This window comes from Morganella sp. GD04133, from assembly GCF_029835375.1.
Classification (GTDB): domain Bacteria; phylum Pseudomonadota; class Gammaproteobacteria; order Enterobacterales; family Enterobacteriaceae; genus Morganella; species Morganella morganii_B.
Genome location: NZ_JAODZS010000016.1, coordinates 57,672 through 104,213 on the forward strand (window position 1 = coordinate 57,672; position 46,542 = coordinate 104,213).

At 50.5% G+C, this 46,542-nt stretch carries 52 protein-coding genes and 1 pseudogene; 35 read left to right on the forward strand and 18 right to left on the reverse strand.

Annotation, left to right across the window (positions count from 1 at the left end):
• Positions 1 to 223: 223 nt before the first annotated feature.
• On the forward strand, positions 224 to 1,528 hold the full coding sequence (locus N7387_RS09655) for an NAD(P)/FAD-dependent oxidoreductase (protein ID WP_072870469.1): 1,305 nt from the start codon (positions 224 to 226) through the stop codon (positions 1,526 to 1,528).
• A gap of 323 nt (positions 1,529 to 1,851) precedes the next feature.
• Here N7387_RS09655 and N7387_RS09660 read toward each other — a convergent pair whose 3' ends face one another.
• Positions 1,852 to 2,076: a hypothetical protein gene (locus tag N7387_RS09660; RefSeq protein ID WP_262859804.1), complete on the reverse strand. Its 225-nt coding sequence runs from the start codon at positions 2,074 to 2,076 to the stop codon at positions 1,852 to 1,854.
• Between N7387_RS09660 and umoD the strand changes: the two genes are divergently transcribed.
• On the forward strand, positions 2,000 to 2,416 hold the full coding sequence (gene umoD, locus N7387_RS09665) for a UmoD family flagellar biogenesis regulator (RefSeq protein WP_279798523.1): 417 nt from the start codon (positions 2,000 to 2,002) through the stop codon (positions 2,414 to 2,416). The two genes, N7387_RS09660 and umoD, sit on opposite strands and share 77 nt — an antisense overlap.
• Before the next feature lie 83 nt (positions 2,417 to 2,499).
• Here the strand turns inward: umoD and N7387_RS09670 are convergent, their stop codons facing one another.
• Complete coding sequence (locus N7387_RS09670) at positions 2,500 to 3,669, reverse strand: histidinol-phosphate transaminase (RefSeq protein ID WP_279798525.1); 1,170 nt, start codon at positions 3,667 to 3,669, stop codon at positions 2,500 to 2,502.
• A gap of 147 nt (positions 3,670 to 3,816) precedes the next feature.
• Positions 3,817 to 7,257, reverse strand: coding sequence for a transcription-repair coupling factor (mfd, locus tag N7387_RS09675; RefSeq protein WP_279798527.1), 3,441 nt, complete (start codon positions 7,255 to 7,257; stop codon positions 3,817 to 3,819).
• Positions 7,258 to 7,496: 239 nt separating this feature from the next.
• On the opposite strand from mfd, the gene lolC reads away from it, so the two are divergent.
• The 9 genes from lolC to N7387_RS09720 all read left to right on the forward strand — a co-directional run bounded on the left by lolC (position 7,497) and on the right by N7387_RS09720 (position 17,880).
• The gene (gene lolC / locus N7387_RS09680; protein WP_279798529.1) at positions 7,497 to 8,699 is read left to right on the forward strand and encodes a lipoprotein-releasing ABC transporter permease subunit LolC; all 1,203 of its coding nucleotides are present in this window, start codon (positions 7,497 to 7,499) and stop codon (positions 8,697 to 8,699) included.
• Complete coding sequence (lolD, locus tag N7387_RS09685; RefSeq protein WP_279798532.1) at positions 8,692 to 9,387, forward strand: lipoprotein-releasing ABC transporter ATP-binding protein LolD; 696 nt, start codon at positions 8,692 to 8,694, stop codon at positions 9,385 to 9,387. The genes lolC and lolD overlap by 8 nt, the downstream gene beginning before the upstream one ends.
• Positions 9,384 to 10,631 (forward strand): lipoprotein-releasing ABC transporter permease subunit LolE, encoded by a 1,248-nt coding sequence (lolE, locus tag N7387_RS09690; RefSeq protein WP_279798534.1) that lies wholly within the window; start codon positions 9,384 to 9,386, stop codon positions 10,629 to 10,631. Before lolD ends, lolE begins: the two co-directional genes overlap by 4 nt.
• Before the next feature lie 85 nt (positions 10,632 to 10,716).
• On the forward strand, positions 10,717 to 11,565 hold the full coding sequence (gene cobB, locus N7387_RS09695; protein WP_279798617.1) for a Sir2 family NAD+-dependent deacetylase: 849 nt from the start codon (positions 10,717 to 10,719) through the stop codon (positions 11,563 to 11,565).
• Between the two features lie 51 nt (positions 11,566 to 11,616).
• A complete protein-coding gene (gene pepT / locus N7387_RS09700; RefSeq protein ID WP_262862104.1) occupies positions 11,617 to 12,849 on the forward strand; it encodes a peptidase T in 1,233 nt (410 codons plus the stop codon).
• A 264-nt stretch (positions 12,850 to 13,113) separates the two neighbouring features.
• Positions 13,114 to 13,689, forward strand: a complete 576-nt coding sequence (locus tag N7387_RS09705) for a fimbrial protein (RefSeq protein ID WP_279798537.1) — start codon at positions 13,114 to 13,116, stop codon at positions 13,687 to 13,689.
• Between the two features lie 49 nt (positions 13,690 to 13,738).
• Entirely contained in the window at positions 13,739 to 14,407 is a 669-nt protein-coding gene (locus N7387_RS09710) for a molecular chaperone (RefSeq protein ID WP_279798542.1), read from the forward strand.
• Between the two features lie 7 nt (positions 14,408 to 14,414).
• On the forward strand, positions 14,415 to 16,817 hold the full coding sequence (locus tag N7387_RS09715; protein WP_279798544.1) for a fimbrial biogenesis outer membrane usher protein: 2,403 nt from the start codon (positions 14,415 to 14,417) through the stop codon (positions 16,815 to 16,817).
• 10 nt (positions 16,818 to 16,827) lie between these two features.
• Positions 16,828 to 17,880 (forward strand): fimbrial protein, encoded by a 1,053-nt coding sequence (locus N7387_RS09720; RefSeq protein ID WP_279798546.1) that lies wholly within the window; start codon positions 16,828 to 16,830, stop codon positions 17,878 to 17,880.
• Between the two features lie 60 nt (positions 17,881 to 17,940).
• Here N7387_RS09720 and N7387_RS09725 read toward each other — a convergent pair whose 3' ends face one another.
• The 8 genes from N7387_RS09725 to rluE all read right to left on the reverse strand — a co-directional run bounded on the left by N7387_RS09725 (position 17,941) and on the right by rluE (position 25,890).
• The gene (locus N7387_RS09725) at positions 17,941 to 19,062 is read right to left on the reverse strand and encodes a cupin domain-containing protein (protein ID WP_279798547.1); all 1,122 of its coding nucleotides are present in this window, start codon (positions 19,060 to 19,062) and stop codon (positions 17,941 to 17,943) included.
• A 112-nt stretch (positions 19,063 to 19,174) separates the two neighbouring features.
• Complete coding sequence (gene phoQ / locus N7387_RS09730) at positions 19,175 to 20,644, reverse strand: two-component system sensor histidine kinase PhoQ (protein ID WP_279798549.1); 1,470 nt, start codon at positions 20,642 to 20,644, stop codon at positions 19,175 to 19,177.
• 32 nt (positions 20,645 to 20,676) lie between these two features.
• Positions 20,677 to 21,351, reverse strand: a complete 675-nt coding sequence (gene phoP, locus N7387_RS09735) for a two-component system response regulator PhoP (RefSeq protein ID WP_262861627.1) — start codon at positions 21,349 to 21,351, stop codon at positions 20,677 to 20,679.
• A 173-nt stretch (positions 21,352 to 21,524) separates the two neighbouring features.
• A complete protein-coding gene (gene purB / locus N7387_RS09740; RefSeq protein ID WP_279798552.1) occupies positions 21,525 to 22,892 on the reverse strand; it encodes an adenylosuccinate lyase in 1,368 nt (455 codons plus the stop codon).
• A gap of 21 nt (positions 22,893 to 22,913) precedes the next feature.
• Positions 22,914 to 23,543 (reverse strand): high frequency lysogenization protein HflD, encoded by a 630-nt coding sequence (gene hflD / locus N7387_RS09745; RefSeq protein WP_262861625.1) that lies wholly within the window; start codon positions 23,541 to 23,543, stop codon positions 22,914 to 22,916.
• Positions 23,544 to 23,545: 2 nt separating this feature from the next.
• Positions 23,546 to 24,649 carry a tRNA 2-thiouridine(34) synthase MnmA gene (gene mnmA / locus N7387_RS09750; RefSeq protein WP_279798554.1) on the reverse strand — a complete coding sequence of 368 codons (1,104 nt, stop codon included), beginning with the start codon at positions 24,647 to 24,649 and terminating at the stop codon, positions 23,546 to 23,548.
• Positions 24,650 to 24,791: 142 nt separating this feature from the next.
• Entirely contained in the window at positions 24,792 to 25,259 is a 468-nt protein-coding gene (locus N7387_RS09755; RefSeq protein ID WP_279798557.1) for an NUDIX domain-containing protein, read from the reverse strand.
• Positions 25,249 to 25,890: a 23S rRNA pseudouridine(2457) synthase RluE gene (rluE, locus tag N7387_RS09760; RefSeq protein WP_262882424.1), complete on the reverse strand. Its 642-nt coding sequence runs from the start codon at positions 25,888 to 25,890 to the stop codon at positions 25,249 to 25,251. Before rluE ends, N7387_RS09755 begins: the two co-directional genes overlap by 11 nt.
• Positions 25,891 to 26,034: 144 nt before the next feature.
• Here rluE and icd point away from each other — a divergent pair, with 144 nt between their 5' ends.
• Positions 26,035 to 27,288: an NADP-dependent isocitrate dehydrogenase gene (gene icd, locus N7387_RS09765; protein WP_025154485.1), complete on the forward strand. Its 1,254-nt coding sequence runs from the start codon at positions 26,035 to 26,037 to the stop codon at positions 27,286 to 27,288.
• A 122-nt stretch (positions 27,289 to 27,410) separates the two neighbouring features.
• Here icd and N7387_RS09770 read toward each other — a convergent pair.
• The 6 genes and pseudogenes from N7387_RS09770 to N7387_RS09795 form a co-directional block, all read right to left on the reverse strand.
• Positions 27,411 to 28,538, reverse strand: a pseudogene (locus N7387_RS09770) (site-specific integrase).
• Complete coding sequence (locus N7387_RS09775; RefSeq protein WP_262864832.1) at positions 28,519 to 28,764, reverse strand: excisionase; 246 nt, start codon at positions 28,762 to 28,764, stop codon at positions 28,519 to 28,521. Before N7387_RS09775 ends, N7387_RS09770 begins: the two are co-directional and overlap by 20 nt.
• Positions 28,765 to 28,791: 27 nt before the next feature.
• Positions 28,792 to 29,361 carry a 3'-5' exoribonuclease gene (locus tag N7387_RS09780; RefSeq protein WP_279798560.1) on the reverse strand — a complete coding sequence of 190 codons (570 nt, stop codon included), beginning with the start codon at positions 29,359 to 29,361 and terminating at the stop codon, positions 28,792 to 28,794.
• Between the two features lie 295 nt (positions 29,362 to 29,656).
• Positions 29,657 to 30,175, reverse strand: coding sequence for a YfbR-like 5'-deoxynucleotidase (locus tag N7387_RS09785; RefSeq protein WP_279798562.1), 519 nt, complete (start codon positions 30,173 to 30,175; stop codon positions 29,657 to 29,659).
• A 519-nt stretch (positions 30,176 to 30,694) separates the two neighbouring features.
• Positions 30,695 to 30,907 carry a hypothetical protein gene (locus N7387_RS09790; protein ID WP_279798564.1) on the reverse strand — a complete coding sequence of 71 codons (213 nt, stop codon included), beginning with the start codon at positions 30,905 to 30,907 and terminating at the stop codon, positions 30,695 to 30,697.
• 112 nt (positions 30,908 to 31,019) lie between these two features.
• Positions 31,020 to 31,706: a S24 family peptidase gene (locus tag N7387_RS09795; RefSeq protein WP_279798566.1), complete on the reverse strand. Its 687-nt coding sequence runs from the start codon at positions 31,704 to 31,706 to the stop codon at positions 31,020 to 31,022.
• A 103-nt stretch (positions 31,707 to 31,809) separates the two neighbouring features.
• Here N7387_RS09795 and N7387_RS09800 point away from each other — a divergent pair, with 103 nt between their 5' ends.
• From N7387_RS09800 to N7387_RS09880, 17 genes are all read left to right on the forward strand, one after another.
• Positions 31,810 to 32,055: a YdaS family helix-turn-helix protein gene (locus tag N7387_RS09800; RefSeq protein WP_046025138.1), complete on the forward strand. Its 246-nt coding sequence runs from the start codon at positions 31,810 to 31,812 to the stop codon at positions 32,053 to 32,055.
• A gap of 38 nt (positions 32,056 to 32,093) precedes the next feature.
• Positions 32,094 to 32,558 carry a YmfL family putative regulatory protein gene (locus N7387_RS09805; RefSeq protein ID WP_214192207.1) on the forward strand — a complete coding sequence of 155 codons (465 nt, stop codon included), beginning with the start codon at positions 32,094 to 32,096 and terminating at the stop codon, positions 32,556 to 32,558.
• A gap of 64 nt (positions 32,559 to 32,622) precedes the next feature.
• Positions 32,623 to 32,814, forward strand: a complete 192-nt coding sequence (locus N7387_RS09810; RefSeq protein WP_112550922.1) for a hypothetical protein — start codon at positions 32,623 to 32,625, stop codon at positions 32,812 to 32,814.
• Positions 32,811 to 32,999, forward strand: coding sequence for a DUF4222 domain-containing protein (locus N7387_RS09815; RefSeq protein ID WP_112550923.1), 189 nt, complete (start codon positions 32,811 to 32,813; stop codon positions 32,997 to 32,999). The genes N7387_RS09810 and N7387_RS09815 overlap by 4 nt, the downstream gene beginning before the upstream one ends.
• Positions 32,996 to 33,883 (forward strand): helix-turn-helix domain-containing protein, encoded by an 888-nt coding sequence (locus tag N7387_RS09820; RefSeq protein ID WP_279798576.1) that lies wholly within the window; start codon positions 32,996 to 32,998, stop codon positions 33,881 to 33,883. The genes N7387_RS09815 and N7387_RS09820 overlap by 4 nt, the downstream gene beginning before the upstream one ends.
• The gene (locus tag N7387_RS09825) at positions 33,880 to 34,122 is read left to right on the forward strand and encodes a hypothetical protein (protein WP_279798581.1); all 243 of its coding nucleotides are present in this window, start codon (positions 33,880 to 33,882) and stop codon (positions 34,120 to 34,122) included. Before N7387_RS09820 ends, N7387_RS09825 begins: the two co-directional genes overlap by 4 nt.
• Positions 34,122 to 34,658 carry a phage N-6-adenine-methyltransferase gene (locus N7387_RS09830; protein ID WP_279798585.1) on the forward strand — a complete coding sequence of 179 codons (537 nt, stop codon included), beginning with the start codon at positions 34,122 to 34,124 and terminating at the stop codon, positions 34,656 to 34,658. Before N7387_RS09825 ends, N7387_RS09830 begins: the two co-directional genes overlap by 1 nt.
• On the forward strand, positions 34,655 to 35,065 hold the full coding sequence (locus N7387_RS09835) for a hypothetical protein (protein WP_279798587.1): 411 nt from the start codon (positions 34,655 to 34,657) through the stop codon (positions 35,063 to 35,065). The genes N7387_RS09830 and N7387_RS09835 overlap by 4 nt, the downstream gene beginning before the upstream one ends.
• Positions 35,062 to 35,457, forward strand: coding sequence for a RusA family crossover junction endodeoxyribonuclease (locus N7387_RS09840; RefSeq protein ID WP_279798618.1), 396 nt, complete (start codon positions 35,062 to 35,064; stop codon positions 35,455 to 35,457). Before N7387_RS09835 ends, N7387_RS09840 begins: the two co-directional genes overlap by 4 nt.
• 17 nt (positions 35,458 to 35,474) lie before the next feature.
• Positions 35,475 to 36,188, forward strand: coding sequence for a DNA-binding protein (locus N7387_RS09845; protein WP_279798588.1), 714 nt, complete (start codon positions 35,475 to 35,477; stop codon positions 36,186 to 36,188).
• Positions 36,188 to 37,204: a DUF968 domain-containing protein gene (locus N7387_RS09850; RefSeq protein WP_279798590.1), complete on the forward strand. Its 1,017-nt coding sequence runs from the start codon at positions 36,188 to 36,190 to the stop codon at positions 37,202 to 37,204. The genes N7387_RS09845 and N7387_RS09850 overlap by 1 nt, the downstream gene beginning before the upstream one ends.
• Before the next feature lie 30 nt (positions 37,205 to 37,234).
• Positions 37,235 to 37,912 carry a bacteriophage antitermination protein Q gene (locus tag N7387_RS09855; RefSeq protein ID WP_279798592.1) on the forward strand — a complete coding sequence of 226 codons (678 nt, stop codon included), beginning with the start codon at positions 37,235 to 37,237 and terminating at the stop codon, positions 37,910 to 37,912.
• Positions 37,913 to 38,029: 117 nt separating this feature from the next.
• Positions 38,030 to 38,614: a hypothetical protein gene (locus N7387_RS09860; protein ID WP_279798594.1), complete on the forward strand. Its 585-nt coding sequence runs from the start codon at positions 38,030 to 38,032 to the stop codon at positions 38,612 to 38,614.
• Positions 38,615 to 38,976: 362 nt separating this feature from the next.
• Positions 38,977 to 39,990 (forward strand): hypothetical protein, encoded by a 1,014-nt coding sequence (locus N7387_RS09865; protein ID WP_279798596.1) that lies wholly within the window; start codon positions 38,977 to 38,979, stop codon positions 39,988 to 39,990.
• A gap of 236 nt (positions 39,991 to 40,226) precedes the next feature.
• Positions 40,227 to 40,580 (forward strand): phage holin family protein, encoded by a 354-nt coding sequence (locus N7387_RS09870; RefSeq protein WP_279798598.1) that lies wholly within the window; start codon positions 40,227 to 40,229, stop codon positions 40,578 to 40,580.
• Complete coding sequence (locus N7387_RS09875; protein WP_279798601.1) at positions 40,577 to 41,062, forward strand: TIGR02594 family protein; 486 nt, start codon at positions 40,577 to 40,579, stop codon at positions 41,060 to 41,062. Before N7387_RS09870 ends, N7387_RS09875 begins: the two co-directional genes overlap by 4 nt.
• Complete coding sequence (locus tag N7387_RS09880; RefSeq protein WP_279798603.1) at positions 41,059 to 41,568, forward strand: hypothetical protein; 510 nt, start codon at positions 41,059 to 41,061, stop codon at positions 41,566 to 41,568. The genes N7387_RS09875 and N7387_RS09880 overlap by 4 nt, the downstream gene beginning before the upstream one ends.
• Before the next feature lie 13 nt (positions 41,569 to 41,581).
• On the opposite strand, the gene N7387_RS09885 is transcribed toward N7387_RS09880, so the two are convergent.
• On the reverse strand, positions 41,582 to 41,896 hold the full coding sequence (locus N7387_RS09885) for a hypothetical protein (protein WP_279798604.1): 315 nt from the start codon (positions 41,894 to 41,896) through the stop codon (positions 41,582 to 41,584).
• A 276-nt stretch (positions 41,897 to 42,172) separates the two neighbouring features.
• Here N7387_RS09885 and N7387_RS09890 point away from each other — a divergent pair, with 276 nt between their 5' ends.
• From N7387_RS09890 to N7387_RS09915, 6 genes are all read left to right on the forward strand, one after another.
• Entirely contained in the window at positions 42,173 to 42,526 is a 354-nt protein-coding gene (locus N7387_RS09890) for an HNH endonuclease signature motif containing protein (RefSeq protein ID WP_279798607.1), read from the forward strand.
• A gap of 146 nt (positions 42,527 to 42,672) precedes the next feature.
• On the forward strand, positions 42,673 to 43,143 hold the full coding sequence (locus N7387_RS09895) for a phage terminase small subunit P27 family (RefSeq protein WP_279798609.1): 471 nt from the start codon (positions 42,673 to 42,675) through the stop codon (positions 43,141 to 43,143).
• 3 nt (positions 43,144 to 43,146) lie between these two features.
• Positions 43,147 to 44,877 (forward strand): terminase TerL endonuclease subunit, encoded by a 1,731-nt coding sequence (locus tag N7387_RS09900; protein WP_279798611.1) that lies wholly within the window; start codon positions 43,147 to 43,149, stop codon positions 44,875 to 44,877.
• A gap of 9 nt (positions 44,878 to 44,886) precedes the next feature.
• Complete coding sequence (locus N7387_RS09905; RefSeq protein ID WP_024473752.1) at positions 44,887 to 45,066, forward strand: hypothetical protein; 180 nt, start codon at positions 44,887 to 44,889, stop codon at positions 45,064 to 45,066.
• Positions 45,066 to 46,286 (forward strand): phage portal protein, encoded by a 1,221-nt coding sequence (locus N7387_RS09910; protein WP_279798615.1) that lies wholly within the window; start codon positions 45,066 to 45,068, stop codon positions 46,284 to 46,286. Before N7387_RS09905 ends, N7387_RS09910 begins: the two co-directional genes overlap by 1 nt.
• The coding region (locus tag N7387_RS09915; protein ID WP_279798619.1) for an HK97 family phage prohead protease at positions 46,276 to 46,542 on the forward strand (267 nt) is incomplete at its 3' end. The genes N7387_RS09910 and N7387_RS09915, both read left to right, overlap by 11 nt.

Below are 46,542 nucleotides of genomic sequence, written 5' to 3' on the forward strand. Positions count from 1 at the left end.
GCATCAGAGGTAAACCAAAAGTAAAATTATTTTGCTAAATTTAAAATAATGTTTGCATTTTCCCGCCGGATTACCCAAAATTTGATTATGATCAAATATGGTATGACCAAATTACCTGTTGTGGTATACCATGGTGTGACACGATTCAGTTTTATCTGATGTTATCTCACTGTTTTTTATGAAGAGCCCTGAGATAACGTTAGATTATTTTTCAGAGGATGTTATGACTACACCGAATACGAAGATTGTGATTATCGGCGGTGGCGCAGGCGGGCTGGAACTGGCAACGCAACTCGGCCACAAATTAGGTAAGAAGAAAAAAGCGGAAATCACACTGGTCGATCGCAACAGCAGCCACCTGTGGAAACCGTTGTTACACGAAGTGGCGACCGGTTCTCTGGATGACGGCGTGGATGCCCTGAGCTACCTGGCGCATGCCCGCAATCACTATTTCAATTTCCAGCTGGGTTCGATGACCGGTCTGGATCGTGACAGCAAAAACATTACCCTGGCGGAAATCCGTGACAACAACGGTGATCTGCTGGTGCCGGAGCGTAACCTGGATTATGACATCCTGGTGATGGCTCTGGGCAGCACCTCCAACGATTTCGGTACCCCGGGGATCAAAGAAAACTGTATCTTCCTCGACAGTCCGTCACAGGCGAACCGCTTCCATAATGAGATGCTGAACCTGTTCCTGAAATACTCCGCCAGCCACGGCGAAGGCGACAAAGTCAATATCGCGATTGTCGGCGGCGGGGCGACCGGGGTGGAGCTGTCAGCGGAACTGTATAATGCCGTTGAACAGCTTCACAGCTACGGTTTTAAAGGTCTGAATACCGATGCGCTGAATGTGACGCTGGTGGAGGCGGGTGAGCGTATTCTGCCTGCACTGCCGCCGAAAATTGCCGGTGCCGCACATCAGGAGCTCACCAAACTGGGTGTGCGTGTGATGACGCAGACCATGGTCACCAGTGCCGATGAATCCGGTCTGAACACCAAAGACGGCGAGCATATCACCGCAAGCCTGATGGTCTGGGCGGCGGGCATCAAGGCCCCGGATTTCCTGAAAGAGATTGGCGGGCTGGAAACCAACCGTATTAATCAGCTGATGGTCAAACCAACACTCCAGACCACCCGTGATGACGCAATTTTCGCTATCGGTGACTGCTCTTCCTGCCCGAAAAAAGAGGGCGGATTTGTTCCGCCGCGTGCGCAGTCAGCACACCAGATGGCAACCCGCTGTTATCACAACATCCTTGCGGTACTCAACGATAAGCCGCTGAAGGATTATGTGTTCAAAGATCACGGTTCACTGGTTTCTCTCTCCCGGTTCAGTACAGTCGGCAGCCTGATGGGTAACCTGATGCGCGGCAATATGATGATTGAAGGACGTATTGCCCGTGTGATGTATATTTCGCTGTATCGTATGCATCAGATTGCGCTGCACGGTTATATTAAAACCGGGCTGATGATGCTGGTTGGTGGTATAAACCGGATTATCCGTCCGCGGCTGAAATTACATTAATTGATCTCCTCCGATAATGACGCCTCAGGGCGTCATTTTTTATAATAATAAACCCTGCTGAAAGCAGGGAAACAGATATTGCACGAATTTGATGTAAAACCGGAAAATGTATTATTCAGCAGCGATTTGGTATCATCACTAACAGATAATTCCGGTGGTAATGCACAAAATAAGGCAGATACTGCTCTTTATTCATTATTTTTGATCGTTGTCAGTACACATACAGTCAGGTTGAATTAATAAATTACAGGGACAGAATTTTTGTTTCATCATTATTATTTAACTTTTATTTAGCGGTGCTGTGGGAATATAGTCCGGTAAGATTAAATGTTAAAAATAAACCGGTCACGGATAGGAATAATCCTAATTATCACCGCTGGATATTTATATAATTTGACAATGAATAAAATTGAACGGAAACCATTATCACGAATAACAGTCACAGGACTTATTCTTCTTTTTGTTATTTTTGTGATAATTATTTCTTTTGCTGTGACAAAGAATAAGCATCCTGCTGTTGCTGAGGTTCTTTCATCTGAACCTATCATGGCAACGGTTCCGGTGCGTCATGAATACTGTGACCTGACAGCGATGCCCGGCCCGTATAAAAGAGACCTTCTGGATATCGTCCACCCGACAGAACAGGTCTGTACCCCGTATCTGCTGTATGAAACCCTGCTGCACGCACCAAAGGTGTACGGCGGCCCGACATACCGCGCCTGCACCATGGCTTACACCTATGAGCACCGGATTGTGGGCTATGATGTGGTGTATAAAATCAAAGATACCGTCGGCAGAGTGAGAATCAATTATAATCCCGGTGATGTCATGCCGGTGGATAACACCGGGCGGCTGATCATTTTACCCGAACTGAATAGCGTGAAATAAAGTGCGTTGCGGATAAAAAAAAGAAAATACCGGTTTACGCGGCAAACCGGTATTTACCACTTTTTATTTAAAGTAACCGGAAATTAAACCCAGCCTTTCTGACGAAACTGTTTTAATACCGTCACAAATTGCTGCATTTCTTCCGGTGTACCTAATGTCAGGCGACTCCAGCCGGTTACCGGCGGAAATTCACGGCCGACCATAATATGATTCTCTTTCATCCGTTGCTGATAGGTTTTTACATCCCCACTGACTTTATGGAAGATAAAATTAGCCTGTGAGGGGGCATAAGGCAGATTTAATTCTTTCAGTGCCGCTGCCACAATTTCCCGTGATACATCCGTTGAATGACGGCTGTAATCAATAAACGGTTTATCATTCAGGGATGCGAGAGCGGAAACGGTACCCGCTATATTAGTATTATCGATAGAATTGAAGTTATTTATCTGCTCTGTCACTGCCGGCAGCGAAATACCGTAACCGACACGAAGCCCGGCCAGGGCAAATATTTTCGAGAAAGTCCGCGTCACGATAATATTGGATTTTCCGGCAGCCACCCATTCAACCGCACTTTTAAATTGCGGATCAGACACAAATTCCGCATACGCCTCATCAATAATAAAATTCTGCTGCGGTGGTGCCTGGTTTACCCACTGTGCGAGTTGTGATGCCGGGGTGATCATGGCAGTCGGGTTATTCGGGTTACAGATATAGATAACGGAATGACCGGCAAAGTTATCCGCAATCGCCTGCATGGCCGCGAGATCGAAAGAGAGATCGGCTTTCAGCGGTACTTTGACAATATTCACGCCCAGCGGCTCAGCATACAGTTCGGCATAATTGAATGTCGGATCCGGCACAATCAGCTGCACCGGCTGCTGTTTTTTCTGCGCATCCGCCACCAGCATCTGCACAGCCGCCTGAATGGTTTCCGAGGAACCATTCCCGAGGCTGATGTGCGCCGGTGTCAGTGAGAAGTGTGCGACAATCTGCTCAATCAGCGCTTCGCGGGCAGCATCCGGATAGCGGAATGCGCCGGGAAGGGCATCAATAATCGCCTGGCGGGCTTTCGGCGACATCCCCAGTGAGTTTTCATTGAAGTTCAGCAGCAGCGGATTTTCTGCACTGAGCGGTGCGGCGTTAACAGCGGGAGAAACGGTATCCGTGGCGGCATGACCGGTGCTGATCAGAGAAGCAGCCGTTAAGCCACCGAATGCGATCCCTGTTGATTTCAGAAACGAACGACGATCCATAGTATTTACCCTGTTGTTGTCATTATATTTTGGTAAATACTAACCGAACTAATAATCACCTTGCAAATTAATATTCACAATAAATGGATTTTTATTCATTTTAAGGTGCCGGGCGAAACCGGCACCTGACAGAGAGGATGTTGTACGTTATACCGGATGAGCGGCAAACGCGGTCAGTAAATCGGCGACAAACTCAATACGTTTGCTGCGGTCGGTCAGGTCACAGATAAACTTCAGTTTTGACGGGCCGTCCAGCCGGTACTGTTTCGGGTTATTTTGCAGCAGCCCGATAAGATACGCCGGATCGACATGGTTTTTCTCACTGAACTCGATAAAACCGCCTTTCTCCTGGGCCTCAATCCGGCGGATCCCCAGCGCCTGTGCCTGCAGGCGCAGACCCGCCGCTGCCAGCAGGTAACGACCGGCATCCGGCAGCAGACCGAAGCGGTCAATCAGCTCAATTTTCAGCCCGGTCAGTTCGGTATCGCTGCGCGCGCTGGCAATCCGTTTGTAGAAGGAGAGGCGCATGCTGACATCCGGCAGGTAATCTTCCGGCAGCAGGGCAGGCATACGCAGCTCCACTTCGGTCTGGCTTTGGGTAAGGTCTTCCAGTGACGGCTCTTTGCCGCTTTTCAGGGAATCGACCGCACTTTCCAGCATCTCCATATAGAGGGTGAAACCCACGCTGGCCATCTGACCGCTCTGATCTTCGCCCAGCAGTTCACCCGCACCACGGATTTCCAGGTCATGTGTGGCGAGAGCAAATCCGGCACCCAAATCTTCCAGAGAGGCAATTGCTTCCAGGCGTTTATGGGCATCGGTGGTCATGGCTTTCGGGTGCGGGGTGAGCAGATAGGCATAAGCCTGATGATGCGAACGCCCGACACGACCACGCAGCTGATGCAATTGTGCCAGCCCGAAATGATCGGCCCGTTCGATGATAATGGTATTGGCGCTGGGAATATCGATACCGGTTTCAATAATCGTGGTACATACCAGCACATTAAAACGCTGATGGTGGAAGTCAGTCATGACCCGTTCAAGCTCGCGTTCACGCATCTGTCCGTGACCGACGGCCACACGGGCTTCCGGCACCAGTTCCGCAATACGGTCGCGGGCTTTTTCAATGTTTTCCACATCATTGTAGAGATAATAGACCTGACCGCCGCGCAGTACCTCACGCAGAATCGCTTCCCGCACCACCAGCTCATCATACTGGCGGACAAAGGTTTTCACCGCCAGCCGTCTTGCCGGCGGGGTGGCGATAATAGAAAGGTCCCGCATGCCGCTCATCGCCATATTCAGGGTACGCGGGATCGGGGTGGCGGTGAGGGTCAGGATATCCACATTGGCGCGCATCGCCTTGATGCGTTCTTTATGGCGGACACCAAAGCGGTGTTCTTCATCCACCACCAGCAGGCCGAGATCATGCCAGTGCACATCACTCTGCAACAGCTTGTGTGTGCCGATAATGATATCCACTTTACCTTCCCGGGTATCATCCAGCACCTGCTGCTGCTCTTTGGCGCTGCGGAAACGGGACAGGACTTCAATCCGCACCGGCCAGTTGGCGAAACGGTCACGAAAGTTATCATAGTGCTGCTGCGCCAGCAGGGTGGTCGGCACCAGCACAGCAACCTGTTTGTGGTTATGGACGGCGAGGAAGGCCGCCCGCATTGCGACCTCGGTTTTACCGAAACCGACATCACCGCACACCAGTCTGTCCATTGCCACCGGCTGACACATATCACTCAGCACCGCATTGATAGCCTGCTCCTGATCTGCGGTGGTTTCAAACGGGAAGGACTGGCAAAACTCGCGGTACTGTTCGCGATCATGCTTAAAGGCAAAGCCGGGTTTGACGGCCCGCTGTGCATAAATATCCAGTAACTGTGCCGCCACATCGCGGACTTTTTCTGCCGCTTTCTGACGTGCTTTACTCCAGGCTTCGCCACCGAGTTTATGCAGCGGGGCGCTTTCATCCGCACCTCCGGCATAGCGGCTGATCAGATGCAGTGAGGAGACCGGTACATACAGTTTATCTTCTCCGGCGTAGGTGAGGATCAGGTATTCCGCCTTGATCCCTCCGGCTTCCAGCGTGGTTAATCCCTGATAGCGGCCGACACCGTGCTCCAGATGTACCACCGGCTGACCGGGGCGCAGCTCCGCGAGGTTGCGGATCAGGGTATCGGTATTAATGGTTCGGCGGGTGTCCTGACGGCGGCGCACCACGCGCTCGCCCAGCATATCGCTTTCGCAGATCAGAACACGCTGACGGTCATTATCAACAAAACCGTGTTCGGCAGCACCGATCATGACATAAATGCCCGGTACAGTTGCCTCCTGCAGGCTGCGGATTTCCGCCGGTTTGATTTTGATCCGCGCCAGCAGTTCCTGCACGCTTTCACGCCGTCCCTCACTTTCCACCGAGAAAATCACGGCAGCGTCGGTGCTTTCCAGGAAGCGGCGCAGCGGGTCAAGCGGGGATTTCAGTTGCGGATTGACTTTCAGATCCGGCAGCGCGGTATACCCGAGGTTGGTATTGGCGGCTTTGCGCGGCAGTTTGTCATTATTCAGCTGCACACGCGGCAGCGTTTTCATCTGCTGATTGAGTTCTTCCGGCGTCAGCCACAGTTGTGACGGCGGCAGTAACGGCCGCATCGGATCCACACCCCGGCTTTCAAAACGCTGTTGTACATCACGGCGGAAACGGTCGGCGGATTCCTGTAAATCCTGGGTTACCAGCAGCGTATTATCCGGCAGATAGTCAAACAGCGGTACCAGCGGTGCGGTGAAAAACAGCGGCTGCCAGTACTCGATACCGGCGGGCAGGGTACCTTTGCTGACCTGCTGATAAATATGCTCAGGGTCGCGGCGTACCTCAAAGATTTCCCGCCACTGACTGCGGAACAGCTCAATAGCGTCTTTATCTGTCGGGAATTCGTGAGCGGGCAGCAGATTGATTGCGTTCACCTCATCCAGCGTACGCTGGGTATCGACATCAAAGGTGCGCAGGCTGTCGATTTCATCATCAAAGAAATCAATCCGGAACGGCAGTTCGCTGCCCATCGGGAACAGATCCAGCAATGCTCCGCGAATGGCAAACTCGCCGTGCTCCAGCACCTGTTCGACACTGCGGTAACCGCCCTGAACCAGCTCTTCGCGCAGCTTGTCCCGTGACAGTTTTTCCCCTTTTGCCATCACCAGGGCATGACTGGTGAGAAATTCAGGCGGACACACTTTCTGCATCAATGTATTGACCGGCAGGATCAGTGCGCCTTTTTCCAGGGTTGGCAGACGGTACAAGGTGGATAACCGGTTGGAGATAATCTCCTGATGCGGCGAGAAGCTGTCATACGGCAGGGTTTCCCAGTCGGCAAGGGTTTCTGCCGGGAGTGCGGTAAACTGGCGGATTTCATCCCGCAGCCGCAGGGCATTCTGCATATCGCGGGTTACCAGGATGACGGGGCCGTCGTGTTGTTCAATTATCGACGCGGTTTCCACCGCACAGGCTGCGCCGGTCATTTCACCGAGCTGGCGGGTGTCTGCGGCACGGGCCGGGAGTTCATAGCGTGTTTTCAGCGACATTCGGTTTTCCATCGGGCTGCGTGTTTCTGTCAGGTAACAAGGTTCTGCCATACCGGAGTGGCTTGTCCGGGCAATAAAAGGCCGCCGCGCTGCCGGTTCAGAGGTGGTCTGATACCGGCAACACGCTGACCGTCAATGAAAAAAAACTGCCGCAAACGGGCGGGAGTGGTTCCATTCATCAACCGGAGCCTTTATTATCCCTGAACACTTCGCTTTGGCAACAGGGGCGTTCAGATTTCATGTTTCAGTCTGTCTCATTTTTAATCGGTCTGCGTTACATGCGGGGACGCGGCACAGATCGCTTTGCCCGTTTTGTCTCGCTGCTTTCCGCCATCGGCATCACGCTGGGGGTGACAGCACTTATCACCGTGACATCCGTGATGAACGGTTTTGAACGCTCATTGCAGCAGAGTATCCTCGATTTTATGCCGCAGGCGGTGATTACCACCGGAAACGGCATGCTGGATCCGCAGACGCATCCGGTCTCACAATTAGCCGGGCTGCGTGATGTGGTAAAAACCGCCCCGATTGTCACCGGCGACGTCGTCCTGCAGAGCACCGGCAATGTGGGGATCGCCTCCGTGACCGGAATTGACCCGCAGGGGGATGAACCGCTGCTGGACTATCTGGTGAATACCCGGCCGTCCGAGCTGGCGGCAGGACAATACCATGTGGTGGTCGGCGAGGGCGTGGCTAAACGCATGGGGCTTAAGCGCGGGGACAGTGTCCGTATCCTGGTGCCGAATGTGTCACAGCTGACGCCGATGGGACGTATCCCGAGCCAGCGCCTGTTTACCGTGGCGGGCTTTTTCTCCTCCGGCAGTGAATCCGATAACACCCAGGTGCTGATGAATCAGGCGGATGCGGCGCGTCTGATGCGCTATCCGGCGGGTAATATTACCGGCTGGCGTCTCTATCTGTCACAGCCGTTACAGGTGGACAGCCTCAGTCAGCAGACATTGCCGGAAGGGCTGGTCTGGACTGACTGGCGCGTGCAGAAAGGCGAGTTTTTCCAGGCGGTGCGCATGGAGAAAAATATGATGGGGCTGCTGCTCAGCCTGATTATCGCCGTGGCCGCGTTTAATATCATTACCTCACTGGCGCTGTTGGTGATGGAAAAACAGACCGAAGTGGCCATCCTGAAAACCCTGGGAATGACACGCGGCAAAATTATGCTGATCTTTATGATTCAGGGCGCGGGAGCGGGGATCCTCGGCTCGGTGATCGGCGTTTTGCTGGGCACGCTGCTCTCTTCACAACTGAATATTCTGATGCCGCTGCTGGGGCTGATCCCGAAAGGAATCGCGCTGCCTACGGTGATTGAGCCGCTGCGCGTGATAACCATCGGCGCGGCAGCCATGCTTATCTCTTTATTATCCACACTCTGGCCTGCGTGGCGGGCGGCAGCGGTACAACCCGCGGAGGCTTTACGTTATGAGTGAGTTATTACTGGCATGTCGTCAGTTATGCAAATCCTATCATGAGGGCACGGTGGAAACTGATGTCCTGAAACAGGTCAATTTTGAACTCCGGCGCGGGGATATGCTGGCGATTGTCGGCAGTTCCGGTTCAGGAAAAAGTACGCTGCTGCATCTGCTCGGCGGGCTGGATTCCCCGACCTCCGGTGAGGTGATTTTCAACGGCACGGCACTTTCCGCCATGAGTCAAAACGCCCTGTCGGCGCTGCGCAATGAAGAAATGGGCTTTATTTATCAGTTCCACCATCTTCTGCCGGATTTCACGGCGGCGGAAAACGTGGCAATGCCGCTGCTGATTGGCGGTATGGCGCGGGATAAAGCACTGGCGAAGGCGGGAGAAATGCTGGAGCGGGTTGGTGTGGCGGCGCGCGCCCATCACCGCCCGTCTGAGCTCTCCGGCGGGGAACGTCAGCGGGTGGCGATTGCCCGTGCGCTGGTGAATAAGCCATCACTGGTGCTGGCGGATGAACCGACCGGTAACCTGGATCAGCGCAATGCGCAGAGCATTTTTGATTTGTTATCCGAACTGAATAAAACCCTCGGCACCGCCTTCCTGGTAGTTACCCATGACCTCGCTCTGGCGGCGAAAATGGGGCGGCAGATGGAAATGCGTGACGGTATTCTGAATGCACAGCCGGAGACGGCGCTATGAATGCACTACCGCTGTCATTACTGACTGCGCTGCGTTTCAGCAAAGGGCGGAAACGGGCGGGGATGGTCTCGCTGATTTCCGTCATTTCCACGCTGGGGATCACGCTCGGGGTGGCGGTACTGATTATCGGGCTGAGTGCCATGAACGGCTTCGAGCGTGAGCTGGAGAACCGGGTGCTTTCCGTGGTGCCGCAGGGGCAGATCTCTACCGTTGAACAGCCGTTTGATACCTGGGCGCAGAGCCTGCTGCGGATCAAAAATACCCCCGGTGTGGTGGCAGCCAGCCCGTATATTGAATTTACCGGACTGGCGGAAAAAGGCAGCAAATTACAGGCCATGCAGCTGATGGGGGTGGATCCGGTCACTCAGAAATCGGTAAGCGGGCTGCCGGCATTTGTCGCGGATAATGCCTGGGCGGATTTTCAGGCCGGGAAAAATCAGATAATCCTTGGTGACGGCGCGGCAAAATCCCTCGGTGTTGCGCAGGGCGACTGGCTTACTATCATGATCCCGAATCACGACAGCACGGAGCGCCTGTTACAGCCGAAGCGTATCCGGTTACAGGTCGCGGGGATTTTTCGCTTAAGCGGGATGCTGGATCACCGGCTGGCGCTGCTGCCGCTGGAAGATGCACAGCAGTATCTGGATTACGGTGAAGGTGTCACCGGGATCGAAATCCGCGTGGATAATGTTTTCAACGCCAATGATGTGGTGCTGCGGGCGGCGGAAGCCAGCCGTGAACATGTCTTCTATAAAAGCTGGATCAACGAATACGGCTATATGTACAGCGACATTCAGTTAGTGCGCAGTATTATGTATCTGGCCATGATTCTGGTGATTGGCGTGGCGTGCTTCAATATCGTTTCCACCCTGATTATTGCAGTGAAAGATAAAAGCGGGGATATCGCCATTCTGCGTACCCTCGGGGCGAAAGACAGCCTGATCCGCGCCATTTTCCTCTGGTACGGATTGCTGACCGGCATGGTGGGCTGTATCAGCGGGGCAGTTCTCGGCACACTGGCAGCACTGAACCTGACACCGCTTATCCGCGGTATTGAATTCCTTATCGGGCACAAACTGTTGTCCGGTGATGTCTATTTTATTGATTTTCTGCCGTCGGAGCTGCGGCTGAGCGACCTGCTGTATGTGGTTCTGACCACCATTGTGCTGAGCCTGCTGGCAAGCTGGTATCCGGCGAGACGCGCCTGCCGCCTTGAACCGGCACGTATTCTGAGCGGGCAGTAAAGCCCGCAGGAATTGTAATGATTTTTGAATCCGAAGTGCGGATGCATTACCCTGAACGGAGACAATGATGAACAAAGGCCGGATTATGCGCAGAACGCACCGATTAAGAAAATTACGCAAACAGCGGCGGACCCTGCGTCAGCGTTTCCGCTTACGCTTTTTCTATCGTGACAAATGGATGGCCGGAAAAATGGATCAGTTTAAACCGAAAGTTGTTGTGCTGACCGGCGCGGGTATTTCCGCCGAGTCGGGGATCCGCACGTTCCGTTCGGAAGACGGGCTGTGGGAAGAACACAATATTGAAGATGTGGCGACACCGGAAGGCTATGCCCGCAACCCGCGACTGGTGCAGCAGTTTTATAATGACCGCCGCCGTCAGTTACAATCCGCTGAGGTTCAGCCGAACCCGGCACATCTCGCGCTGGCGGAGCTGGAACAGGTGCTGGGGGATAACTTCCTGCTGGTCACCCAGAATATTGATAACCTGCACGAACGGGCAGGCAGTGAGCGGATTATCCACATGCACGGCGAACTGCTCAAAATCCGCTGTACGATGTCCGGACAGGTTCAGTCGTGCACCAGTGACCTGTCTGCCGATGAGCGCTGTCACTGCTGTCAGTTCCCGTCACCGCTGCGCCCGCATATTGTCTGGTTCGGTGAAATGCCGTTCGGCATGGATGAAATCTACCAGGCACTGAATGATGCGGATATCTTTATCGCTATCGGCACCTCCGGGCATGTCTATCCGGCGGCCGGGTTTGTCCATGAGGCACGACTGTGCGGGGCACACACGGTGGAACTCAATCTGGAGCCGAGTAAGGTGCAGAGTGAGTTTGAGGAGTGTCACTACGGCCCGGCCGGGCAGGTGGTGCCGGAATATGTCCGTCAGCTGCTGGCACAGATTAACAACACTAAATCTGATTTGACGCAATAACTCAATTTATGTTTCCCCGATAATAAGAAATCAATGTTATTGGGGGAACACATGGATAAGTTATTAGAGCGCTTTTTCGGTTATGTCTCTTTTGACACGCAGTCGAAGCCGTCAGCCAAGCTGACACCAAGCAGCGACGGTCAGCTAAGGCTGGCGCGTGCTCTGGAAAAAGAGCTGAAAACGCTGGGGTTATCAGATGTCTCGCTGGATGATAACGGCTGCGTGATGGCAACGTTACCGGCGAATGTTGACTGGCCGGTGCCGGTTATCGGTTTTATTTCTCACCTTGATACCTCTCCGGATTTCTCCGGGCGTAATGTGAATCCTCAGGTTCTGGAAAATTACCGTGGTGGTGATATTGCACTCGGCATCGGTGACGAAGTACTGTCGCCGGTCATGTTCCCGGTGCTGCACACCATGCTGGGTAAAACCCTGATTATGACCGACGGTAAAACCCTGCTGGGTGCGGATGATAAAGCCGGTATTGCGGAAATCATCACCGCGATGGTGCGCCTGAAAAACAGCGATATTCCGCACGGCGATATCCGCATTGCCTTCACGCCGGATGAAGAAATCGGCCGTGGTGCGCAGTATGTGGATCTGAAAAAATTCGGCGCACAGTGGGCTTATACCGTTGATGGCGGTGGTGTCGGTGAGCTGGAATATGAAAACTTCAACGCGGCGGCGGTTGCCATCCGCATCGAGGGCAATAATGTGCATCCGGGCAGTGCCAAAGGCGTGATGGTGAATGCACTGTCGCTGGCAACCCGCATCCACAGCGAATTACCGCCGGAAGAAACCCCGGAGAATACCGAAGGGTATGAGGGGTTCTATCATCTGCAAAGCATCAAAGGCACCGTTGAACGCGCGGAAATGCACTATATCATCCGTGATTTTGACCGTAACAGCTTTGAAAAACGCAAAAGTAACATGATCGCGATTGCCGAAAAAGTCGGTAAAGGTCTGCATCCGGACTGCTATATCGAGCTGACGATCGATGACAGCTATTACAATATGCGTGACCATGTGGTGAAACACCCGCATGTGATTGAACTGGCCAAACAGGCAATGATCGACTGCGATATTGAGCCGGATATCAAACCTATCCGCGGCGGTACTGACGGCGCACAACTTTCTTATCGCGGTCTGCCGTGCCCGAACCTGTTTACCGGCGGCTATAACTTCCACAGTAAACACGAGTTTATTTCGCTGGAAGGCATGGAGCAGGCTGTTTCTGTGATTATGCGGATTGCAGAATTAACCGCATTGGATATGAAGAAATAAATAATTCGCATATTAATTAAATATCAATAAGCCACCTGAATAAAAGGTGGCTTTTTTATTAAATAAAACAGTCTCATAAAACAGTAAAATCCTTTACGGTGATGTGATATTTTTTATTCTTCATTATTTGATTTTTGTTTTATATTTGTTTAACTGTTGCTGATATGTTTTTACGCCTGTCAGATTCTGGTACAGATAGTTTTAATCAGATAATTCATGTCATTAAAATTATATATAATGGATATACTTTAAAGGTAATTATTTATGTCTTGTTTTAAAAATAGATTGTTAATTTCTTCTCTGTTTTTACTGTCAGTTAATTCATTCGCTGCAGATGATGATGGAATTCTGGGTGAACAGCCTTCTGAAGATCCTATTGAGATTAATGGCAATATTGTATTTAAAGGTGAAATTACAGATTCAAGTTGTGATATCGCTCAAAAGAATATAGAGGTTGACCTCGGTACCCATTCAGCAAAGTTGCTGAAAAACAGAGATGACAGAACACCGGCAGAACAGTTTGATATTGTTGTGACAGACTGTTCATTATCCATGGCATTGTTAAAAATCCAAATGAGTGGTACAGCGCATAAAGATAATGCTGCATTATTCGCACTGGATGCCGGTGAGAAGAATGCCGGTAATGTCGGTATCGTGATTACCGATATTGCCGGTACCGGTAATCATTTGATGAGCCCTGCGGGTGGCGATCGCAATATTACGCTGAAAAATGATTCCCGTGATTACACACTGACCTATAGCGCAGCCTACCAGGCGACTGGCCTGGCAACCCCGGGAAAAGGCAATGCTACCATTAATTACACCGTTTCTTACCAGTAACAGTTGATACCGGCGGCAATGATTATTGCCGCCACGGATAACGCGCACCATGAAAAACTATTTCACTTTTTTTATTCTTATATACCTTGCAATAAGCCAGGCAACCGCTGCGGTCGTCGTTGGCGGAACCCGGTTTATTTATCCGCAGGATAAAAACATGATCGCGGTTCCTGTTGATAATACCGATAAAAAAACAGCTTACTTAATTCAGGGCTGGATTGAAAAAGCGGATGGCATTACAAAGAGTAAGGATTTCATTCTTACCCCGGTTCTTTTTCAGCTGGATGCGGGGAAAAAAGGTATCCTGCGTGTTATGCTGAAACAATCCGCCTTTCCGGAAGACAGAGAAACATTACTCTGGCTGAATATCCGCGGGATTCCGGAAACACAAGAATACAGAAAAAATAAACTTCAGGTTGTTATCAATTCAAAATTTAAATTCTTTTATCGTCCGGCGGGATTAACTGAGCCTGATTATAATGACTTGAGATATGAGAAAAAAGGAAATAAAATCAACATAATTAATAATACCCCTTTCCATATTACTGTCAGACATCTTACCGTTAATGATAAAGAATACACTGTTTCGGACATGATTATTCCATTTGAATCATTAACTGTGCCGCTGACAGCGATTCATTCCAATGACACGATCACAGCCAGCTATATTTCTGATTTTGGTGGGATTATTTCCAGAGCGGTGACGTTTAAAAAATAATAATACTATGCAATTAAGAATAGCTTATTTTTTTCTTCTGATGCTGCTTCCGTTTTTTTTCTCCGGAAAGACCCCGGCGGCACCGTATTTTAATCCGGCGGCATTGAGTCTGAACGGGGATAACACGGTGTTGGATCCCGCGCAGTTTCAGTATCTGCGTGAACGGCAGTTTCAGGAAGAAGGGCGCTATTTTGTGACAGTCAGGGTTAATCAGCGGAGGGTAAGCAGCGGCTGGCTGGAATTTCATTATCACCCGCAACACAAAAAGTTGCTGCCGCAAGTCACCCGAAAGCAATGGCTGACCTGGGGACTACGGCCTGATGCATCGCCGGCATTTGCTGAAACGGAAAACACGGCACCGGTTGAGGATATTGCCGGGCTGGTCAGCGGGGTTGTGCTGAATTTTGATGCAGCACAACAGATTCTGGATATTACGATCCCCCAGCGGTTTTTTCTGACAGATGAACAACAGGCTGCGGATGCTTCATTATGGGAACCCGGGATTACCGCGTTTATACTCAACTATGATTACCGCTTTTCCCGGCAAAACAGCCGGTTCAGTGATCACACCGGACATACCCTGTTACTGCAAAGTGGTTTTAATGCCGGATTCTGGCGGCTTCGCCATCACAGCAGAGCAGAATACCGTGATGAAAAAATGGCATGGCAATCAGAACGGCTGTGGATGTACCGCGCTATTGCGCCTCTGCGCAGTGAGTTACAGCTGGGGGAACTGTTTAGCGGTGATGTGTTGTTTGACAGCCGCGCATTCAGGGGGATCCGGCTGGCTTCACAAGGGGATATGTATCCGCTGAATCAGCAGGGGTATGCGCCGGTTATCCGCGGTATCGCCGGGCAGAGTGCGGAACTGACCATCAGGCAGCAGGGCATGGTTATCCGCCGTGAAACATTACCAGCCGGTGAATTTGTGATTGATGATCTGAACAGCACTTTTCAGGGCTCGGTGCTGGATATCACCCTTGAGGAAGCAGATGGTACTGTGCAGCATTTTACACAGCACGGAGCTGCAGTCCCTGTCATGCAACGGGAAGGCAGGCTCAGCTACACGCTGGATGCAGGAAGATACAGCGGGAACAGAAATAATAACAAAGACCTGTTTGTGAAAAGTACGGCGGCATACGGCATTAACTCTGTCCTGACGCTGTACGGCGGCGGTTATGCGGCACAGCATGCCCTGAGCAGCGGGGCGGGTGCCGGTGTTAATATGGGGGCGGCAGGCGGGGTTTCCGCCGATGTTCTGATGCGCCACACAACAGCACAACACTATCCGCGTTACCGGTTAAATTATCAGAAATTTTTTCCGCTGACCGGCACACTGCTGCATACCGGTGCCAGTCATGAACAGCGCTCCCGGCAATGGCAGACCCGGCTGACACAGCCGTTACCCGGAGATAACGGTGTGGTATCGGCAGGATATCATTATCACCGTACCGGACATGAGGGGTACGGCGACAGGAGACTGATCAGCCGTGATACCGGCTATTTCAGCCGGGCCGGACGGATACATTATGGTGTGAATGCACAGTACCGCACCGGAGGTCATTACCGGAAAGCCGATAAACGGGTCTCTTTTTCGCTGTCAGTACCGCTGGATTTTGCCGGTCAGCAGGCGCGCAGTCATTTTCACTACCACCAGCGGGCCGGACAATCCTCTCTGCAGACATCTGTCAGCGGATCACTGGGTGAAGAGCAGCGCCTCGGATACGCAATCACGCACCGTTATCAGCAGCAAAACACGGTACATGACCGGGGGGCAGAACTGCGCTGGCGACATGATCTGGCTGATATCCGCGGCAGAATTAACCACAGCCATGATCAAAACATGCTGAGCGGGGATATTCAGGGCGGGCTGATTATTCATGAAAGCGGCATCACGCTGTCACGTCCGTTAGGGGAAACCAGCGGACTGGCTGATACCGGCGGTACCGGGGGGATCACCATGGCATCCCGGATCGCCGCACAGACAGACAGCGCCGGATTCAGTGTGATTCCGCAACTGAGTCATTATCACCGGAGTGTTGTCCGTATCGACCCGGAAACCCTGCCGGATAATACGGATGCGGATGATCCGGTTGTGCAGGTGATCCCGTCAAAAGGTGCCGTGGTGTCTGTCCGTTTTGCGGTGAACAGCGGTTTCCGTGCCATTTTTGCATTGAGAACCCCGCAGGGTGTCGTGCCGTTCGCTGCCCGTGTCAAAATCAGAAAAGCAGGCGGCGGCAGCGTCAGCGGTATTACCGGTGAAGACGGGGAGGTGTATCTCAGCGGATTACCGGCACAAGGGCGTTTGCAGGCGGTCTGGGGAAAAGAGGCGCAGGAACAGTGTGAAGCGGATTTTTTAATCCCGCCGGAACAGCAGGGATTAATCACTTTCCCGCTGGTGTGTCAGTAAAGGAGTGACCATGTTTATTCAGATCAACACATTATGCCGTGCCGGGCTTTTTCTGTGGCTGACAACCGGACTGAGCTTGTCTGCCACCGCAGAGGAAAATTGTACATTAATGACACCGGAAACCACACTCCGTATTCCCGGCGGGGTTATCAGCGCAGCACATCATGTGCCGGTCGGCGGCGTGATCGGGGAGACAATATTGTCTGACAGTATTGATGTCTATCAGTGCCGGATTGAACCGGGTAAAACGATTGAATTTGTGCTGGTGGGCGGCATGCCGGGTAATAAAATACAGCATGCCTCAGGGCAAACAATCTATGAACTTCCCGGTGGTATTGGTTACAGCCTGGGGGCGGTGGCGGAGCATCCGGAATGTATGAAGTCGTCACGTTATGTGGATGGCCGTGACTCACCGGACAACAATAGTGCCAATAAACGGTTGTGTACGATCAGCAGCGGGATGAAGCCGTCTCAGTCATACCGGGTGCGGGTTATGGTCACTCTTTATAAGCTGAAACCGCAAATAACGGCACATCATCCCGGCGGCTATCTGGGGCAGCTCTCAATGCGTGTTGACGGACAGTGGCCGTGGGAACGGTATCAGATTGTTGAATCGGGGTTGCATCTGGGCGGATTTGCGGTCCGGCAGAATTCCTGTGATCTTGATCCGCAGACAGACACCGAGGTGGATTTAGGGTCGGTATCACGGACGGATTTCAGCGGTAAAGGATCTGTTGCACCGGGAAGTATCCGCAACCTGACTATCGCACTGCAATGCAACTCTCTGACGCAGGCGGATATCCGGCTATCGGGCAGTGCATTCACGGCAAAAAACAGCCCCGGAACGCTGAAGCTGACGCGGGGAAACGGCAGTGCGTCCGGTGCGGGGATCCGGCTGACCCATAACGGCAGACCGGTCACCTTCGGGGAAGCACTTTCATTTGATGAAGTCACCACTCAGCGTGCTGTATTGCGGTTACAGGCTGCTTTTGTACAAACAAGGGACAGTATTGAACCGGGCACAGCGGAAACGATCCTGAATTACACCATTCGTTACCAGTAAAAAACGCCGCGTGATGACGCGGCGTTTCTATCTGAATGATGAATGCTATTTTATGGTGGATTAATCATCAAAATACCAGTAACCGTTATTGACCAGGACAGTCAGCAGCGTCACAAATTCCGGATCACTGAAGGCATCCCCCAGCATAGCGGCGTTGATTTCATCATACTGGCAGAGCACGTCCGCCGCTTCGATATGCGGGGTTTTCAGGGCTTCGCCGTTAACGAAACAGGTATCACCGACACGCAGCACCCGCAGACCATTCAGGCGAAACAGGGATTCTCCCTGAGACAGCAGTTCCTGTATTTCATCCGGGCTGTACGCCGGTTCCGGTGGTGCCAGATCCAGCTCGTGACGGGACTGGGAAATAAATTCACCGAACCATTTGCGGAACACATCCGGCTGGTCGAGCAGATCCTGCATCATACCGTGCAGCTTGGTCAGTTCACCCTGCTGGATCAGCGCCGGGTTATCACGGAACGCCAGATCCGGATCGCTGTAGCGGTAACTGCCGAGTTCATTGGCAATCACATAATCGGCAAAACCGCTGAACAATTCGCGGGCGTTCGGGGCGCGGAAACCGACAGAATAGTTCAGTGATTCCTCAATGGCATAGCCTTCGTGCGGGAATCCCGGCGGAATATAGAGGATATCGCCCGGCACCATTTCATCATCAATAATGGCATCAAACGGATCCACCTGTAACAGATCAGGATGCGGCGCGTGCTGTTTCATCGGGATTTTTTCCCCGACACGCCAGCGGCGGCGGCCCTGGCCCTGAATAATGAACACATCATACTGATCCAGATGCGGACCCACACCACCACCCGGTACAGAATAGGAAATCATCAGGTCGTCCATCCGCCAGTCAGACAGGCAGCGGAACGGCTTCATCAGTGCAGCGGACGGAAAATGCCAGTGATCAACGGCCTGAACCAGGATAGACCAGTCTTTCTCTCCCAGCCCGTCAAATTCCTGAAACGGCCCGTGGCGCACATCCCACTTCCCGTTGAAACGGGTGACGATGCGGCTGTCAACTTCATCTTCCATTGCCAGCCCCGCCAGTTCATCCGGGGAAATGGTGTCGCGGAAATTGCGGAAACCACCTTTGATCAGTAACGGACGTTTTTGCCAGTGGCTTTCCATAAAGGTCTGCCAGTCTAAATTCAGTTCATAATCCATGTATTCGTCCTCAATAAACGCCGTGATCAGGCAGATGAAAGGAGTATAACGGAAAAAGGCCTCTTGTATTCATGCATATATTCACACAGTTCCGGCAATAACAGACTGGCTATCAGTCGCTGTCTTCGTTGTGAACAGTCTGCCGCCGGAAGGTCACGGTAATACGGGCACCGCCCAGCGGGCTTTCGGTGACAACCGCACCGCCGTCATACTGCTCCAGAATATCGGTGACAATCGCCAGCCCCAGCCCCTGACCCGGCTGCAGGGTGTCAACCCGCTGACCGCGGCTGAAAATCAGTTCACGTTTCTCTTCCGGCACACCGGGACCATCATCATCGACAATCAGGATAACGGCATCATGCTGCCACTGTGCCGTCACCTCGACAAATTCCAGACAGTATTTGCAGGCGTTTTCCATGATATTGCCCATGACTTCCATAAAGTCATTCTGCTGCCCCAGCCAGGTGATATCCGGCGGAATATCGACAGTTATATCCACGCCTTTGCGCTGATATACTTTGGACAGTGCGCTGGCGAGGCTGTCAATCAACGCCGGAACAGAAGAAATGTCCCGCATCAGCACGGTATTGTCACCGCCGATACTGGCGCGGTGCAGATAATAACCGACCTGCTGAGAGATCCGTCCGATCTGCTCAAGCATGACCGGTTCGGCGGTTTCAATGGTCATATCTTTGCCGCCGCGCAGTGAGCGCAGGGTGCTTTGCAGCACCGCCAGCGGGGTTTTCAGGCTGTGAGTCAGATCCGAAAGCGTGCGCTGATAGCGGGTATAGCGCTCCCGCTCACTGTGCAGCAGCAGGTTCAGGTTACGCACCAGCCCGCGCAGTTCACTGGGCGGGGTTTGATCCAGATCTTCGCGCTCGCCTTTTTCAAGGGCGCTGATCTGCCCGCTGAGGGCATTAATCGGTCGCAGGCTCCAGTGTGCTGCCAGCCAGATCAGCGGTGTGAGGAGAAACAGGTTAGCCAGCACCACATAGCCGAACCATTCCCAGACACGGAACGTTTTCTGCAGATTCTGCGGGATGGTATCCACCACAACAATCGTCAGCGGCGGCAGAGTATCGGTTTTGCCGTAACGGCTGACAGACACGGAGTGGATCATCCGCCCGTCGTGATCATCATCGAGGTCATTAATCCGGATATCTTCCGTGGCAAAAAGCGGGGTATTGACCAGCAGGGATTTGGTGGCTTCCAGCGAGGTATTCAGATCATACAACCCCTCTTTGGTCAGCCATTTGGCCGGAATCGCTCTCTCCAGCGCGTCAATATGATACTGCCGCCAGAGCAGATTCTGATTGTCATCATAAATCAGCACCACGGATGGGGCATTGAGGGAGAAATTCGGCGGAAAGCGGATATTAAGTTTACCGTTATCCCACTGCGACAGGCTGTAAAACAGATTGCTCTGGCTGCGCAACATAGTGTAGGTGGTTTTATCAAAACTGACCAGGTAACCGACCAGCGCCACCGCACCGTAAGAGAGTGTCATGGCGAGGATCACGGCAAAGGTTGCCAGTAAAAACCGGGTCCGCAGAGAGAAAGGGCGCGTTGTCCGCCTGGTCATGCGCAATACCTCAGTGGCTTAAGTGGCGTCTGTTACTTCCCGGCGTCGAAACGGTAGCCCTGTCCGCGGACAGTGACGATGGCGTCAATATCGGTAAATGTCTGAATTTTTTTGCGCAGACGCCCCATCAGTACATCGATGGTGTGACTTTCACGCAGTTCGGCATCCGGATAGAGCTGGCGCATCAGGGAGTCTTTACTGACGACTTTACCATTATTCCGCATCAGTGTTTCAATAATCGTGTATTCAAATGCAGTCAGTTTGACGGCGTTACCGTCAACAAGGAACTCTTTGCGGGAAAGATCGATCATAAAAATACCCAGTTCCAGCGTCTGGGAGGCAAGGCCGCTGTTACGGCGCATCAGTGCCTGCATACGGGCGACAATCTCTTCCAGCTGGAAAGGTTTGGTAACATAATCATCCGCCCCGGCATTGAGCGCGGCGACTTTTTCCTGCCAGCTTTCCCGGGCGGTCAGTACCATAATCGGGATTTTGACCTGTTGCTGACGCCAGCGGGCAATCATCACCATACCGTCCTCGCCGGGCAGACCGAGATCAACCACCGCGATATCCGGCTGACTTTCCTGAAGAAAATAATCTGCTTCTTTTGAATCTTCTGCCGCATCAACCTGGTGGCCGAGGTCGCGGATCTGAACCGTCAGATGGTGGCGGAGTAAGTTGTTATCTTCCACGATGAGCACACGCATACACAATTCCTTACAAAGACAGATATCTGAACAGAAAACGATGTGAATTGTAACAGTTTACATGAAGGATGGGGAACTTGTACGCCAAATAATACGCCGGATATGCGTTTAATCATAAAAAAGAGGCAGATATTCTCTGCCTCTGTGTAATTTAATTATCAGTGAGTTAATAATTACAACTCGTCTGCCAGACGAATGGCATCCCCGAGATAGTTTTCCGGGGTCAGGGTTTTCAGACGGGCTTTTTCTGCGTCAGGCAGATCCAGTCCGTCGATAAAGACCTGCATAGCCTGAGCATCAACACGTTTGCCGCGGGTCAGCTCTTTGAGTTTTTCATACGGTTTTTCGATACCGTAGCGGCGCATGACCGTCTGAATCGGCTCTGCCAGCACTTCCCAGTTCTGATCCAGCTCGTCACGCAGGTGTTTTTCGTTCACTTCCAGCTTGCTCAGACCTTTTTGTGTGGACTGATAAGCGATCAGCGAGTAACCGATCCCCACACCCAGATTACGCAGCACGGTGGAGTCGGTCAGATCGCGCTGCCAGCGGGATACCGGCAGTTTGGTTGCCAGGTGACCGAGCACTGCATTAGCCAGTCCCAGGTTACCTTCTGAGTTTTCAAAATCAATCGGGTTGACTTTATGCGGCATGGTGGATGAACCGATTTCACCGGCAATGGTTTTCTGTTTAAAGTGATTCAGGGCAATGTAACCCCAGATATCACGGTCGAAATCGATCAGAATGGTGTTAAAACGCGCCACGCAGTCAAAAAATTCGGCGATATAATCGTGCGGCTCAATCTGCGTGGTGTACGGGTTCCACTGAATACCCAGCGAGGTGACAAACGTTTCGCTGAATGTGTGCCAGTCAATCTCCGGATAGGCAGATAAGTGTGCGTTATAGTTTCCGACCGCGCCGTTGATTTTGCCGAGGATTTCGGTCTGTTGTAACTGACGGTACTGGCGCTCCATCCGGTAAGCCACGTTAGCAAACTCTTTACCGACGGTGCTCGGGGTCGCAGGCTGCCCGTGGGTGCGGGAGAGCAGCGGCAGGTCGCGGTAATCCGCTGCCATGGCGCGGACAGTATCAATCATCTGACGCCATGCCGGCAGCAGCACGGTGTCGCGGGCGGTGCTGAGCATCAGGGCATGAGAAAGGTTATTGATATCTTCGGATGTGCAGGCGAAATGGATAAATTCAGATACGGCGTGCAGGGCAGGTACCGCTTCGGCTTTTTCTTTGAGAAAATATTCCACCGCTTTCACGTCGTGGTTGGTGGTGCGCTCAATTTCCTTGATCCGCATTGCGTCTTTTTCGCCGAAATTCGCGACAATTGCATCCAGGTAAGCGATTGCGTCATCATCAAAAGCTGGCACTTCGGGGATGTCTGCACATGCCGCCAGTTTTTGTAACCAACGCACTTCGACCTGTACACGGAATTTCAGTAAACCGTATTCACTGAAAATATCGCGCAGTGCGCGTGTTTTGTCACCATAACGGCCATCGACAGGGGAAACGGCGGTAAGTGAGGATAATTCCATTGGTTGCAACTCCCGGTAATTTTAGTGTTGAGCGAGAAGGTATTTAGCGGTGTCCACCAGGCGTGAGCGGGAAAACATTAGCTGTAAACGGTTGCCGCCGACCTGGCGCCAGAGCACAGTGCTGCGGATCCCGCTCAGTAACAGCGAGCGGACTTTAGCCTGAATCAGGGTATTACGCAGGATCTCCGGCGAGCCGGTTACCTGGATGCGCGGGCCGAGGCCGCTGATATTGTCCACATAGATCCCGGCGATAGTATTCAGCATCGCTTCCTGCGACAAACCGAAATGGTCGCGCTGGTGTTCAAGGTTATCAATACGGCGGCCGAGTTCATCCATTGCTCCCGGCTGTTTATCCAGGCGGCGCTCCAGCTGCATCAATCGCCCTATATAGCGGGTCAGCTCGGTATTCAGTCCCTGATAACCGGACATATTGAACATACCGGCAAATGCAGACAGGCCGGTATGCAGATTCTGCACATTGTCGCCGTAGACATTCAGGACGGAGGACGGGTTATTATTGGTGATACTGCGAATCATCACATCAACCGCATCATTATTGGTCTGACCTTCATGCGCCAGCTGCTGCACCAGGCGCGCGGCCTGGCAGATACCGGCCAGAGCGAGGGTTATGTCTTCGTAATTTTTAGCCATAATCACTCCGTAATACGCGCTTCAATAACCCCGCCGCCCAGGCAGACTTCATCCTGATAAAAGACAGCGGACTGACCCGGCGTGACCGCAGCAACCGGGTTATCAAACCGGACACTGATTTTATCATCGCCGAGCGGGGTGACAGTGCAGGAGATATCTTCCTGACGGTAACGGGTTTTCACCACACAGCGCAGCGGTTGGGTCAGCGGCTCCCGTGATACCCAGTCCAGCTGCTGCGCGATAAGTCCGGCAGACATCAGACGCGGGTGTTCATGGCCCTGTGCGACAATCAGAATATTGTTTTCAACATCTTTATCGACAACATACCACGGCTCGTCTGAACCTTCACGGGTTCCGCCGATTTTCAGCCCTTTGCGCTGGCCGAGAGTATGATACATCAGTCCGTCATGCTGACCGATTTCCTGACCATCAACGGTCATAATCGGGCCCGGTTTGGCGGGCAGATAACGGGCGAGGAAATCACGGAATTTGCGCTCACCGATAAAGCAGATCCCAGTGGAGTCTTTTTTCTTTGCAGTGATAAGCCCTAATTGTTCCGCAATGCGGCGGACTTCCGGTTTTTCCAGTTCCCCGACCGGGAACAGGCTCTGTGCCACCTGGTCGTGACTCAGTGTATACAGGAAATAGCTCTGATCTTTATTGCTGTCCAGGCCGCGCAGTAACTGCGTGGTACCGTTGATATCACGGCGGCGCACATAATGACCGGTGGCGATATAATCCGCCCCGAGATCTTCTGCGGCGTATTCCAGGAAGGCTTTGAATTTGATTTCTTTATTGCACAGAATATCCGGGTTCGGTGTGCGTCCTGCTTTATATTCTTCCAGGAAATGTTCGAACACATTGTCCCAGTATTCCGCCGCGAAGTTGATGGTCAGCAGTTCAATGCCGAGTTTATCGCAGACCGCCTGCGCATCCGCCAGATCGGCAGCGGCGGAACAGTATTCGGTATCATCGTCCTCTTCCCAGTTCTTCATAAACAGCCCGGTCACCTGATAACCCTGCTGTTGCAGTAAATAGGCTGAAACGGAGGAATCCACACCGCCGGACATTCCGACGATGACTTTTTTCTGGCTGTTATCTGACATGGCTGATCTCGCGGCGATTCGGTCTGCTCCGCAAATTGTGGTGCGAAGAAGAACCGGGGAAAAAAACAAGCGCCGTACTTTACCATGATACGCACAGCGGTGCATCACTCAGGTGCGGGTCCGGCACTTTTTTCGCAAAGTATTACGGTGTGACCGGTTCCCCGAATCCGTCGCCGAACGTTCCCAGCAGCGAAAGCGGCAGCGGTTCGGCGGCAAACCAGGCGAACATACTCTCTTTCACCAGCGGGGAGCGCAGAATCGGGCTGTGAATAATTTCATCCGCACTGACCCAGTGGCAGCAGTCGATATCGCTGTCCTGCGGGTGTGTTTCACATTCACTCTCCAGCAGCACACGGAACAGAAAACGGATAAACGGCGTACCGTCCGGTGCGACCCACTGATGGATTTTCAGCAGGGCATCGGGGGTGGCACGGATCCCGGTTTCTTCATACAGCTCGCGCTCTGCGGCGGCAATCAGGGATTCTCCGGCTTCCAGATGTCCGGCAGGCTGGTTCCAGGTGGCGTTGCCGTTAACGGTTTCTTCCACTACCAGAAATTTTTCACCGGCGCTGACCAGGCAGGCCACGGTAATATGGGGCTTAAATGTCATTAATACTTCTCCAGTCACCGGGTTTCAGTGCGTCCAGGGTGTAATCGCCGATCTGCCAGCGGATAAGTCGCAGGGTCGGATGTCCGATATGTGCGGTCATCCGTCGCACCTGGCGGTTACGGCCTTCTCTGAGTGTCAGTTTCAGCCAGGTTACAGGGATGGATTTACGTTCACGGATAGGCGGATTACGCGGCCACAGCCATGCCGGCTCAGCAACAATTTCCGCACCGGCCGGGCGGGTCGGGCCATCATTCAGGGTGATACCTTTACGTAACTGATTCAGTGCATCCTCATCCGGTATCCCTTCCACCTGCGCGTAATACACTTTCTCTGCTTTATGATCCGGCTGTGTCAGCCGGGCCTGCAACACACCGTCATTCGTCAGGATCAATAACCCTTCGCTGTCGCGATCCAGACGACCGGCGGCATAAATATCGTTGATCGGAATATAGTCCTTCAGCGTATTTTGCCCGGGTTCACCGGTAAATTGAGGCAGTACATCAAACGGCTTATTAAACAACACTATTTTGCGCGGGCCGCGTTTACGGACAGGCTTATTCAGATGGCGTTGCGCTGCCGGATGTGAGTGTTTTTTTCCGGTCGTGCGGATTTTGGGTTGTATGACAGCCATGATATCTTTTTTATAAAAAATGAGACTTACATTATAGCTTAAAACAGTTAGGATTTGCGTGATGCAATTATTCAAGTAGTATTGACAGTGCCATTACAAAAAATTAACAAAGCATTGCGCTTACATAACATTAAGGAGAGGTTGATGGAAAGCAAAGTAGTTGTTCCGGCGAAAGGCGCTAAAATTACCATTGACGCACAAGGCAAATTAATCGTTCCGGACAATCCGGTTATCCCGTTTATTGAAGGGGACGGAATCGGGGCTGATGTCACGCCTGTAATGATTAAAGTTGTTGATGCCGCTGTAAAAAAAGCCTACGGCGGTAAGCGTGAAATCTCCTGGATGGAAATCTACACCGGTGAGAAATCCACAAAACTGTATGGCAGTGATGTCTGGCTGCCGGATGAAACCCTTGATTTTATCCGTGACTACCGTGTGGCTATCAAAGGCCCTCTGACCACCCCGGTCGGCGGCGGTATCCGCTCCCTGAACGTGGCACTGCGCCAGATTCTGGATCTGTATGTTTGTCTGCGCCCGGTACGTTACTACGCCGGTACGCCAAGCCCGGTAAAACACCCTGAACTGACGGATATGGTGATTTTCCGTGAAAATGCGGAAGACATTTACGCCGGTATCGAGTGGAAAGCCGGTTCTGCGGAAGCAGACAAAGTGATTAAATTCCTGCAGGACGAAATGGGCGTGACCAAAATCCGCTTCCCGCAGGATTGCGGTATCGGTATCAAACCGTGCTCCGAAGAAGGGACAAAACGGCTGGTACGCGCCGCGATTAACTACGCGATTGATAACGACCGTGATTCCGTCACCCTGGTGCATAAAGGCAACATTATGAAGTTCACCGAAGGTGCCTTCAAAGACTGGGGATACGAACTGGCACGTGAAGAGTTCGGCGGCGAGTTACTGGACGGCGGTCCGTGGTTAAGCCTGAAAAACCCGAAAACCGGCAAACAGATCATTATCAAAGACGTGATCGCGGATGCGTTCCTGCAACAAATCCTGCTGCGTCCGGCAGAATATGACGTTATCGCCTGTATGAACCTCAACGGCGACTATATCTCCGATGCCCTCGCGGCACAGGTCGGCGGTATCGGTATCGCACCGGGTGCCAACATCGGTGATGAATGCGCACTGTTCGAAGCCACCCACGGCACGGCACCAAAATACGCCGGTCAGGACAAAGTTAACCCGGGCTCAGAAATCCTCTCCGCCGAGATGATGCTGCGCCACATGGGCTGGTTTGAGGCTGCTGACTTAATCGTTAAAGGAATGGAAGGGGCAATCGCTGCCAAGACTGTGACTTACGATTTCGAACGCCTGATGGAAGGTGCTAAGCTCCTGAAATGCTCAGAGTTTGGTGATGCAATCATCAAACACATGTAATTAAGTTTACAGTGAGATAGTTAACGGGAACTTATTAGTTCCCGTTTTTTATTGTTCAGTCTGAAACGGTTATCAAAACTTTATCAAAACGAGTTATCAAAACCAGCCAAAATCTGTACGATTTACACCACTACTTTTATCCAATCTTTGCCGCGATCATCATGGTATTTATCGGTCTGTTGCTGGTTTTTGTGGCCCAGTCAGTTTTTGGTATTAATTCCCTGCTCCCGATATAAACGCTCGGATAATGATCGCATTTCATGAAATGTCGCCGGTGTTCCTTCTCCCCAGTCAATATCTGCTTTATTCCTGGCTTTTTTAAAATTGGTGGTCAGGGTGTTTGCTGTAACTTGTTCGCCGGGTTGTGATTGAGATGTACTTTTGGTGTAGTGAATAAGATATTTACTGACATATAAATCCCGGCATTTGGCAATAACTTCCCGCAGGCTGATATTTAATGCATTGCACCGCAAAGAAAGTGGAATAGCTAATTTCGCCCCGGTTTTTTCCTGTGAAATGTGCAGGTGTTCATCCCATATATCACTGAATTTCATTTCTGATATGTCACCGAGGCGCTGACCGGTAACAACGGCGAGTAGCATGGCATTTCCGAGGTACTTGTGATCCCGGCAGGCGATATCATAGATTTTCTGCCATTCTTCCAGATTAAGGCGCTGCCTGGTGATCCGCCGCCGCGGCTGTTTTGTGGCAAGGGCAGGGTTATATCCGGGCGGCACCTCCCCGGCGTGCTGCGCTTCTTTAAATACGTCGATAAGTACTGACCTGATAACTTGCGCCATCCTGTGTTGTCCGCTGGTTTTATATTGCTCAAGAATATCGGCAATATCTCTGGCATCGACCGCTGGTAATGATTTCTGTGACAGAGCGTGACGCATCAGAGCAACAGGTTTTTGTTTTTGCTTAAAGGTATTTGGCTTTATATCTCCGTCGGCCAGGCGTTCAGACTGAATTTTTTGGTATCTATCCAGCCAGGTACTTACTGTAATTTCCTTACCTTTGATTCGTGCAACACGATCACTTATCGCCATTACCTGACGGCTTCGCTGTTCAGCAAGCCGCAGATTGGCTTCTACCGCGATTGCTTTTGCTTCTTTTTCATCGTCACCGAGAGCATGAAAAGTCCCGGTGACGGGGTGTTTGTAGCGCCAGTAAACCTTGTTGGCTTTTCTGTTGAAAAGCGGATACAGGTTCGGGATATTGACGTTGTTTTTACGTGGTCTGGCAGCCATCGTTTAAAATCCTCAACAGTTTGGGGTTATCGCTTCCACTGGTAACCGGTGATGTTAAATTGCCGACAAGCTCGGCATCTTCTCTCACGCGCCAAATACCACCCTCTTTCTGTGCCGGAGGTAAAAACAGGCCGCCACGGGCATAACGCTGCAATGTCCCCAATTTAGGCGGACGGCTTCTGTACCGTTCTCCCGCCCATTCCTCCAGAGTTAACATTTGCATAATCTTCTCTCCACACATCGCCGTATACGATTAGAAGTTCTTTAATAAATGCTGGTGGATTGCGACCACGTAATTAACCTGGTGCAATGCATCATCCAGTGCATTGTGTGCTTCACCAACAAACGGGAAATCTTTTTTCGGGTTGATGCCGGCATTGCGACCAAGTTCGACAATGGTGCGCACATCCCGGTCATTCCAGTGCTTCCAGAATGGAGTTATTTCGCAACTTTCGTATGCAGTACGCAGGATCACATTATCGAAATTACTTCCGTTGCCCCATACCTGCACACGTTCTTCACAGAACTCAGAGGAAAACGAATTAAGTCGAGTCAGTGAAGCATGCAGATCAATCATTTTTGTGCCGTTAGTAATTTTTCCCCTGGCATTTTCACTTTTACCCAGCCACCACAGCACCGTATCAGCGTCGATACTACCGCCGTATTTTTCGCTGCTGCGAAGGTCGATCACTTCATAAAAAAGTGCATCATCAGTTACCCCAGAAACCATGTCGAACGGCACAGCAGCAATAGCCACGATAGCGGAATCAGGCTTGTTGCCCATAGTTTCAAGGTCAATCATCAGTTGTTTGAATTTATTCACTATCCTTATCCTTTGAAATTCTTACAAATAAGTATTTTCGCCTATCTTGGAAATTAATTATTACACTAATTTTCTTTGTGTTTCATGGTGTGTAAATTGTTTCATTCTTTATTTGAGTATTAATTCTGACCAATGTATTAAGTAAAAAAACACTTAATATAGGTAATGTTGATTATGCGTAATCATTTGGTTAATTTCATGAACATATTGCGTGTTGTAAGCTCATTATCAATCTTAGCCGCGATTCTATCGCTGGCAGGTTTAGCTTCATTGTTGGTAGTTTGACCTATTTTCTTTAAGTAATTATCTCGAATCGCGCCATAAACTGGTGATATGCCTGCGGTGGTGTTAGTGGCTGGATAATGATGTCATCATGCGGCGGAGCTGAATCCAGCATCGGCCAGTGGCTGCCTGGGTCTATCTCGAAGTCCCGCTTTTCGGTCGCCAGCATGACCAGATCGGCATAGTGAACATCAACAGTCATTGCTGGTGGTAATCCGAACTTCTCACGGATAACCGCTTCAATGCGTTTTTCCACAGCCTTGTAATCCGGCAGCATGGCTTTCAGCGGCGAGGGGATATCTTTGATATACGCCTCAGCAGCATCGTGCAGCAGGGCTTCCAGTGCGTATTTCCGCGGCACAATCTGGCTGACGTATACAGAGTGCTGAGCCACGGAATAGAAACTCTCCAGTTGCCCGGCAAACCGGCATTCATTCGACAGGCCGCGAGCAATATCTTCGATACAAATCTGATCCGGAGTGATATTGGTGAAATCAATATGTTTTCCGGTACTGGTTGCTATATATGACATTTATCTCTCCACGCAATTTAGATAATAAAAAGCCGTTACTTTTTATAAGTAATTAATTCCCTGGTGTTGGAATAATGGTTATTTCTTTTTTTATAATTCACAAAAACAAGTCCACCAGCGGTTATGCAAGGTATCTATCCGGCAGGACGATTTACGCCGGTGGACTTATGTTTGTAAAAAATGGCGGCCGGCTGGTGGACTGCACCGTGGTATGCACGGCCGCTAATGGTATTGCATGGTTATTGTTATAGGGTCGTTTACTCTTCACACATCAGTTATTGGTAACAGTCAGTATTGGTGATTGGCGGCAGGTGCTTATCTCCTGCTTCGGTAGCGAGAATCGAACCCGCCTCTACCCACTTTGCAGGGCGCTTTCACCAGATCGGCCTTACCGTCACGCTTGTTACACTGGGCCTAGGAACCCCGTCACACTCACGCCTATCGCATCAGCTTGCGCACTCACAAATCCCAATACTGACTGCGCCCATCTCTTCACGCAGTTATTCAGATACGCAGCCGTTACTGCGTGGTTACTGTTAATGCGCTGCGGTCTTCCCACTTGGCAATGTCTTCATCAAAGCGGTCCAGAACACGTTCGTGATCGCGGATTGCTCTTTCGCGTTCGGTGCGGAGTGATTGCAGTTTGTGAAAAGCCTGGGCTTTTTCGGTGATCCACGCGGCAACGTCGTCTACTGACATGTTGTTCGTGGTGATGATTGGTTCGGTTTGCATGATTAATCTCCTGTCTTCGTTGAGATAAGAATGCAACCAAAAGTAGATTATGTCAACTACTAAAAGTAGAAAATATGGGCGTAAAAAAACCAGCATGGGCTGGTTTTCATGTTTATGAGAAGTATTTAATTGCCAGCGGTATACTAATCAATAGCTTACCGTGAAAATACAATTCATGCATTTCATGCTCTTCGATGTGAAAAGGCGGATAAAAGTCATTGTCGGATATAACGGCCAGTTTGCGGCCTTTAACTTTTTGCAGGCGTTTAATGAACGTTGACCCTTCAAAATTAAAGACATAAATACCATCGCCAGTAAACTGTCCGACTTTAGTATCAATAAACAGCAAATCCTTTGGGTTCAGGGTCGGCGTCATGCTGTCACCATCCGCATTGATAATGACCACGCCCTCAAGCGTCCGGCGGCCAAACATTTCATATATACGGTCCTGAGGGATTTCGATTGATCTAATCACTTCTGGGAAGGGATTATTGATATAGCCATTCCCAGCAGATGCAAATGCCTCGATTTGCCTCACTGTAACAGTATCTGTAGCCATCTTGCCGACCGTTCCATCAGTGCACACACCATAATCAAGATATACAGGCGTCGACTTAACAACCTCAGCTACCCGCTCCATTTTATCGTCACGTGGCTTGGCGGAGCCTAAAGTATACCGGCGTGCCATTTCATACGTAACGCCTACACCCTCGGATAGCTGCTTAACGTCAACCCCCACATCAGTCATGCGCTGCACCAGTCGGTCGGCAAAGCTTTTGTATTTCGGAGTTTCTACCATAGGTAGAAGTCTATCCACTATACCCAAAATTGTCATTTCTATTATAAGTTGCCTTTATTCTCTACTTTGAGTAGTATTGTTTCATTGATAACAGGAGGCGCGAATGCAACAACAAAGCATTACAGAAAAGGCAATTGAAGCGGTGGGCTCACCATCAGCGGTATCTCGGCTGTTTGGGTTTAAATCACCTCAGTCTGTATTTAACTGGATCAAGAACAATCAGGTTCCGGCTGAAAGGGTTATCCACCTGTGCGAGTTGGGTAATTGGGTGATAACACCAAACCAATTACGTCCGGATCTCTATCCAAATGAGTCGGATGGATTACCTAACGATAGCAAAACCATCTGACCCAGTTAACTACAACCCAATCCGAAAGCGAGTAGGCAATGAAGAATGAATCACTGAAAGAAGTCGTAAAAAAGATGTGCTGCGCCATGCCGGGTGGGCGGGAAGCGCTGGCCGGTGCGCTGGGGATGTCACTGACGACATTCAACAACAACCTGTATGAGAAGAACGGCTGCCGGTTTTTCGACAATGACGAACTGGAAGCGATGGAAGATCTGACCAAAACCCGTCACCTGGTCGAATACCACATGGACCGCCACGGCATGACACCAATGCCGGATGTGTCACCCGAAGATATCGACAAAGTTGAATTATTTGATATCCGGATGACCCTTTCAGCCTTACGGGCAGATCTGGAATTACATATCGATAAAAGTCTGAAGGACGGAAAGTTAACCCGGGAGGAAGTCAGGGGGATGTATAAAAAATCAGGAAAGGTATTTGCTTACTTTTTGGGGTTTGTCGGGAGTCTTGACGCTGTATTCGGGGTTCCGGATGAAAAGTGAGACCACCGGTATACGGCCGGTGGCCTCGGTCGCGCCATATCAATTTGTGTGAAGAGATAAACGCATGAGCAGATTAACTCATTTGGCAGGCTTTGCGCAACTCCGTGTTGCTCCTGTAAAGGGTGGTAAAGACCCTGCCGCATTTGTTTATACGGTAAGAGTACCGGAAGGTTTCTCAGAAACAAACTACCAGTTTGTGAAGTGGGCGGTAGGTGATTTTAACCGTCTTGGTAAAACAGCAGGAGCCTCAGTATGAAAGAGACAGCTGACAATCTTGATCGGTATTACACAGACAGCCGCGGGCGGAAAGTTCACGTTGTCCGGTTTGACCGGCAGAACAGCCGGGTAATTTTCATGCGTGACGGTTATGAGCATCCGTGTTTTGAACCACTGAAAACCTTTCAGGAGCGGTATACACGTGTGGGTGAGGTGAAAGCATGAGTATGATTTTAACTGCGCGGGCCTTGCAGATAAAAACCGGCAACGCGCTGCGCAAACTGGTACTGGTAAAGCTGGCAGATAACGCCAACGACCAGGGCGAATCGTGGCCGTCCGTGCCGTACATTGCTGAGCAGTGCGAAATGTCAGAGCGCTCAGTGCAAAACCATATTAATGCCTTGGTGGAAATGGGGTTGGTTCGTATTGAGCCCCGGAAATCGGCCAACGGTCTTAACCAGTCAAATATCTATCATCTGCGTTTAAATGCTGCCGTTGTGAGTGGTGAATCTCCTGCACCATATGGTGCAAATCCTGCTGGGGTTAGTGGTGCAAATGGTTCCGGGACTGGTGCAGCAGATTCACCAGGTGGTGCAACTGGTTCCGATAGTGGTGCAGGAGCTGCACCCAGAATCAGTCATGATCCAGTCATAGATCCAGATAATAAAAATATTATCTCCCGCGATGAAAAAACTAACGTCAAAACCGCAATGCCGGAAAGCTTTGAACCGGGTTGTGATCATGTAGCAAAAGCTGAGGCATCCGGACTGGATGTTCAGGAAGAGTTTCAGAAGTTCAGCGACTACCACGTCAGCAAGGGTACGAAATACACCGACTGGCACCGTGCATTCAGCTACTGGCTTGGACAGGCTGCCAACTTCAAACGCAGAGCCGCCGGAAACAGCACTAACTCCGTAGAGCGTGATGAGTCATTCACCCGACTGATCGGCTCCCGTTCAAAACCACGTAACCGCACCGAGGAAATCGCGCTGGAAATGGCCGGGAAAACCGGCATCCGGACGCAGACCGAGTTTATGGGCCGCAAGACGTGGATTGATATCTGGAAACAGGCCACAGAGCAGGCCGCAAAAGAACGGGAGGCAACATGAACATGCGCTCAGAAAGCAAAGAGATTTACGGCGTGAGTGTGTTCCCGGTACTGGCTGTCCTGCATCAGATCCGCCGGTGGTGGGTACTGCGCGATATTCGTAAGGATTGGCATTTTCGCAACCTGGCAATCAAATGCTTACGTGGCCGACCTGATATCGCTGACTTTTTTAATATCAGAGATGAGTACACCCTGATTCGCCACAAGGTGAAGCACTACCAGCGTGAGGGGGTTATCTGATGGCAGTTCATACGAGTAATACTCCCGGGGAGTATAAAGACAGTTGGCAAACACCGGAGTGGCTTTTCACTGCATTGGATCTGGAGTTCGGATTTTATCTGGATGCTGCAGCGAGTGATATCAATGCACTTTGTTCCCGGTATCTGACTGAACAGGATGATGCTCTCAAATCGGAGTGGGTAAGTCATGGTGCCATCTGGTGTAACCCGCCATACAGCAATATCCGTCCGTGGGTGGAAAAAGCAGCCAAACAATCCCGCATGCAGAATCAGCCAGTCGTAATGCTGGTACCGGAAGACATGTCTGTTGGCTGGTTTCTGGAAGCACTGAAAACGGTTGATGAAATCCGGGTAATTACCGGAGGCCGTATCAATTTCGTTAATCCCGTCACCGGCGAGGAGAAAAAGGGTAACAGCAAGGGCTCCATGTTTCTTATCTGGCGTCCGTTTATCACCCCGCTCCGGTTGCCTTCCTTCGCGCTGAAACAGGAGATGGAAGCGATCGGGAATCAGTATCTTGCGGAGGTATCTGCATGATTCTCTATCTCAGAATTGCAACTGACATCCCGGCGGGTACTGCAATCACGACCCGCTACATCATGGACAAATACAAAGTGTCACGCAGTACAAGCCGGAACGCATTAGCTGTTCTGGCTCATATAGGTGCAGCTACGGAAATAAGCCGTATCCACACAGAAGGCACTGCTTACTCACTGTCGCCAGACGCGGCAGATAAGGCGAAAAAATACAGAAATCTGGTGATCATCATGCGGAAAAACCAGATTTATGTCAGGCGCAACAACGGGCCGATCCTGTCCAGTCCGGCTGATATGGCTGAACGCGGGTTTGTATCTGCGCATAACCGGTTATTTTCGACACTGGCGGCAAAGCGCCGGGAGATGAAACAGGGCAGCGGGGTGATGTCATCATGTTCAGCACAATAACCCTCACTCTCCCTTTCCCGCCCAGCATGAACACTTACTGGCGCTCCCCATCGCGGGGAGCTTTAAAAGGCCGGGTGCTGATCAGTGAAAGCGGCCGCCGGTTCCGCCTGAATGTTATTGCTGACATCCTGGAGCATTTTAACGGCCGGACACCGAAACCGGTCACCGGTCATATCAGCCTGAAGCTGGTGTTGTTTCCGCCGTCGAACCACCGCCGTGATCTGGATAACTTTATCAAAGCAATACAGGACGCACTGACACATGCCGGTATCTGGAATGACGACAGCCAGGTAAAGCATCTTGATATTGAATGGGGTGAAAAAGTCGCTGGTGGTAAATCCGTGGTGACGATCAGCTCCTATGTGAAACGCGCAGTATACGGCTGCGCTTAATGAGTGGAGAGATAAATATGCAGCAGATTACCCACGGTGTCAGCATTTCGCCTGTGATGCACAATCAGGCGGTAACGATGTCCAGCCGCGAGATTGCCGAACTGACCGGCAGTCGTCACGGTGATGTAAAGCGATCGGCAGAACGGCTGAATATTGCCGGGATTTTAACTACGCCGTTGGCGGAGTTCGATTTTGAGCATAACGGGAATACCTATACTGAGTACCGTTTCAACAAACGTGACTCCCTGGTGCTGGTGGCCAGACTGTCCCCGGAGTTTACCGCCAGGATTGTCGATCGGTGGCAGGAGCTGGAAGAGCAGCTTCAGCCGAAAATACCGCAGTCCTATACAGAGGCTTTACGCCTGGCGGCAGATCTGAATGAGCAGCTCGAAGAAAAATCCCGCGCACTGGAATTGGCGGCCCCGAAAGCGGAATTTGTCGATCGGTATGTTGATACCACCGGCTCAATGACATTCCGTCAGGTGTGCAAATTACTGAAAGTGAAAGAACCGGAATTCCGGCTGTTCCTGCAGGAGCAAAAAATCATGTACCGCCTTGGTGGTTCGTGGTCGGCATACCAGTGCCATATTGACGCCGGGCGGCTTGAGATTAAGACCGGCACCAGCCAGACGAACAACCATTCATTTTCACAGGCGCGGTTCACACCGAAGGGCGTGAAGTGGATTGCCGGGCTGTGGGGTACCTCTCAGGTTGAAGGAGCTGTTTCCTGATGAATTACCTGTTAACCGGCTTCGTTCAGAAAGATGCCCGGATCCTGATGTTTAATTCGGGCACGGAGATCGGCAATTTCCGGAACGGTGCCCGCTATGTGGTGAGCGCGGCTCCGCAGTCCATGAATGGCATTCCGTCCGGCCTGGTACCGGCAGATGCACAGCCACTGCTGACAGATGAGCGGGTGCTGCGTTTCCTGGATAATCCTGCCGTGATAAAAGCCGCCGGCGGTCTGTCCGGTTCCCGTCATTACGTTAAATCAGTGGCCCACTGCCAGATTGACGATCCGGAGAACCCTTATCACCATCACGAACTGACCATGACCCGCCATAAAGACGGTTTTATCCGGACGTGCTGGCACCACGACAACATCATCCGGAAAGGGGGCGTCCACCAGCAGCAGGCGGACGACATTCTGTTATGTAATCAGCGGGCACTGGTTGCACGAAGCATCTTTACCGATCTGCGGTTGCCTGCCGGTCATCTTCTTAATTCTTCCGATTTATTTACCTGGTCTGTAATGCGCCGTGTCAGTGATTATCTTCCGGCCTTTATCAGTTCCTACATTCTGATGCAGACACCGGAAGAAGAGATAGCCGGTACCATGACCGAGCATTCTATTGTTCACCGGCCGCGCTCACACAGCCAGGCTGTTCAGGAAATCGTAGAGCAGATAAAGCCTGTTGTTGTTCCGGAGATAGAGCCGGAGCCACCAGCAAGCTTTATGCGGATCCCGAAGTTGAAGCGCTGGGAGTGTCAGAAGTACCTGCAGTGGGTGAAGAGTCAGCCGTGTTGTGTGTGCGGACAGCAGGCGGACGACCCGCATCACATCATCGGGCACGGCACCGGCGGTACCGGTACAAAAGCACACGACATTTTCACCATCCCGCTGTGCCGTATTCACCATGACGAGTTACACCGCGACCCCGCAGCATGGGAAGCAAAGCATGGCAGCCAGCTGGAGTTGTTATTTAAGTTTATGAACCGGTCATACGGGATCGGCGTTTTTGGTTAATGCGCTGTACGGAGCGCGGAGAGATAAACGATGATTGAACACGATTTGCAGTACCTGCGGGATATGGCGACTATCGCAATGACTGACCACAGCAGCAGAAACAAAGGCCAGCTTGAAGCATTTGAGGGATTTGTATTGGCAAACACAACGCGCTACCCGCGAAGAAAGCCCCGTGATATTACCGTGAACGGCAGAAAGGTAAGCCGGGAGACTGAGGCGGTATCCTGCTGGTCAACACACTATTCTGTGTTACCGATGCCACCTATTGACCGGGTGGACTATCAGAACTGCTCATGGCGGCGGGCAATTATGGAACTGGATGAGGCAGAGCAATCCTGGCTGCTGTATTGCTACGGTAAGGAACTGAAGTTCTCACACCAGACCGCTATCACCGCCTATGTATGGGATGAAATGCAGGAGCGGATTAAAGGTCGTCGGGTATCGAAAAAAGTGAAAGAGCGACTCAGGGCGCTGGTATGGCTGGCAGTGCAGGACTATACCCTGAACAAGGACGGGTATTACTATCAGTCTGAACTGGCTGAACTGGTGGGTGTGGCTTCTGATAACTGGTGCAGGAACTACAAAACACACTGGCAGGAACTGCTATTGATCTGTAAAACTCTGGACTGCGGGGCATTACGGAAAATGAGAAACAACCGAGCGGAAATATGGCGCAAAAATGCAGCTATAACTTGCAAAAGTCAATAATTTGAGTCATATTTAATAGTAATTTGATATGTTGTCATAATTGTATGTAAGCCTCGCGAATGCGGGGTTTATATACTTTAGCTATTTGCTAATTTGGCATGTAAAGTTAAGTGGCTTATGGATTCAATAAAAAAATTTATTAGTTACGCAGTTACAGTAGTAACGCTACTTTCATCGGTGATAGCGTCTATTTATGCGGTTAAGGCATATAACACAACTTTGGAAATTTCATTTCCAGAAAAAAATGCACATAGTTGGCCTGCTGTAATTGAAAGTATGAGCGAGGAAAGTAACCAGTTTATTGATTTTCTTGGAGATAATTTACATAAAACCGTTTATATAAATATCATTCTTGATTCATCGGTAAGTGTCGATGAAGATGATGAATTTTATGATCAGGATGATGCTGAATCGCTGAAATCCACCCCAGAAGATAAAAATGATAAAGAAGAAAGTTATTTCAAGAAACGATCTATGACTATCTGGACGGATTGTGCTGATGAGCATAAGGAAGAAGATCCTTTGGAGTGGCCTATGTGTACCGGTGTAACAATTCAATTCCAGAAAAGTGGCAGCGATGACGCTGATCTTTACTGGTATAAAGGTGATTACAAATTGAGTGGGTATTTTTCCGTAGTCGGATTCTCTGGTCCATATCAAGGGATGATGGACGTGGTTTTGAGGGGGGAAAATATCAAGTGATAATCAGGTCATAAATAACGTACGAACAGAGATATTAAACATCACTGTGAATAGGTCGCCATGTGCGGCCTTTTTTCATATTACGCCGCCACCGTATCAATCACCTCGTTATCATTTAACACAAGAGCTGTGTGCGGCTTTTATCTGCATGATTATCTAATCGTGCTCATGTAGGCAGCTTGTGTCACTGATTGCTGGTTAAATTACCAGATAACCACCTATAAGCAATATTGATATTATAATCATAAAATCAATAGGTAGTATCAGTGTCGAAGCGGCGTACATTGTAGGGTGGTATTATTTTATAGCGTTTACTCTATGCGTGTACAAATAAAACAACATAAAATGCTTAGGGGATGGGTTTGAAAGAAGATACTATAACCATCAATTCGGAAGATGATGTTTTTAGACTGGTGGCGCAGTACGCTGAAGGTCATGAAATTCCGGAAAATGTAACATTTGAAGGCTGGCCGAATTTAACTTTTAGGCTTACAGGTAATAAGTTTAATAAAAGTATCACGCCATCTGTAATGAAGGGCTTTATTGATATGCAGTCACATATCAATAAAGCGTACGCAGCTTTTAAATATGGCGATCAGAACAGACGTTTGTCTAAAGAGGAGCTGGACTCGATAGAGTTGGTTATAACTATCGAGGAAGGTTCATCTATAATTGAGATCAACATTGGTGGTTTTTTAGAATCGCTTAAAAAATCGGTACTTAAGAAAATGACAGGAAAACAGATAGCAATAACAGTGATAAGCGCTGCGTTCATCTGGGGAGCGTCTTCTTCTTATAAGTATTACCTAGATACTATGCGAGAAATAAAACTGACCGAAATAAGTAAAGAAAGTGAAAAGCAGACACTGGAATCAATCAGATTTATGTCTGAACAGGAGTCTAAGCGTATGGAGCTCCTTACAGGAGTTATTGAGTCCATACCTCAACTCAAGCAACAAAATGAGATCGCCACTGAATCAAAAACTAATTTATTAAAAAACCTGAATAAAGCTGACACCATCGAGTTCGATGATGTTGTGTTAGATAATGAATTAGCCAAAGAATTAACATCAACGAAACGCAAAACTTACGCTGAAAGAAGAGTTGATGGTATATATAAAGTTGTTAAGGTTGAGCCGGGTGATCCTGCGCCATTTAAGGTTACAGTGAAAAATGTGGCTACGGGTGAGCTTGTTAGCTGCGTGGTTCAGGATGTATTTTTAGACGAAAAAGAAAACAAAGAAATAATTCAACAAGGTGAGTGGGACAGAGAGCCAATCAAGCTGACTATAAACGCCAAAGTATTGGGTGATGAAATAAAATCGGCAATCATTATTAAAGCTGAAAAGATACCCGAAAAGAAACCTGAAGAATGATAACCAACCCGCTCCGGCGGGTTTTTTATTGCCCGCAACAATAAGAGCATTGGAATACGACAGGCTCATTACCTAATCCGCATTCAGTCACAGTGCTCTTTTTCTTGCTTTCCCGCCGCTGGTGGGATTATCCGAACAATGCCGCAGCCACCTCACTTTAACCGTCTGTAACAATATAAACCGGTTGCGGCATTTCCCTATCAATTCACACACGGAACACTCCGCAGGGGGTGGGTATGCGTATGCCAGACAAAATTGATTGGTGGGAGCAGATATTTCGCTGGCTGCAAAATGCTCTCCCGTTTATTGGCGGTTTTTCCTTTTCGGCGGCAATGGCTTATATCCGGGAACGCAGGCTGGGGACGCGCTGGCGGCAGTCATTGGGTGAAGCCATTATGTGCGGCCTGCTGAGTGTCGGAACGATAAGGCTCATTGACTGGTGGTTTTCCCGTAGCGGGGATGCGGAGTCATGGGCGGTGTTAGCGGAATTCAGCGGCGTAATGATTGGCTTCCTGGGCACGAAAAAAGTGTATGCCTTACTCGAGTGGGGTATGCGTGTTGTTAAAAATCGTTTTGGAGCAAAACAATGACAACTGAACCAATGTGGATAACCGAAGCCCGAAAAGAAATCGGCGTATCAGAACATACAGCAGCAGGCTGTGCAGCAGTTGATCAGATGTGGATTGACAGCAAACTGCGCGGGCTGGTTGGCACTGCACGTAAAGTCCCATGGTGTGCAGGATTTGTGAATGCCATGCTGGAGCGTGCCGGAATCTACTCAGCCCGCACTGATTCCTCACGTTCATATCTGACGTTCGGTGACAAGCTGGAAGAGCCTGCATATGGCTGTATCGTCACATTCTCCCGCACCGGCGGCGGTCATGTTGGCTTTGTGGTCGGTAAAACAGAATCCGGTAACCTGATGGTGCTGGGCGGTAATCAGTCAGATGCAGTTAATATCAAGGCATTCAAAACTGACCGTGTTACCGGTTACCGCTGGCCGTCAGGTGTACCACTGGATACCCGCACATTGCCTGTAGGTAATGCCGATCTGTCAGTGAAAGAGTCATGAAAAAGGCAATCACGATATTATTTAACGGATGGGTGTGGGCTGTCATGTTCTTCGGTCTGTGGGTGTTCAGCCTGCTGTCAGCGGAACAAGCGGAAGGCCAGCACAAAGACAAAGTTATCACTGACCAGCAAAAGGTGATTGATAACGCTTACACCAGCATCGATATCCTTGACCGCGTGGCCGCCTCGAACACCAACCGGAGCATGCGCAACGAGGCGCAATCACAGGAGAAGCAGATTGAATACCGTACCATTATCCGGAAAGAGCCTACCTGTAATCTGTATATTCCTCAGCCTGTTTCTGACGGGCTGCTCAGCCACGTCTACGCCATCCGTGAATCAGCAATGCGTTCCAATCCCGGCATCACTGACACAACCGGTGCTGGCACCGCTACCACCCGCCGACTGACATACTGCCAGGCGGTTGAGTGGATAGAGCCATTGTTGACCGCGTTGGATAAGGCGAATGGGCAGTTGATTGGTATCAGAAAGACTAAGAGCCAATGATTCTTAATTAATATTAAATGCTAACTACGGTATTAAATTGAAACAACATATCTTGTTCAAGATCATATTCATTCTCATATTTGAAGTAGTACCTGTATTCCCAAGGTTCTTTAGTCCAAATTTTATTTATTGAGCTGTATGAATAATAGTGTTCATTATTATCATCTGATTTTAGTATCATATCCTTATCTGAATTCAGGTTTAACCCTTCAAATAACAAAGCTGATTCGTTTTCTTGGTTTGATATTGAGCCTGATATTCTTAATGTGAATTGAGTGATATCTTCATTTAATAAATTCATGATTTCACATGGGGATATTTGTTCCATTATATCGTTTCCTTTTGTTAAAATTATTGTTGTGTTTAATCTTAAGTCGCATTTAACCGTAAGTTGTATTTAATTGGTGTAGTTTAATTTAAAAAAGAATAACCATGATTTTAAATTGGTTATCAAGGTTGTTTTTATTTCTGTTTTTATTTCTGTTTTTATTTCTGTTTTTATTTTAACACAAACTTTTGAAATTTCTCAAAAAATCACAGGTTTCATAAAAATAGATATTATTTTGTTGTTTTATTTGATGGAGTATACATTAAGGAGCCAACTATGCCACCACGAATCCCCCGCGCCTGCCGCAAACGTGGCTGCGCAAAGACAACCACTGACCGCAGTGGTTACTGCAACGACCATATCAATACCGGCTGGGAGAGCCACCAGCAGGGCAAAAGCCGCCATGAACGCGGCTACGGCACCAAATGGGACAAACTCCGTGCGGTTATCCTGACAAGAGACTCGCACCTGTGTCAGCAATGTCTGCGTGAAGGGCGGGCAACGGAGGCGAAGACAGTCGACCACATCACCCCCAAAGCACATGGAGGTACTGATGCGGAAAGTAATCTGCAGAGCCTGTGCTGGCCATGTCATTACCGTAAGACAGCGACAGAACGCAATCGCGGCTGACTGCTCATGATGTATGGGGGAGGGGGAGGTTGAATCCCTGCCGCCCCACGCCTGGAGGACCGCCGCCTTACCTCTTTTCAGATCGCCGCAGGTTAGAAAACTTTTTTCCGGGATCCCCGGATGGGAATCAATAGGAGAAAACGATTATGTCGGGACCACCGAAAACCCCGTCTCACCTGCATTTGGTCAGGGGTAACCCATCAAAACGCCCGATCAATAAAAAAGAACCAAAACCGCCGTCAGGGGTACCCCCAACTCCGAAGCATTTTACCAAGCAGGGGAAATACTGGTTTAAGCGGATCGGGGAAGAACTCGACGCCATGGGCGTGATGAGTTCGATGGATGCCAAGGCGCTGGAACTGCTGATCGAGGCATACACCGAATACCGGCAGCACTGCGATACGCTGGATGAACAAGGCTATACCTACACCACAGAAAGCGAAGGCGGCACACTGATAAAAGCACACCCGGTGGCGGCAATGAAAGCCGATGCCTGGAAACGGATCCGGGCAATGCTGGGTGAATTTGGTATGACCCCGGCGTCCCGCTCGAAGGTAACGATTAACACACCAGCCGAAGAAGACCCTTTCGAGGCATTTATGAAAAAGCGCAAATGATGAATGGCAACCGTAGCAGATGGGATCCGGTACGCCGAACAGGTGGTTGCCGGAGAAATAGTTACGGGCGAACTGATACGCCTGGCGTGTCAGCGGTTTCTTGATGATTTAGAGCGCGGCCCTGAGCGCGATATCTTTTTCATTGAAGAACGCGCCCAGCATATTCTGGATTTTTACCAGTTCGTCCCGCACGTCAAAGGGGCGCTGGCAGGTAAGCCGATAGCGCTGATGCAGTGGCATACCTTTATTCTGATTAATATCTTTGGCTTTGTGATCCCGCTGGTTGATGAACTCAGTGGTGAGGCTCAGTACGACGATGACGGCGATCCGGTACTGGTTCGCCGTTTCCGTACAGCCTATAACGAAGTGGCGCGTAAAAACGCCAAATCCACACTTTCATCCGGCATCGGTCTGTATATGACCGGCGCTGACGGTGAGGGTGGTGCCGAGGTTTACTCGGCAGCTACCACCCGAGATCAGGCCCGTATCGTGTTTGAAGATGCAAAAAACATGATCAAAAAGGCCAAAAGTTCACTCGGTCGTCTGTTTGAATTTAATAAGCTGGCGATTTACCAGGAGCGGTCTGCATCCAAGTTTGAGCCGCTTTCCAGTGATGCAAACAACCTCGACGGTCTGAACATTCACTGCGGCATTGTGGACGAACTTCACGCCCACAAAACCCGTGATGTGTGGGATGTGCTGGAAACTGCGACCGGTGCCCGTCTGCAATCGCTTCTGTTTGCGATCACCACAGCGGGATTTAACCGCGAAGGTATCTGCTACGAACTGCGGGATTACGCTATCAAGGTGCTGCGGGGCGTGGTGGAGGATGACACCTTTTTCGCGGCAATTTACACACCGGATGAAGATGATGATCCGTTTGATGAATCTGTCTGGATAAAGGCCAATCCGGGGCTGGGTGTCTGTAAGCGTTTTGATGATATGCGCCGCCTGGCGAAAAAAGCAAAAGAGCAGATTGCCGCCCGGCCCAACTTTCTGACCAAACACCTCAATATGTGGGTTAACGCGGAGTCGATTTGGATGGACTCAGGAAAATGGGATAACTGCCCGGAGAATGCGCCGGATGATGAACTGAAAAATTACCCTGTCTGGGTCGGCGTTGACCTGGCAAATAAAATCGACGTGGCCGCAGCAATTAAGGTTTATGAAGATCCGCGCGGACAGGTGCATGTTAAGTGCAAATTCTGGCTGCCGGAAGACCGGATCGAAACCGCACCGAACCATATTGCGGAGCTGTACCGGAAATGGGCGGCTGCCGGACATCTTGAACTGACTGACGGCGAGGTTATTGATCATGACATTATCAAAGCCGACATTCTGGCATGGTGCGAAGGTGATGACCTGTGTGAGCTCGGGTTTGACCCGTGGAGCGCGGTGCAGTTCTCACGCCGCCTGGCGGAAGAGGGTATCCCGCTGGTGGAAGTGGCGCAGACAGTGAAAAACATGTCTGAATCCATGAAAACAGTTCAGGCCGATGTCTATTCCGGCAAATTTCACCATGATCACAACCCGATGATGTCCTGGATGATGTCGAATGTGACCGTAAAACCGGACAAAAACGACAACATTTTCCCGAACAAATCGACACCGGAAAACAAAATCGACGGACCGGTTGCGCTGTTTACTGCCAAATCACGCCAGATGGTGAACGGCGGGGAGCAGGAACAAAGTCTGTCCGATGTTTTATCTTCCAGGGGCTTACGCTCACTCTGAGGAAATCCAATGAAATTACTGACTATTACCGCCCTGCTGGTGGGGATTGCGGGTGCCTGTCTGCTGGCGTTCGGTGCCTGGCTGCTGATGCCTGCTGCCGGGTTTATCACAGCCGGCGGTTTGTGCCTGCTCTGGTCATATCTGGTATCAAAATCAGCGGGAAGCCTGAATAACAACGGAGGATCATAATGTTCTTTCCCGGTTTATTCAGAAAATCCGATACGGGTATGAGTTCGTCAGAGCTCAGCGAAATGATCGGTCTGACCTATGACACCTATACCGGCCGCCGGGTCAGTCCGCAACTGGCAATGCAACTCACTGCGGTATTTAGCTGTGTTCGCGTACTGGCTGAGTCAGTCGGCATGCTGCCGTGTTCTCTTTATGAGCAGCTTGACAGAGGGAACCGGCGGGCGGTCCGTGAGCGGCTGAACAAACTGCTGTCAACCAAACCCAACAACTACATGACACCGCAGGAATTCTGGGAATTACTGATCGCCTGTCTGTGTCTGCGCGGCAATTTTTATGCTTATAAAGTCAAGGCGCTGGGGGAGGTAGTGGAGCTGCTGCCGCTGGATCCGTCCTCGGTTACACCAAAACTGAACAGTAAGTGGGAACCGGAATATCAGGTTACTTTTCCGGATGGAAAGCGCGATACGCTGACACAGGATGATATCTGGCATGTACGGATTTTCACCCTGGACGGATTAACCGGACTCAGCCCGATAGCGTATGCAAAACAGGCTGTCGGTCTGGGGCTGGCAACGGAGGAGCACGGCTCACGTCTGTTCGGGAACGGTGCGGTAACCAGTGGCGTTCTGCAGACCGACCAGTACCTGAAGGACGATGCCTGGGAGCGGCTGAAAACTGACTTTGAAAACCGGCATCAGGGGCTGGCGAATGCGCACAAACCCATGATTCTTGAGATGGGACTGAAATGGCAGCAAATCAGCATGACATCAGAAGATGCGCAGTTTCTTGAAACCCGCAAATTCCAGCTTGAGGAAATCTGCCGTATTTTCCGTGTGCCGCTGCACATGATCCAGAACACCGACCGGGCAACGTTCAACAACATTGAAAACCTCGGGATCGGATTTATCAACTATTCCCTGGTGCCATACCTCACCCGCATTGAACAGCGCATTAATGTCGGGCTGGTAAAACCGTCAAAACAGGGCGTTTTTTACGCAAAATTCAACACCGGAGCACTGTTGCGCGGTGATATGAAGTCACGGTTTGATGCTTATGCCACCGGTATTAACTGGGGGATCTATTCGCCCAATGAATGCCGGGAGCTGGAAGAACTCAACCCGCGTGATGGCGGTGATATCTGGCTGACACCGATGAATATGACCACAAAACCGGAGAGCACCCCGGAAAAAGAGGAAAAGCAGCATGTCGATGATGACTAAACAGCGGCTGGACATACCGCTGAAAATAAAGTCGGTCACTGAAACCGGCGAGTTTGAAGGATACGGATCGGTTTTCGGCGTGAAGGACAGCTACAGCGATATTGTCGTACCCGGCGCTTTTCAGGCATCACTGAATGAATGGCGGGAGAAGGGCAGTCTTCCGGCCATGCTCTGGCAGCACCAGATTTCCGAACCGGTCGGTGTATATACCGAAATGCGGGAGGATGACACCGGCCTGTATGTCAAAGGGCGGTTA

Excerpts from the sequence above, each read along its gene's own strand:
- N7387_RS09655 (WP_072870469.1), top strand. The coding sequence starts at position 224 with ATGACTACACCGAATACGAAGATTGTGATTATCGGCGGTGGCGCAGGC.
- N7387_RS09660 (WP_262859804.1), bottom strand. The coding sequence starts at position 2,076 with ATGATAGGTTCAGATGAAAGAACCTCAGCAACAGCAGGATGCTTATTC.
- N7387_RS09670 (WP_279798525.1), bottom strand. The coding sequence starts at position 3,669 with ATGGATCGTCGTTCGTTTCTGAAATCAACAGGGATCGCATTCGGTGGC.
- mfd (WP_279798527.1), bottom strand. The coding sequence starts at position 7,257 with ATGTCGCTGAAAACACGCTATGAACTCCCGGCCCGTGCCGCAGACACC.
- lolC (WP_279798529.1), top strand. The coding sequence starts at position 7,497 with ATGTTTCAGTCTGTCTCATTTTTAATCGGTCTGCGTTACATGCGGGGA.
- lolD (WP_279798532.1), top strand. The coding sequence starts at position 8,692 with ATGAGTGAGTTATTACTGGCATGTCGTCAGTTATGCAAATCCTATCAT.
- lolE (WP_279798534.1), top strand. The coding sequence starts at position 9,384 with ATGAATGCACTACCGCTGTCATTACTGACTGCGCTGCGTTTCAGCAAA.
- cobB (WP_279798617.1), top strand. The coding sequence starts at position 10,717 with ATGCGCAGAACGCACCGATTAAGAAAATTACGCAAACAGCGGCGGACC.
- pepT (WP_262862104.1), top strand. The coding sequence starts at position 11,617 with ATGGATAAGTTATTAGAGCGCTTTTTCGGTTATGTCTCTTTTGACACG.
- N7387_RS09705 (WP_279798537.1), top strand. The coding sequence starts at position 13,114 with ATGTCTTGTTTTAAAAATAGATTGTTAATTTCTTCTCTGTTTTTACTG.
- N7387_RS09710 (WP_279798542.1), top strand. The coding sequence starts at position 13,739 with ATGAAAAACTATTTCACTTTTTTTATTCTTATATACCTTGCAATAAGC.
- N7387_RS09715 (WP_279798544.1), top strand. The coding sequence starts at position 14,415 with ATGCAATTAAGAATAGCTTATTTTTTTCTTCTGATGCTGCTTCCGTTT.
- N7387_RS09720 (WP_279798546.1), top strand. The coding sequence starts at position 16,828 with ATGTTTATTCAGATCAACACATTATGCCGTGCCGGGCTTTTTCTGTGG.
- N7387_RS09725 (WP_279798547.1), bottom strand. The coding sequence starts at position 19,062 with ATGGATTATGAACTGAATTTAGACTGGCAGACCTTTATGGAAAGCCAC.
- phoQ (WP_279798549.1), bottom strand. The coding sequence starts at position 20,644 with ATGACCAGGCGGACAACGCGCCCTTTCTCTCTGCGGACCCGGTTTTTA.
- phoP (WP_262861627.1), bottom strand. The coding sequence starts at position 21,351 with ATGCGTGTGCTCATCGTGGAAGATAACAACTTACTCCGCCACCATCTG.
- purB (WP_279798552.1), bottom strand. The coding sequence starts at position 22,892 with ATGGAATTATCCTCACTTACCGCCGTTTCCCCTGTCGATGGCCGTTAT.
- hflD (WP_262861625.1), bottom strand. The coding sequence starts at position 23,543 with ATGGCTAAAAATTACGAAGACATAACCCTCGCTCTGGCCGGTATCTGC.
- mnmA (WP_279798554.1), bottom strand. The coding sequence starts at position 24,649 with ATGTCAGATAACAGCCAGAAAAAAGTCATCGTCGGAATGTCCGGCGGT.
- N7387_RS09755 (WP_279798557.1), bottom strand. The coding sequence starts at position 25,259 with ATGACATTTAAGCCCCATATTACCGTGGCCTGCCTGGTCAGCGCCGGT.
- rluE (WP_262882424.1), bottom strand. The coding sequence starts at position 25,890 with ATGGCTGTCATACAACCCAAAATCCGCACGACCGGAAAAAAACACTCA.
- icd (WP_025154485.1), top strand. The coding sequence starts at position 26,035 with ATGGAAAGCAAAGTAGTTGTTCCGGCGAAAGGCGCTAAAATTACCATT.
- N7387_RS09785 (WP_279798562.1), bottom strand. The coding sequence starts at position 30,175 with ATGTCATATATAGCAACCAGTACCGGAAAACATATTGATTTCACCAAT.
- N7387_RS09790 (WP_279798564.1), bottom strand. The coding sequence starts at position 30,907 with ATGCAAACCGAACCAATCATCACCACGAACAACATGTCAGTAGACGAC.
- N7387_RS09795 (WP_279798566.1), bottom strand. The coding sequence starts at position 31,706 with ATGGTAGAAACTCCGAAATACAAAAGCTTTGCCGACCGACTGGTGCAG.
- N7387_RS09800 (WP_046025138.1), top strand. The coding sequence starts at position 31,810 with ATGCAACAACAAAGCATTACAGAAAAGGCAATTGAAGCGGTGGGCTCA.
- N7387_RS09805 (WP_214192207.1), top strand. The coding sequence starts at position 32,094 with ATGAAGAATGAATCACTGAAAGAAGTCGTAAAAAAGATGTGCTGCGCC.
- N7387_RS09810 (WP_112550922.1), top strand. The coding sequence starts at position 32,623 with ATGAGCAGATTAACTCATTTGGCAGGCTTTGCGCAACTCCGTGTTGCT.
- N7387_RS09815 (WP_112550923.1), top strand. The coding sequence starts at position 32,811 with ATGAAAGAGACAGCTGACAATCTTGATCGGTATTACACAGACAGCCGC.
- N7387_RS09820 (WP_279798576.1), top strand. The coding sequence starts at position 32,996 with ATGAGTATGATTTTAACTGCGCGGGCCTTGCAGATAAAAACCGGCAAC.
- N7387_RS09825 (WP_279798581.1), top strand. The coding sequence starts at position 33,880 with ATGAACATGCGCTCAGAAAGCAAAGAGATTTACGGCGTGAGTGTGTTC.
- N7387_RS09830 (WP_279798585.1), top strand. The coding sequence starts at position 34,122 with ATGGCAGTTCATACGAGTAATACTCCCGGGGAGTATAAAGACAGTTGG.
- N7387_RS09835 (WP_279798587.1), top strand. The coding sequence starts at position 34,655 with ATGATTCTCTATCTCAGAATTGCAACTGACATCCCGGCGGGTACTGCA.
- N7387_RS09845 (WP_279798588.1), top strand. The coding sequence starts at position 35,475 with ATGCAGCAGATTACCCACGGTGTCAGCATTTCGCCTGTGATGCACAAT.
- N7387_RS09850 (WP_279798590.1), top strand. The coding sequence starts at position 36,188 with ATGAATTACCTGTTAACCGGCTTCGTTCAGAAAGATGCCCGGATCCTG.
- N7387_RS09855 (WP_279798592.1), top strand. The coding sequence starts at position 37,235 with ATGATTGAACACGATTTGCAGTACCTGCGGGATATGGCGACTATCGCA.
- N7387_RS09860 (WP_279798594.1), top strand. The coding sequence starts at position 38,030 with ATGGATTCAATAAAAAAATTTATTAGTTACGCAGTTACAGTAGTAACG.
- N7387_RS09870 (WP_279798598.1), top strand. The coding sequence starts at position 40,227 with ATGCGTATGCCAGACAAAATTGATTGGTGGGAGCAGATATTTCGCTGG.
- N7387_RS09875 (WP_279798601.1), top strand. The coding sequence starts at position 40,577 with ATGACAACTGAACCAATGTGGATAACCGAAGCCCGAAAAGAAATCGGC.
- N7387_RS09880 (WP_279798603.1), top strand. The coding sequence starts at position 41,059 with ATGAAAAAGGCAATCACGATATTATTTAACGGATGGGTGTGGGCTGTC.
- N7387_RS09885 (WP_279798604.1), bottom strand. The coding sequence starts at position 41,896 with ATGGAACAAATATCCCCATGTGAAATCATGAATTTATTAAATGAAGAT.
- N7387_RS09890 (WP_279798607.1), top strand. The coding sequence starts at position 42,173 with ATGCCACCACGAATCCCCCGCGCCTGCCGCAAACGTGGCTGCGCAAAG.
- N7387_RS09895 (WP_279798609.1), top strand. The coding sequence starts at position 42,673 with ATGTCGGGACCACCGAAAACCCCGTCTCACCTGCATTTGGTCAGGGGT.
- N7387_RS09900 (WP_279798611.1), top strand. The coding sequence starts at position 43,147 with ATGGCAACCGTAGCAGATGGGATCCGGTACGCCGAACAGGTGGTTGCC.
- N7387_RS09905 (WP_024473752.1), top strand. The coding sequence starts at position 44,887 with ATGAAATTACTGACTATTACCGCCCTGCTGGTGGGGATTGCGGGTGCC.
- N7387_RS09910 (WP_279798615.1), top strand. The coding sequence starts at position 45,066 with ATGTTCTTTCCCGGTTTATTCAGAAAATCCGATACGGGTATGAGTTCG.